General features: G+C 72.1%; 41 protein-coding genes, 1 tRNA gene, 1 other RNA gene and 1 riboswitch (2 of these 44 running past the window's edge). Of the genes, 35 read left to right on the top strand and 8 right to left on the bottom strand.

Annotation, left to right across the window (positions count from 1 at the left end; genetic code table 11):
• Nucleotides 1-184, bottom strand: the beginning of a protein-coding gene (locus ACWDAK_RS09880; RefSeq protein ID WP_344636354.1) for a winged helix-turn-helix domain-containing protein. It extends 998 nt beyond the left edge of the window; 184 of the gene's 1,182 nt are visible here — the first part of the coding sequence; the start codon lies at nt 182-184; its stop codon lies beyond the left edge, outside the window.
• Nucleotides 185-268: 84 nt separating this feature from the next.
• Between ACWDAK_RS09880 and ACWDAK_RS09875 the strand changes: the two genes are divergently transcribed.
• On the top strand, nt 269-631 hold the full coding sequence (locus ACWDAK_RS09875) for a hypothetical protein (protein ID WP_344636353.1): 363 nt from the start codon (nt 269-271) through the stop codon (nt 629-631).
• Nucleotides 632-848: 217 nt separating this feature from the next.
• Nucleotides 849-3,632, top strand: a complete 2,784-nt coding sequence (gene secA / locus ACWDAK_RS09870; protein WP_344636352.1) for a preprotein translocase subunit SecA — start codon at nt 849-851, stop codon at nt 3,630-3,632.
• 149 nt (nt 3,633-3,781) lie between these two features.
• On the opposite strand, the gene ACWDAK_RS09865 is transcribed toward secA, so the two are convergent.
• Nucleotides 3,782-4,417: an Rv3235 family protein gene (locus ACWDAK_RS09865; protein WP_344636351.1), complete on the bottom strand. Its 636-nt coding sequence runs from the start codon at nt 4,415-4,417 to the stop codon at nt 3,782-3,784.
• 329 nt (nt 4,418-4,746) lie between these two features.
• On the opposite strand from ACWDAK_RS09865, the gene ACWDAK_RS09860 reads away from it, so the two are divergent.
• The 4 genes from ACWDAK_RS09860 to ACWDAK_RS09845 all read left to right on the top strand — a co-directional run bounded on the left by ACWDAK_RS09860 (nt 4,747) and on the right by ACWDAK_RS09845 (nt 12,840).
• A complete protein-coding gene (locus ACWDAK_RS09860) occupies nt 4,747-6,021 on the top strand; it encodes a patatin-like phospholipase family protein (RefSeq protein ID WP_427394023.1) in 1,275 nt (424 codons plus the stop codon).
• A gap of 128 nt (nt 6,022-6,149) precedes the next feature.
• Nucleotides 6,150-6,659 (top strand): DUF6912 family protein, encoded by a 510-nt coding sequence (locus ACWDAK_RS09855; RefSeq protein ID WP_344636349.1) that lies wholly within the window; start codon nt 6,150-6,152, stop codon nt 6,657-6,659.
• A gap of 101 nt (nt 6,660-6,760) precedes the next feature.
• Nucleotides 6,761-7,417, top strand: coding sequence for an HAD family hydrolase (locus ACWDAK_RS09850; RefSeq protein ID WP_344636348.1), 657 nt, complete (start codon nt 6,761-6,763; stop codon nt 7,415-7,417).
• A gap of 476 nt (nt 7,418-7,893) precedes the next feature.
• Nucleotides 7,894-12,840 (top strand): NAD-glutamate dehydrogenase, encoded by a 4,947-nt coding sequence (locus ACWDAK_RS09845; protein ID WP_427394022.1) that lies wholly within the window; start codon nt 7,894-7,896, stop codon nt 12,838-12,840.
• A gap of 342 nt (nt 12,841-13,182) precedes the next feature.
• On the opposite strand, the gene ACWDAK_RS09840 is transcribed toward ACWDAK_RS09845, so the two are convergent.
• A complete protein-coding gene (locus ACWDAK_RS09840; RefSeq protein ID WP_427394021.1) occupies nt 13,183-16,035 on the bottom strand; it encodes an FtsK/SpoIIIE domain-containing protein in 2,853 nt (950 codons plus the stop codon).
• Nucleotides 16,036-16,422: 387 nt separating this feature from the next.
• On the opposite strand from ACWDAK_RS09840, the gene ACWDAK_RS09835 reads away from it, so the two are divergent.
• The 3 genes from ACWDAK_RS09835 to prfB all read left to right on the top strand — a co-directional run bounded on the left by ACWDAK_RS09835 (nt 16,423) and on the right by prfB (nt 20,911).
• Nucleotides 16,423-18,306 (top strand): serine/threonine-protein kinase, encoded by a 1,884-nt coding sequence (locus tag ACWDAK_RS09835; RefSeq protein ID WP_427394020.1) that lies wholly within the window; start codon nt 16,423-16,425, stop codon nt 18,304-18,306.
• 158 nt (nt 18,307-18,464) lie between these two features.
• Entirely contained in the window at nt 18,465-19,763 is a 1,299-nt protein-coding gene (locus ACWDAK_RS09830) for a serine/threonine-protein kinase (RefSeq protein ID WP_427394019.1), read from the top strand.
• Between the two features lie 35 nt (nt 19,764-19,798).
• Entirely contained in the window at nt 19,799-20,911 is a 1,113-nt protein-coding gene (gene prfB / locus ACWDAK_RS09825; RefSeq protein WP_344636344.1) for a peptide chain release factor 2, read from the top strand.
• 137 nt (nt 20,912-21,048) lie between these two features.
• Here prfB and ACWDAK_RS09820 read toward each other — a convergent pair whose 3' ends face one another.
• Nucleotides 21,049-21,246, bottom strand: coding sequence for a hypothetical protein (locus ACWDAK_RS09820; protein WP_344636343.1), 198 nt, complete (start codon nt 21,244-21,246; stop codon nt 21,049-21,051).
• A 341-nt stretch (nt 21,247-21,587) separates the two neighbouring features.
• Between ACWDAK_RS09820 and ftsE the strand changes: the two genes are divergently transcribed.
• The 9 genes from ftsE to ACWDAK_RS09775 all read left to right on the top strand — a co-directional run bounded on the left by ftsE (nt 21,588) and on the right by ACWDAK_RS09775 (nt 32,260).
• Complete coding sequence (gene ftsE / locus ACWDAK_RS09815) at nt 21,588-22,277, top strand: cell division ATP-binding protein FtsE (RefSeq protein ID WP_344636342.1); 690 nt, start codon at nt 21,588-21,590, stop codon at nt 22,275-22,277.
• Between the two features lie 54 nt (nt 22,278-22,331).
• Nucleotides 22,332-23,240, top strand: a complete 909-nt coding sequence (ftsX, locus tag ACWDAK_RS09810; protein ID WP_344636341.1) for a permease-like cell division protein FtsX — start codon at nt 22,332-22,334, stop codon at nt 23,238-23,240.
• 98 nt (nt 23,241-23,338) lie between these two features.
• Nucleotides 23,339-24,445 carry a S41 family peptidase gene (locus ACWDAK_RS09805; protein ID WP_344636340.1) on the top strand — a complete coding sequence of 369 codons (1,107 nt, stop codon included), beginning with the start codon at nt 23,339-23,341 and terminating at the stop codon, nt 24,443-24,445.
• 79 nt (nt 24,446-24,524) lie between these two features.
• A complete protein-coding gene (gene smpB, locus ACWDAK_RS09800) occupies nt 24,525-25,001 on the top strand; it encodes an SsrA-binding protein SmpB (protein WP_344636339.1) in 477 nt (158 codons plus the stop codon).
• A gap of 80 nt (nt 25,002-25,081) precedes the next feature.
• Nucleotides 25,082-26,392: an alpha/beta hydrolase gene (locus ACWDAK_RS09795; protein ID WP_344636338.1), complete on the top strand. Its 1,311-nt coding sequence runs from the start codon at nt 25,082-25,084 to the stop codon at nt 26,390-26,392.
• A gap of 91 nt (nt 26,393-26,483) precedes the next feature.
• Nucleotides 26,484-26,862, top strand: a transfer-messenger RNA (tmRNA) gene (gene ssrA / locus ACWDAK_RS09790).
• A gap of 377 nt (nt 26,863-27,239) precedes the next feature.
• On the top strand, nt 27,240-29,561 hold the full coding sequence (locus tag ACWDAK_RS09785) for a HelD family protein (protein WP_449806452.1): 2,322 nt from the start codon (nt 27,240-27,242) through the stop codon (nt 29,559-29,561).
• 453 nt (nt 29,562-30,014) lie between these two features.
• The gene (locus tag ACWDAK_RS09780) at nt 30,015-31,487 is read left to right on the top strand and encodes an NAD-dependent malic enzyme (RefSeq protein WP_344636336.1); all 1,473 of its coding nucleotides are present in this window, start codon (nt 30,015-30,017) and stop codon (nt 31,485-31,487) included.
• A 491-nt stretch (nt 31,488-31,978) separates the two neighbouring features.
• Nucleotides 31,979-32,260 carry an HU family DNA-binding protein gene (locus ACWDAK_RS09775; protein ID WP_045303480.1) on the top strand — a complete coding sequence of 94 codons (282 nt, stop codon included), beginning with the start codon at nt 31,979-31,981 and terminating at the stop codon, nt 32,258-32,260.
• A gap of 91 nt (nt 32,261-32,351) precedes the next feature.
• Here ACWDAK_RS09775 and murA read toward each other — a convergent pair whose 3' ends face one another.
• Nucleotides 32,352-33,692: a UDP-N-acetylglucosamine 1-carboxyvinyltransferase gene (gene murA / locus ACWDAK_RS09770; protein ID WP_344636335.1), complete on the bottom strand. Its 1,341-nt coding sequence runs from the start codon at nt 33,690-33,692 to the stop codon at nt 32,352-32,354.
• A 281-nt stretch (nt 33,693-33,973) separates the two neighbouring features.
• Here murA and ACWDAK_RS09765 point away from each other — a divergent pair, with 281 nt between their 5' ends.
• The 3 genes from ACWDAK_RS09765 (at nt 33,974) to ACWDAK_RS09755 (ending at nt 35,256) form a co-directional block, all read left to right on the top strand.
• Nucleotides 33,974-34,543 carry a YqgE/AlgH family protein gene (locus ACWDAK_RS09765; RefSeq protein ID WP_344636334.1) on the top strand — a complete coding sequence of 190 codons (570 nt, stop codon included), beginning with the start codon at nt 33,974-33,976 and terminating at the stop codon, nt 34,541-34,543.
• Nucleotides 34,544-34,597: 54 nt separating this feature from the next.
• Entirely contained in the window at nt 34,598-34,870 is a 273-nt protein-coding gene (locus ACWDAK_RS09760) for a DUF3039 domain-containing protein (RefSeq protein WP_344636333.1), read from the top strand.
• Nucleotides 34,871-35,079: 209 nt separating this feature from the next.
• Nucleotides 35,080-35,256 carry a hypothetical protein gene (locus ACWDAK_RS09755; RefSeq protein ID WP_425557596.1) on the top strand — a complete coding sequence of 59 codons (177 nt, stop codon included), beginning with the start codon at nt 35,080-35,082 and terminating at the stop codon, nt 35,254-35,256.
• A gap of 53 nt (nt 35,257-35,309) precedes the next feature.
• On the opposite strand, the gene ACWDAK_RS09750 is transcribed toward ACWDAK_RS09755, so the two are convergent.
• Nucleotides 35,310-35,840 (bottom strand): DUF6624 domain-containing protein, encoded by a 531-nt coding sequence (locus tag ACWDAK_RS09750; RefSeq protein WP_344636332.1) that lies wholly within the window; start codon nt 35,838-35,840, stop codon nt 35,310-35,312.
• 455 nt (nt 35,841-36,295) lie between these two features.
• Here ACWDAK_RS09750 and ACWDAK_RS09745 point away from each other — a divergent pair, with 455 nt between their 5' ends.
• From ACWDAK_RS09745 to ACWDAK_RS09715, 7 genes are all read left to right on the top strand, one after another.
• Nucleotides 36,296-37,162 carry an FAD binding domain-containing protein gene (locus ACWDAK_RS09745; RefSeq protein ID WP_344636372.1) on the top strand — a complete coding sequence of 289 codons (867 nt, stop codon included), beginning with the start codon at nt 36,296-36,298 and terminating at the stop codon, nt 37,160-37,162.
• On the top strand, nt 37,159-38,628 hold the full coding sequence (locus ACWDAK_RS09740) for a (2Fe-2S)-binding protein (RefSeq protein ID WP_427394017.1): 1,470 nt from the start codon (nt 37,159-37,161) through the stop codon (nt 38,626-38,628). Before ACWDAK_RS09745 ends, ACWDAK_RS09740 begins: the two co-directional genes overlap by 4 nt.
• On the top strand, nt 38,625-40,961 hold the full coding sequence (locus tag ACWDAK_RS09735) for a xanthine dehydrogenase family protein molybdopterin-binding subunit (protein WP_427394016.1): 2,337 nt from the start codon (nt 38,625-38,627) through the stop codon (nt 40,959-40,961). The genes ACWDAK_RS09740 and ACWDAK_RS09735 overlap by 4 nt, the downstream gene beginning before the upstream one ends.
• 181 nt (nt 40,962-41,142) lie before the next feature.
• Nucleotides 41,143-42,489: a S8 family serine peptidase gene (locus tag ACWDAK_RS09730; RefSeq protein ID WP_427394015.1), complete on the top strand. Its 1,347-nt coding sequence runs from the start codon at nt 41,143-41,145 to the stop codon at nt 42,487-42,489.
• 253 nt (nt 42,490-42,742) lie between these two features.
• Entirely contained in the window at nt 42,743-44,119 is a 1,377-nt protein-coding gene (locus ACWDAK_RS09725) for a S8 family serine peptidase (protein WP_427394014.1), read from the top strand.
• Nucleotides 44,120-44,262: 143 nt separating this feature from the next.
• On the top strand, nt 44,263-44,592 hold the full coding sequence (locus ACWDAK_RS09720; protein WP_427394013.1) for a hypothetical protein: 330 nt from the start codon (nt 44,263-44,265) through the stop codon (nt 44,590-44,592).
• On the top strand, nt 44,592-46,160 hold the full coding sequence (locus ACWDAK_RS09715) for a WXG100 family type VII secretion target (protein ID WP_427394012.1): 1,569 nt from the start codon (nt 44,592-44,594) through the stop codon (nt 46,158-46,160). The genes ACWDAK_RS09720 and ACWDAK_RS09715 overlap by 1 nt, the downstream gene beginning before the upstream one ends.
• A gap of 186 nt (nt 46,161-46,346) precedes the next feature.
• Here ACWDAK_RS09715 and ACWDAK_RS09710 read toward each other — a convergent pair.
• Nucleotides 46,347-46,418, bottom strand: a tRNA-Cys gene (locus ACWDAK_RS09710).
• A gap of 317 nt (nt 46,419-46,735) precedes the next feature.
• Nucleotides 46,736-46,798: riboswitch (guanidine-III (ykkC-III) riboswitch) on the top strand.
• Nucleotides 46,799-46,856: 58 nt separating this feature from the next.
• On the opposite strand from ACWDAK_RS09710, the gene ACWDAK_RS09705 reads away from it, so the two are divergent.
• The gene (locus ACWDAK_RS09705; RefSeq protein WP_427394011.1) at nt 46,857-47,171 is read left to right on the top strand and encodes a DMT family transporter; all 315 of its coding nucleotides are present in this window, start codon (nt 46,857-46,859) and stop codon (nt 47,169-47,171) included.
• Between the two features lie 134 nt (nt 47,172-47,305).
• Nucleotides 47,306-48,748 (top strand): MFS transporter, encoded by a 1,443-nt coding sequence (locus ACWDAK_RS09700; protein WP_427394010.1) that lies wholly within the window; start codon nt 47,306-47,308, stop codon nt 48,746-48,748.
• A 46-nt stretch (nt 48,749-48,794) separates the two neighbouring features.
• Here ACWDAK_RS09700 and ACWDAK_RS09695 read toward each other — a convergent pair whose 3' ends face one another.
• Entirely contained in the window at nt 48,795-48,974 is a 180-nt protein-coding gene (locus tag ACWDAK_RS09695; protein WP_427394009.1) for a hypothetical protein, read from the bottom strand.
• Between the two features lie 185 nt (nt 48,975-49,159).
• Between ACWDAK_RS09695 and ACWDAK_RS09690 the strand changes: the two genes are divergently transcribed.
• The 5 genes from ACWDAK_RS09690 to ACWDAK_RS09670 all read left to right on the top strand — a co-directional run.
• Nucleotides 49,160-51,757 (top strand): phosphatidylglycerol lysyltransferase domain-containing protein, encoded by a 2,598-nt coding sequence (locus tag ACWDAK_RS09690; protein WP_427394008.1) that lies wholly within the window; start codon nt 49,160-49,162, stop codon nt 51,755-51,757.
• Between the two features lie 123 nt (nt 51,758-51,880).
• Nucleotides 51,881-52,513 (top strand): class F sortase, encoded by a 633-nt coding sequence (locus ACWDAK_RS09685; RefSeq protein WP_344636323.1) that lies wholly within the window; start codon nt 51,881-51,883, stop codon nt 52,511-52,513.
• A 96-nt stretch (nt 52,514-52,609) separates the two neighbouring features.
• Nucleotides 52,610-53,941, top strand: coding sequence for an alpha/beta hydrolase (locus tag ACWDAK_RS09680; protein ID WP_344636322.1), 1,332 nt, complete (start codon nt 52,610-52,612; stop codon nt 53,939-53,941).
• Nucleotides 53,938-56,481, top strand: coding sequence for a phosphatidylglycerol lysyltransferase domain-containing protein (locus ACWDAK_RS09675; protein WP_427394007.1), 2,544 nt, complete (start codon nt 53,938-53,940; stop codon nt 56,479-56,481). Before ACWDAK_RS09680 ends, ACWDAK_RS09675 begins: the two co-directional genes overlap by 4 nt.
• Nucleotides 56,482-56,689: 208 nt before the next feature.
• Nucleotides 56,690-57,671, top strand: the 5' portion of a protein-coding gene (locus tag ACWDAK_RS09670; RefSeq protein WP_344636320.1) for a DEAD/DEAH box helicase. Its footprint extends 839 nt past the window's final position; only the first 982 of its 1,821 coding nucleotides appear in the window; its start codon is at nt 56,690-56,692; its stop codon lies beyond the right edge, outside the window.

Here is a 57,671-nt window from a genome sequence, read left to right as displayed (position 1 = left end):
GGCGCGCGTACGGAACCAGCTCGTGCGAGCGGGCCAGTACCGAGATGGTGTCCAGCTGTACCGCGCCGAGGTGCCGCAGCACGCCGCGCACACCGGCCCTGCGGTCGGGAGCGCCGAGCAGCCCCTGGGCGCGCAGGGCGATCCGGCGAGCCTGGTCGGCGGAGAGCGTCGCGACGATGGTCATGCCCGCGAGCCTAGGACGCGGCACTGACAACGCCCGCCCCCGGCGGCGATACCCTGAGCGCACCGTACAGAGGGGGAGCAGGACATGGGCTGGCTGTGGGCGGTCATCCCCGCCGTGGTCATCGGCGGTGGCTGGGTCGAGCGGAACCTGCGCTACGTGCTCAGGACCAGGCACAAGCGGAAGTTGGAGCTGTTGCAGGCCACCGAGCGGCAGCGGCGCGAGCTGGAGGCGGCGAAGCGGCCGCCGGAGCCGATCTGCGGCTGCACCCACCACCTCGCCAAGCACGACCGGACCGGCCGCTGCCACGAGGAGGTCGAGGCCCCGGTCGCCTGGGACGCGGAGCGCAAGCCGCTGCGCTACGAGCCGCGGCCGTGCAACTGCCAGCAGTACATCGGCCCGGAGCCGCTCGGCACCGTCTTCGCGGCGGAACTGGTGGATCCCCGTTGAATTCTCATCCGCGTCCTCATCCGCGGCGAACTGCCTTGGCCGGCGCCCCTTTTGTCCACGAGCGGGCGGCTAGGGGGTATTCCTCTCCCGGGTGACACGGGAATAGCGTGCTGACGCACCTCCCACCGGATTGGCCTCCTCGCATACGATGGCCCGTACGGTGGGGTGTCCCGCCTCGCAGTAGTCCAGCGCCGATCCAGGCAAGGAGCCCGCTCTAGTGTCCGTCTTCGACAAGATCCTGCGCGCCGGCGAAGGCAAGATCCTTCGCAAGCTGCAGCGGATTGCTGCCCAGGTCAACTCCATCGAAGAGGACTTCGTCAACCTCACGGACGACGAGCTGCGCGCACTGACCGACGAGTACCGGCAGCGCCTCGCCGACGGCGAGAGCCTGGACGACATCATGCCCGAGGCGTTCGCCACCGTCCGCGAGGCCGCCAAGCGCGTGCTCGGTCAGCGCCACTACGACGTCCAGCTGATGGGTGGCGCGGCCCTGCACTACGGCTACGTCGCCGAGATGCGCACCGGTGAGGGCAAGACCCTGGTCGGCACCCTGCCCGCGTACCTCAACGCGCTGACCGGCAAGGGCGTCCACCTGATCACCACCAACGACTACCTCGCCGAGCGCGACTCGGAGTGGATGGGCCGGGTGCACCGCTTCCTCGGCCTCGAGGTCGGTGTGATCCTCGCCAACATGTCGCCCGCCGAGCGCAAGCGCCAGTACGCGATGGACATCACGTACGGCACCAACAACGAGTTCGGCTTCGACTACCTGCGCGACAACATGGCCTGGTCGAAGGACGAACTCGTCCAGCGCGGCCACAACTTCGCGGTCGTCGACGAGGTCGACTCGATCCTCATCGACGAGGCCCGCACCCCGCTGATCATCTCCGGCCCGGCCGACCAGGCGACCAAGTGGTACGCCGACTTCGCCAAGCTGGTGCTGCGCCTGAAGATCGACCGCGACTACGAGGTCGACGAGAAGAAGCGCACCGTCGGCATCCTGGAGGAGGGCGTCACCCGGGTCGAGGACTACCTCGGCATCGACAACCTCTACGAGTCGGTGAACACCCCGCTGGTCGGCTTCCTGAACAACGCCATCAAGGCCAAGGAGCTCTACAAGCGGGACAAGGACTACGTCGTCATGAACGGCGAAGTCATGATCGTCGACGAGCACACCGGCCGCATCCTGGCCGGCCGCCGCTACAACGAGGGCATGCACCAGGCGATCGAGGCCAAGGAGGGGGTGGAGGTCCAGAACGAGAACCAGACCCTGGCCACCATCACCCTGCAGAACTTCTTCCGCCTGTACGACAAGCTGTCCGGCATGACCGGTACCGCCACCACCGAGGCGGCCGAGTTCCACCAGATCTACAAGCTCGGTGTCGTTCCGATCCCGACCAACAAGACGCCGCTGCGCATCGACCAGCCCGACCTGATCTACAAGTCGGAGCCGGCCAAGTTCGCCGCCGTGGTCGAGGACATCGTCGAGAAGCACGAGAAGGGCCAGCCGGTGCTGGTCGGTACCGTGTCGGTCGAGAAGTCCGAGTACCTGTCCCAGGAGCTGCGCAAGCGCGGTGTCCCGCACGAGGTGCTGAACGCCAAGCACCACGAGCGCGAGGCGCTGATCGTGGCCCAGGCCGGCCGCAAGGGCGCCGTCACCGTCGCCACCAACATGGCCGGTCGCGGTACCGACATCATGCTGGGCGGCAACGCCGAGCACCTCGCGGCGGCCGAGCTGGCCCAGCGCGGTATCACCCCGGACAGCCCGGAGGAGTACGACACGGCCTTCCCGGGTGCGCTGGAGAAGGCCAAGGCGGCCGTCAAGGCCGAGCAGGTCGAGGTCCAGGAGCTCGGCGGCCTCTACGTGCTGGGCACCGAGCGGCACGAGTCCCGCCGGATCGACAACCAGCTGCGCGGCCGCTCCGGCCGTCAGGGCGACCCGGGCGAGTCCCGGTTCTACCTCTCGCTCGGCGACGACCTGATGCGCCTGTTCAAGGCCGGCATGGTCGAGCGCGTGCTCTCGATGGCCAACGTGCCCGAGGACGTGCCGATCGAGTCCAAGATGGTGACCCGCGCGATCGCCTCCGCGCAGACCCAGGTCGAGCAGCAGAACTTCGAGATCCGCAAGAACGTCCTCAAGTACGACGAGGTGCTCAACCGCCAGCGCGAGGTCATCTACGCCGAGCGCCGCCGGGTGCTGGAGGGCGAGGACCTCCAGGAGCAGGTCGGCCACTTCATGGACGACACCGTCGAGGCCTACGTCCACGCCGCGACCGGCGAGGGCTTCGAGGACGACTGGGACCTGGAGAAGCTCTGGGCCGCGCTCAAGCAGCTCTACCCGCTCACCCTCGACCTGGACCAGCTCGAGGAGGAGGCCGGCGGCCCGTCCGAGCTCACCCCCGAGTTCCTCATCCGGGTGCTGCAGGAGGACGTCCAGGCCCAGTACGGTGCCCGCGAGGACCAGCTCGGGTCGGAGATCATGCGTGAGCTGGAGCGCCGGGTGGTGCTCTCGGTCCTCGACCGCCGCTGGCGCGAGCACCTCTACGAGATGGACTACCTGCAGGAGGGCATCGGCCTGCGGGCGATGGCGCAGCGCGACCCGCTGGTCGAGTACCAGCGCGAGGGCTTCGACATGTTCACCGCGATGATGGAGGGCATCAAGGAGGAGTCCGTCGGCTACCTGTTCAACCTGGAGGTCCAGGTCGAGCAGCAGGTCGAGGAGGTCCCGGTCGCCGACCAGGAACAGGCGGAGATCGAGGAGACCGGCGTGATGCTGGACAAGCTCGCCAGGGACTCCGCGCGGCCCGAGATCAAGGCCAAGGGTCTGGAGGCTCCCAAGCCGCAGCGGCTGCACTACACCGCTCCCACCGTGGACGGCGACGAGACGGTGATCGAGGGCGACTTCGACGAGTCCGCGGCCGACTTCGAGGGCGACGGGATGACCCGGGCCGAGCGCCGCAAGGCCGCGAAGGCGGCCAAGGGGCGCCGTCGCAAGGCCTGACGCTTCACCAACGCCGGTTCACCGGGCGCCACCTCCCGCTTGTGCGGGGGTGGCGCCCGGTGGCGTTCGCACCCTGGAGGCTCGGACGGGGTGCTCGGGCGGCCGTGCGTCCCCGGGTGGATCCCGGGCGTTGATCTGCCTTCGGGCGCTCAGCGGGCTTCGACAGCGGCGCACTGCCACTGCTCGGTGCGGCGGTGCTGTTCGAGGCGGAAGGCGACCACGTGGTGCCGGTGCCCGAACTCGACCCGTACGCAGACCTCCAGCGCGCCGGGCGCCGGCGCGGAGTCGTACACCTGGCCGAGCCGGTGGCCGACGACCTGGCCGCGCGGGCGCAGCGGGCCGCTCCTGACCAGGGCGGTGAGCTGCTGGTAGCCGGGGACGGTGGTGTGCCGCTGGAGCTGTCCGGCCGGACGGCGGCCGGTGAGGACCTCCACCAGCCGGTGCGCGAAGCGTGCGGCGAGCTCGCTGTGGCCGCCGCCGTGCGCCGGGGCGCAGGCGGCGCGTGGGTGGCGCGGGCGCCGCGGTTCGCCCGGGACACGCACCGGTGCGGGGGTGTGGAGGGGGGCCGGGGTCGTGGATGGGCCCTTCGAGGCGGCGCCGACGGGGCCGGTCGACACGCTGCCGGTGATCGGGGAGGTGACGGTGGTCGGTGCCGGGGCGGTGCACGTGCGTGGCCGCGGGAGCGGGCGCCGGGAGTGCGGGTGTCCGGCGGCGGTGTGCACCAGGGGGCGTACGCGCGGAGCGCGGAGCGTCGCGAGCTGCGGGACGGCTGCGGGCTCGACCATGGACGGTACCTCCGGCGGATGTCGGTGGGGTGGCTTGGCCTGTCGAAGACCTTGGTACCCGTGCCGCCACGGGGCGGCAATCACCCGTCGGCGCAGCGCCGGGGCCACACAGGGAGTCACCTATCCGGGTGACGTCCCTTGCCGCCCGAGGGCTCCTGGGCCGGGCATCCGGGCCACCGGTTGACGCCAGCGGTAGTTCGGTGGCGCTCGAAGGGGGACGTACGCTGGGTGCCCGATCGCGGCGCGGCCCGGGTGCCGTTCCGGTTGTACCGGTTGGTAGCCGGGAGGATCGGGGAGGACGATCCGGACACCGGAGAGGCGGCAGCGGAATGGTGACTCAGCCCTCGGCCGAGTCGGCGGGGACGGCGGCGGGGTCCGTCAAGGCGACCGGCGCGTCCGCGGCGGCCGCCGCGGCGGGTGCCGGAGCCGGGAGGACCGGGAGCGGCGCCGACGGCGGGGGTGAGCCGGCCCGTGCCGGCAGGGCCGCGGTCGAGCGGGAGCCGGGGCGCGCCGGGGGCAGGGTGGTGAACGGCGCCGCCGTGGACGTGGTCGCGCGGACGGGCGGGGGGCCGGCCGGCCCGGGCGTGGACGGGGCGCGGCGCGGCCTGGTGCTCGGTGGCGGCGGGATGCTGGGCGCGGCATGGACCATCGGGGCGCTGTGCGCGATCGAGGAGAGCACCGGCTGGCAGCCCGGCCGCGCCGAGGTGATCCTCGGGACCTCCGCCGGCTCGATCCTGGGCACGATGCTGGCCGCCGGTGTGCGCGCCGAGGAACTGCGGGACCACCAGCGCGGCCTGCCGATCCGCACCGGTCCGCTGGCCGGAGTGGAGTTCGACTACGACACCGCCGTCGGCGGTGCGCTGCCGCCGCGCCCCCGTCCCGGGATCGGCTCGCCCGGCCTGCTGCGGGACGCCGTCCGGCACCCGCGCGAGTACCCGTTCCTGACCATGGTCTCCGCCGTGGTGCCGACCGGGCGCGGCTCGGTGGCGCCGGTCGGCGAGCTGGTACGCGGGCTGGTGGACGGTGACGGCTGGCCGCGCGGGTCCGGGCTGCGGGTCGCGGCGGTGGACTACCGCACGGGTCGCCGGGTGGTCTTCGGCGATCCGGACGCGCCGGAGGCCGACGTGGCCGAGGCGGTGATGGCCTCCTGTGCGATCCCCGGCTGGTTCGCGCCGGTGGAGGTGGCGGGCAGCCCGTACGTGGACGGCGGCTGCTGGTCGGCCACCAACGCCGACCTGATGGCGGAGCGCGAGCTGGACGAGGTGTACGTGCTGGCGCCGATGGCGCTGCGTCCCGCGTGGGCGGGCTCGGCACGGGTGGACGCGGGCCGCGGGACGGTCGCCGCCCTGCGCGAATGGCGGGCCAGGGACCGGCCGAAGGGCGTCCTGGCGCAGCTGGTCAGCCGCTACCGGCGGACCGTGACCCGGCAGATGCTCCGGGAGGCCCGGCGCCTGCGCGACTCGGGCGTGCGGGTGCGGCTGCTCGCGCCGACCCTGGAGGACCTCGCGGTGATGGGGCCGAACATGATGGATCCGGCGCGCCGGCCGGCGGTGCTGGAGACCGCGCTGCGGACCAGCCGGACGGCCCTCGAGTCCGTACGCTGACGTTCGGTCCGTGCAGGTGTCCGGCTCTCCGCCGCTCGCCCGGCGGGGAAGGCCGGGGTGCGGGCCGTATTCTTGGTGCGCGGTGTTGATCAGCCGTCCGAGGAAACCGAAGAACCGGAGTGCCCCCGATGCGCGTGTACGTGCCCACCACGTTGAACGGTCTGGCGGCGGCGCATCCGGGCGGTGCACTCGACCAGTCGGCGGCGTACGCGGTCACTCCCGCGCTGCGCGAGTGGTACGTCAGCGACGACCTGGAGGAGCTGGAGTACGCGGCGCTCAACCGGGCCGCGCAGGGTTCGCTGCGCCTGCTCGCCGCCGATCCCGAGGCTCCGCGCCGGCGGGTGGTGGTGGCCGTCGAGGTGCCCGATGCGGCGGTGGCGCCGTTTCCCGGCGACGAGTACCAGGACCAGGCCTCGCTCGGCCGGGTGGTGCTGAAGGAACCGGTCCGGCTGGCCAAGGCCGCCGCCGTGCACGCCGATGCCGCCGACACCGAGGTGATCGAGGACGTGACGGCCGCCGCCGAGGCGGTCGAGGCCGCCGACAAGGGCGACGCGGACGCCCAGTTCACCGTGGACGGCGCGGAGGACCACGACCTGCTCTGGTTCGCCACCCAGGAGATCCCGTCCCTGATCGCCTGATCGCCTGATCGCCTGATCGCGTGGCCTCCTGGCCGCCTGCCGGGCGGTCGGGCGGGGACCGGGCGTGCCTGCCTGTCAGGGGGTCCGGCTACCGTTCCCGGGTGCGTACTCACATCATCTGGGACTGGAACGGAACTCTCTTCCACGACATGGAGGCGGTGCTCGAGGCGAGCAACGCCGCCTTCGCCACGATCGGGGTCGCCCCGATGACCCTGCAGCAGTACCGGGACTCGTACGAGGTCCCGGTCCCGCGTTTCTACGAGCGGCTGCTCGGCCGCGCCCCGAGCCAGGCGGAGTGGGACCACCTGGACGGTGTCTTCCACGACCGCTACACGGAGCTGCGCGACCGGTGCGGCCTCACCGACGGCGTGCCGGCGCTACTGCGCGAGTGGCAGGCGGCGGGCAACAGCCAGTCGCTGCTGTCGATGTACGAGCACGAGCAGCTGGTGCCGGTGGTGGACGGCTTCGGGATCACTCCGCACTTCGTCCGGGTGGACGGCCGGGTCGGGGACGCGGGCGGGCGGAAGGCTGGCTTCCTGGTCCGGCATCTGGCGGCGCTGGCCCCCGAGGTCGAGCCGGAGCGCACCGTGCTGATCGGGGACGCGGCGGACGACGCGCTGGCGGCGCTGGAGTCGGGTGCGCACGCGGTGCTGTACACCGGCGGTTCGCACAGCCGGGCCAAGCTGGAGCAGGTCGGAGTGCCGGTGGTGGACACCCTGGCGGAGGCGGTGGAGCTGGCGGCGCGGATCACCGTGTGACGCCATTCGCCGAGCCGGCTCCGCTGCCTCCGGCCACGGGGCGTGCGGTTCCGCATCCGGTTCCGCGCGCCCCCGGACGGGGCTTGCGGGGGAGCGGCGGTTCAGCCGCCGGAAGCGCGGCTCGGGCGCGGCTCGGACCCCTGGAGGCGCGCTGAATCTGACAGCGCCTGACAAGGCGCCAGGTGACTTTGGACAAGATGTCCAGGTGGACTCGGTCTTCCTACGACTTTGTGCCTCGGTGTCCCCTGACACCTTCGTTTGGTGCGGCTAGGCTTTCTGGCGTCGTCGGGTTGGCAATCCAGGCCAATCGACCTCACGTACCCAGATGGAGGGCAAGTCATGCGTGACATGGCCGCCTTTCGTAACCACCCATTAGGGCGGAATCTGGATCATGAGGGAGGATTGCAGACAGACCCGGCGGTGCACACCCGACACCACCGAGTCACGCAACGGCGCGCGACAGGAGCCAGACAGCCATGCAGACCAAGCTGGACGCAGCCAAGGCCGAACTGCTGACCAAGGCAGCAGCAGCCGCTGAGAACAGCCAGGTGGGGGGAGCGGTACAGGGGGAGGGCCTGAGCAACGGTGCTCTGACCGCGTACCTGCACCACTACTACCTCCACACCGCGCCCGAGGACCTGATCGACCGGGACCCGGTCGACGTCTACGGCGCGGCCGCCTCCCACTACCGACTGGGGCTCAAGCGGCCCCAGGGGACCGCCGAGGTCCGGGTGTACACCCCGACCGTCGAAGAGAACGGCTGGTCCTGCGGCCACACCGTGGTCGAGGTGGTCACCGACGACATGCCCTTCCTGGTCGACTCGGTCACCAACGAGCTGACCCGCCAGGACCGCGGCATCCACGTGGTGGTCCACCCGCAGCTGGTGGTCCGGCGTGACATCACCGGCAAGCTGCTGGAGATCCTGGACATCGACGCCTGCGCCCGCAGCCAGGCCGCCGGTGCCGAGTGGCCGGCCGACGCCGTGGTCGAGTCCTGGATGCACATCGAGATCGACCGCGAGACGGACCGCGAGGACCTCCGCTCGATCGAGGCCAACCTGCGCCGCGTCCTGGGCGACGTCCGCGAGGTCGTCGAGGACTGGACCAAGATGCGCGACAGCGCGCTGCGTCTGGCCGACGAGCTCGCCGAGCAGCCCCCGGCCCACCTGGCCGAGCAGGAGGTCGGCGAGGCCTGGGAGCTGATGCGCTGGCTGGCCGACGACCACTTCACCTTCCTCGGCTACCGCGAGTACCTGCTGGCCGAGCACCAGGGCGAGGAGGTGCTGCGGGCGGTCCCCGGCACCGGCCTGGGCATCCTGCGCTCCGACCCGGTCAGCCACGACGCCGACCACCACCCGGTCAGCGAGGCGTTCGGCCGGCTGTCCGCCCCGGTCCGCGCCAAGGCGCACGAGAAGAAGCTGCTGGTGCTGACCAAGGCCAACAGCCGTGCGACCGTGCACCGCCCGGCCTACCTGGACTACGTCGGCGTTAAGAAGTTCGACGCCAACGGCGAGGTCATCGGCGAGCGCCGCTTCCTCGGCCTGTTCTCCTCGGCCGCCTACACCGAGTCGGTCACCCGGATCCCGGTGGTCCGCCGCAAGGTGCAGGAGGTGCTGGCCGACTCCGGCTTCAGCAACGAGAGCCACGACGGCCGCGACCTGCTGCAGATCCTGGAGACCTTCCCCCGGGACGAGATCTTCCAGACCCCGGCCGCGGGCCTGCTCTCCATCGCGTCCAGCGTGCTCTACCTGCAGGAGCGCCGCCGGCTGCGGCTGTTCCTGCGCCAGGACGAGTACGCCCGCTACTTCTCCGCGCTGATCTACCTGCCGCGCGACCGGTACAACACCCGGGTCCGCGAGCGGATCACGGCGATCCTCAAGGACGAGCTCAACGGCGACACGATCGACTACACGATCTACTCGACCGAGTCCGTGCTCACCCGCCTCCACCTGGTGGTCCGGGTCGCCAAGGGCAGCGAGCTGCCCCAGCTCTCCGACACCGACATCGAGCGGATCGAGGCCAAGCTGGTCGAGGCCGCCCGGTTCTGGATGGACGGCCTCCACGACCAGCTGCACCTGGAGCTTGGCGAGGAGAAGGCCGCCGAGCTGGGCCGCAAGTACGCCAACGCCTTCCCCGACGGCTACCGCGCCGACTTCACCGCGCGCACCGCGGTCGCCGACCTCAAGCACATCGAGTCGCTGAGCGGCGAGGGCGACTTCCGGCTCAACCTGTACCAGCCGGTCGGCGCCGGCGACGACGAGCGCCGCTTCAAGATCTACCGGGTCGGCGGCCCGATCTCGCTCACCGAGGTCCTGCCGGTGCTGCAGCACCTGGGCGTCGAGGTGCTGGACGAGCACCCGTACGCGCTCACCCGCGCCGACGGCACCACCGCCTGGGTGGTCGACTTCGGCCTGCGGCTGCGCGAGGTGACCGGCCTCACCGAGGAGGCCCGCGAGCGCTTCCAGGAGACCTTCGCGGCCACCTGGACCGGCCAGGCCGAGAACGACCGCTTCAACGAGCTGGTCATGACCGCCGGGCTGAACTGGCGGCAGGCCATGGTGCTGCGCGCCTACGCCAAGTACCTCCGCCAGGCCGGGAGCACCTTCTCCCAGGACTACATGGAGGACGCGCTCCGCAACAACACCCACACCACCCGGCTGCTGGTCAACCTCTTCGAGGCCCGCCTGAGCCCCGGCCACCAGTCGGGCGCCCGGGAGCTGACCGAGGGCATCCTGGAGGAGCTGGACGGCGCCCTGGACGAGGTCGTCTCGCTGGACGAGGACCGCATCCTGCGCTCCTTCCTCCACCTGATCAAGGCCACCCTGCGGACCAACTTCTTCCAGCACGACGCCGAGGGCAACTGGCACTCGTACGTCTCGATGAAGCTCGACCCCAAGGCCATCCCCGACCTGCCGGCCCCGCGCCCGGCCTTCGAGATCTGGGTCTACTCGCCCCGGGTCGAGGGTGTGCACCTGCGCTTCGGCAAGGTCGCCCGCGGTGGTCTGCGCTGGTCCGACCGGCGCGAGGACTTCCGTACCGAGATCCTCGGCCTGGTCAAGGCCCAGATGGTCAAGAACACCGTGATCGTCCCGGTGGGCGCCAAGGGCGGCTTCGTCGCCAAGCAGCTGCCGGACCCGTCGGTGGACCGCGACGCCTGGCTGGCCGAGGGCATCGCCTCGTACAAGACCTTCATCTCGGCGCTGCTGGACATCACCGACAACCTGAAGGCCGGCAAGGTCGTCCACCCCGCCGACGTGGTCCGCCACGACGAGGACGACACCTACCTGGTCGTCGCCGCCGACAAGGGCACCGCGACCTTCTCCGACATCGCCAACGGTGTCGCCGAGTCGTACGGCTTCTGGCTGGGCGACGCCTTCGCCTCCGGCGGCTCGGCCGGCTACGACCACAAGGGCATGGGCATCACCGCCCGGGGCGCCTGGGAGTCCGTCAAGCGCAACTTCCGCGAGCTGGGCGTGGACACCCAGGCGCAGGACTTCACCGTGGTCGGCATCGGCGACATGTCCGGTGACGTCTTCGGCAACGGCATGCTGCTCAGCGAGCACATCCGCCTGGTCGCCGCCTTCGACCACCGGCACATCTTCCTCGACCCGAACCCGGACGCCGCGACCTCGTACGCCGAGCGCCGCCGGCTGTTCGAGCTGCCGCGCAGCTCCTGGGACGACTACGACAAGTCGCTGATCTCGGCGGGCGGCGGGGTCTTCCCGCGCAGCGCCAAGGCGATCCAGCTGAGCCCGCAGGTGCGCGCGGCACTGGGTGTCGAGTCGGCCAAGCTCACCCCGGCCGACCTGATGAAGGCCATCCTGCAGGCGCCCGTCGACCTGTTCTGGAACGGCGGCATCGGCACCTACGTCAAGGCGGCCGCGGAGAGCAACGCCGAGGTCGGCGACAAGGCCAACGACGCCATCCGGGTCAACGGCTCCCAGGTCCGCGCCCGGGTGATCGGCGAGGGCGGCAACCTCGGCTGCACCCAGCTCGGCCGGGTCGAGTACGCCGCGTCGGGCGGCCCTGAGGGCACCGGTGGCTGGATCAACACCGACGCCATCGACAACTCGGCCGGTGTGGACACCTCGGACCACGAGGTGAACATCAAGATCCTGCTCAACCAGCTGGTGGCCGACGGCGACATGACCGTCAAGCAGCGCAACGCCCTGCTCGCCGAGATGACCGACGAGGTCGGCCACCTGGTCCTGCGCAACAACTACGCGCAGAACGTGGTGCTGGCCAACGCCGTCAAGCAGGCGCACAGCCTGGTCAACGTGCACTCGCGCATGATCAACCGCCTGGAGGCGGACGGCCAGCTCGACCGCGCGCTGGAGTTCCTGCCGACCGAGCGCCAGATCCGTGAGCGCCAGGCGTCCAGCCGCGGGCTCTCCCAGCCCGAGCTGTCCGTACTGCTCGCGTACACCAAGATCGTGCTGGCCGAGGAACTGCTCGCCACCGACCTGCCGGACGACCCGTACTTCCGCACCCTGCTGCAGGAGTACTTCCCGACCGCGCTGCGCACCCGCTTCCCCGAGGCGATCGACAAGCACCCGCTGCGCCGGGAGATCATCACCACGCTGATCGTCAACGACACGATCAACCGCGGTGGCTGCACCTTCGCCTTCCGCCTCCGCGAGGAGACCGGGGCGACCATGGCCGAGATCGTCCGCTCGCACACCGCGGCGCGCGCCGTCTTCGGTCTGGAGACCATCTGGGACGAGGTCGAGGGCCTGGACAACCAGGTGTCGGCCCGGATCCAGACCAAGATGCGGCTGCACTCCCGCCGGCTGGTCGAGCGGGCCACCCGCTGGATGCTCAACAACCGGCGCCAGCCGCTGGACATCGCCGTCACCATCGAGTTCTTCCGCGACGGTGTCGAGCAGGTCTGGAGCAGCCTGCCCAAGCCGCTCCGCGGCGAGGACCTGACCTGGTTCGACTCGGTCTACCAGGAGCTGGCCGAGGCCGGCGTCCCGGAGGGCCTGGCCACCCGGATCGCGGGCCTGTCCTCGGCCTTCCCGACCCTGGACATGGTCGGGGTCGCGGACAGCGCGGGCGCCGAGGTCGCCGAGGTCGCCGAGCTCTACTACGACCTCGCCGACCGCCTGCAGATCAGCCACCTGCTGGACCGGATCATCGACCTGCCGCGTACCGACCGCTGGTCCTCGATGGCCCGCGCGGCCATCCGCGAGGACCTCTTCGCGGCCCACTCCGCGCTGACCGCCGACATCCTGGCGTGCGGTCCCGAGGGCGCCACCCCCGAGCAGCGCTACGAGGCATGGGCCGAGGAGAACGGCACCCTGCTGAGCCGGGCACGCACCACGCTCGACGACATAAGGGGTTCGGACAACTACGAGCTGTCCAGCCTCTCGGTCGCGATGCGGGTGATCCGCACGCTGCTGCGCACGGGCTCGATGCGCTGAGTCTGCCGACGGCCTCACGAGGGCGGTACCGGGTTCTTCCCGGTGCCGCCCTCGCGGGTTTCCGGGGCGGGGCGGATGAGCTGTCAGGGGCGCGGGGAGCGGCGCGGGGCGGAAGGCGGTTGTGCCGCGCTGAACCCGGGTGCGGGAGTTGCAGCCACTCAGGGGCGCGGGGAACGGCGTGACCGGTCCGGTAAAGGAGCTGCAGGGCCTCTCGCGCAGTCCCCCGCGCCCCTGAGGGCTCACGCTCACCCGAGCCTGAGGGCTCACGCTCACCCGAGCCTGAGGGCTCACCCGCGCTTGAGGGCTCGCCCGCCCCCCCCCGAGGGGGCGCTGCGCGCCCCGTCAGGGGGCGGCGGCGCGCTGGAGGGCGCTGGCGAGGAGGGCGAGGTCGGTCGGGCCGTTGCCCAGCTCGCGGACCGGTCGGCGGGTCGGCGGAGCGCCGAGCTGTGCCGGGTCGACGGCCACGACGGTCGGCCGGAGGGTCGCGGTGCGCGGGATGCGCCCGCTCACCCTGGCGGCCTGGAAGGCCGCCACCCCGCCGTCGGGCCGCCGCAGGTAGCCCCGGCCGGGGGTGCCTTCGGGGAGGGCGGCGGCATCGCCGAGGTGGATCAGCAGGTCGGAGTCGGCCGGGTCGGCCGTCCGCAGGGCGATCCGCAGCTGGGCCGCCTCGTCGACCTCCGTACCGGCGGTCTCCTCGGGGGAGCCGGTGCTGACCGCCAGGTGCACCCCGAGTCGCCCGCCGCGCCGGGCGACGGCCGCCAGGGCGCGGGCCAGTGGCCGTCCGGCGGGGGAGGTGGGGGCGAGCAGCGCGTCGTAGTCGTCGACCACCACGACCAGCCGGGCGGGTGCCGGCGGCCGGACGTCCGCCCCGGTGAGCGGCCCGGACGCCCGGGAGGTGGCACCGGCGCCCGCCAGGGCGGCCGGACTGACGCCGCCCGCGATGACCAGGGCCGCGCCGGGCGTACCGCCGAGGACGCGGGTGGTGTGCCAGGAGGTGAAGTCGAGGTCGCCGAGGACGGCCTCGCGCCGGTCCAGCTCGTCCAGCAGCCACTCGGCGGTGAGCAGGGCCTGCCGGGGCTCGGCGGCGGCGTCCAGGTGCTCGGTCACATGCGGCAGGTCGGTGCAGCTGCGCAAGCCGGACGGGTCGTCCGGGCCGGTCGAACCGCGTCCCTCGACGACCATGATCCGCAGTCGCTCCGGCCGCTCCGAGACGGCGAGCGAGGCGACCAGCGTGCGCAGTAGCTCGGTCTTGCCGGAGCCCTTGGCCCCGCCGACGATCAGGTGCGGCCCGGTCGTCTCGCCGCCGGTGAAGGACGGCGGACCGGCCAGGTCGGGGTCGGCGAGGTCGATGGTGCAGTGGTCGTCGCGGGTGGTGCCGAGCAGTGCGGTGGCGGTGCTCGGGCTGGCGGGCAGGGCGTCCCAGCGGGCGGAGAGCTTGGCGGGGGTGACGGTGTCCAGCCGCAGCAGGTCGAGCAGGCGCAGCGCGTCCGGCAGCGGGCCGCGGCTGGTCGGGGAGGTCTCGGTGAGCGGGGCGAGGACCCGGGCGAGCCGCTCGGCCCAGGCGGCGGAGACGGCGTCCAGCGAGACGTCCTCGATCACCTCGCGGCCCCTGGCGGCCGGGCGGTGGACGGTGAGCTGGGTGGCGACCTCACCGGTGATGCGTGCGGTGGCGCCGAGGCCCGGCGGCAGCTCGTCGGGGTGCTCGGCCAGGAAGAGCGGGTGGACCGCTCGGCGTCGGGCGAGCAGCAGCTCCAGGGCGCGGCGGGCGGCCGGGCTGCCCGGGTCGCCGTCCACCAGCAGGACGGTGGCGGGCGCCGCGGCGGTGGTGTCCTGGCCGGTGCGGGCGGTGAGTTCGGTGAGGCGGGCCTCGGCCTGCTCGGGGCCGAAGCCGACCAGCAGCCGGCAGTCCTGCCCGTGGGCGGGCCGCAGGTGGGGCAGCCACAGGGCCCAGGACCAGTCGGCCGCGGTCTCCTCGGTGCTGAGCAGGACCAGGCTCAGGGCACTCGGCGGGTGCAGGGCGGCGAGCTGGGCGACGGCCGCGCGGGCCAGCCCGAGCAGCCGGGCGCGCGGTCCCGTCAGGCCCAGGCTGCCGGCACCGCGCAGGTCCACCGTGACCGGGACGGAGGGCAGCACGGTGCCCGGGGCCGTACCGGGGCCGCCGGGCCGGTCGGCGGTGCCGAGCCGGAGGACGAGCGCGTCGGGGTGGGCCGGGGCGCGCTCCCAGAGCCGCGGGCCGGTGCCGAGCGCGGTGAGCAGTAGCTGGGCCGGGTCGGGCCAGCGCTCGCGCTGGGCGGCGGTCTGCCGCAGCCGGGCGGCGGCGTGCTGCCGGGCGGCGCTGGGCTGCGGATCGGGCGCGGCGGAGCGGCCGAGCGTACGGGAGAGCAGGGCCCGGGCGCGCCCGCCGGGGGAGGGCGGTTCGGGGGCCGGGGGCGCTGCCGGCTCGGCGGGCAGCGGCCTGGTGGGCGGTGCGGGGGCGATCTCGAGGCGGCCCTGCCCGTCCGGTACGGGCTGCCGGGCGGACCCTGACATCTCCCCTAGAGCGGGGTGGGCGGCGGCGCCGGGCCGGGCGACCTGCAGGGTGGACTCGCCGAGCCGGACGAGCCCGTCCTCGGGCAGGTCGGCGGCGGCGCCGCGGAGGAAGTGGCCGTCCACCGTGGTGCCGTTGGTGGAGCCCAGGTCACGGACCGTCACCCGGCCGTCGGGGGCCAGGTGCAGGGCCAGGTGCAGCCGGGAGACGTCGGGGTCGTCCAGTGGTACGTCGGCCTGGCTGGAGCGGCCGACCTGGATCTCCTCGCCGTGCAGCCGGTGCACGCCGCCGGCGTCCGGGCCGCCGACGATCCGCAGCTCGGGCAGGGCCTCGTCGACGGGCTCGTCGGCGTCGGGGTCGGGCTCGTTCAGGGAGAGGACGGTGCCGTCCAGCAGCGGGGGGTGGCCGAGCAGTACCTGGTCGTCGAGGCGCTGGGTGCCCGCGTAGAGGTGCACGTGAGTGGCGGAGCGCGGGCCGCGTACGCCGACCGCGCCCGCGAGGGCGCCCGCGACGGAGCCGAGCGCGGTGCCCGCGGGGGCGGTGACCAGGACGTCGGTGGTGGATCCGGCGGCGGCCGAGCCGCTGCGGGGTCGGAGGACGGTCAGCCGGATCTGCATCTCGCCCGGTCCCTTCTGCTCGTCTAGGCCCTGCCGGTCGACCTCGGGCACGTGATCAGCCGGGCACTGCCCGGAGCCCCGCACCCCGGGTGGTGCCGTCAGTGGAAGATCGACCGGCCGGGGGCTGACCGGGGCCGTACCCTTGCCTGCCGTCACACGTGTGGCGCATGCCATCCTGCCACCAGGGAGGGACAGCGCGCGCCCGGTACCGGATTTGACGATCTTGCGATGATCGCCATGGTGGAGCCGACGGGCAGTCAGGTCAACCTGCCCCCCGTCCCACCCCTAGGGGAGACCCCTGAGCCGTGCCCGGCGCGGTCCGGCGGCTGCCTCGGAAAGCCGAGCGGACGCGGTTAGAGTTTCCGGGAACACGGGCCCGCAGCCCGTCGCGAACGGGCCCCTCCTCGGCCGATGGAGGGCGCGGAGGGAGAGTCACAGGTGCGGCCAGTCGGCAGCAAGTATCTGCTTGAGGAGACCCTCGGGCGCGGGGCCACCGGCACCGTGTGGCGCGCCCAGGTGCGGGAGGACGCCGCGGTACCCGGGATCGAGCCCGGGCGGCCGGTCGCGATCAAGATACTTCGCGAGGAGCTGGCGGCCGACCCGGACGTGGTGATGCGCTTCCTGCGCGAGCGCTCGGTGCTGCTGCGGCTCACCCACCCGAACATCGTCCGGGTGCGCGACCTGGTGGTCGAGGGCGAGCTGCTGGCACTGGTGATGGACCTGGTCGAGGGGCCGGACCTGTTCCGCTACCTGCGGGCCAACGGGCCGTTCAGCCCGGTCGCGGGCGCGCTGCTGATGGCCCAGATCGCCGACGCGCTGGCCGCCAGCCACGCCGACGGCATCGTCCACCGGGACCTCAAGCCGGCCAACGTGCTGCTCGCCACCGTCACCGTGGACGGTGCCGAGCGGATGCACCCGATGCTCACCGACTTCGGCATCGCCCGGCTCGCCGACTCCCCGGGCATCACCCGCAGCCACGAGTTCGTCGGCACCCCCGCGTACGTCGCCCCGGAGTCCGCCGAGGGCCGCCCGCAGACCGCCGCGGTGGACGTCTACGGCGCCGGGATCATGCTGTACGAGCTGGTCACCGGCCGCCCGCCGTTCGAGGGCGACAGTCCGGTGGCGATCCTGGCCGCGCACATGCGCGAGGAGCCGCAGCGCCCGCGCACCATGCCCGAGCCGCTGTGGACGGTGATCGAGCGCTGCCTGCGCAAGAACCCGGCCGAGCGTCCCAGCGCGGTCTCGCTGGCCAACGCCCTTCGGGTGGTCGCCGCCGGGATCGGGGTGCACTCCTCGCCGGCGGCCGTGGACGCTGCGATCGAGGTCGGCGCGCTGCTGCTGCCCGACGCGGCGCTGGCCGCCTCCTTCGCCGCTCCCGACGCTGCCGCCGTCGCCGGGCCCGGCCTCGGTGACGCCGCCCCGACCCAGGTGCTGCCCACCGGCGCGGGCGGCTACGACCCGGCGGCCGCCACCCAGGTCTTCGGCGGGGCGCCGCAGCAGTTCGGGGCGCAGGACCGCACTCAGGTGATGGGCACCCAGCCGGGCGCCGAGGACCGGACCCAGCTGATGGGCACCCAGCCCGGCGGGCCCGCGGACCGGACCGCGGTGATGCCGCCGGTGCCTGGGGCCGGGCCCGCCGCCCCGCCGCAGGCCGAGACGCCGCACCCGTGGCAGACCCAGCTGCGGGCTGCCAGGGACCGCAACCAGCAGACGGAGATCGGCTACTTCGACCCCGAGGAGCTGGCCGCCCCGCAGGTGGCCCCGCCCCCGTACCAGGCACCCCGCCCGGGGCAGCCGCCGTACGGCCCGCCGCAGGGGCGGCAGCGCCCCGGCTACGCCGAGCGGCCGCCCGTCGCCCCGCCGCCGTACCGGGCGAGCCAGGGCGGCCCGGGCGGGCCGCCCTACGGCGGCCCGCAGCCGTACCCGCAGGGCTACCAGCAGCCGAGGCCCCCGCAGGGCTACCAGCAGCCGTACCCGGCGCCCGCGCCCCAGCCCGCGCCTGCCCCCGCGCCCAGCCCGGCCCGGCGTGCCGAGCCCGCGCCGCCGCGCCGGGCCGAGCCGCCGGCTCCCCGGCCGCGCGATCCCCGGCCGCGCGACCCCGAGCCCCGGCGTGAGCCTCCGGCACGCGAGCCGCGCCGCCGCAGCCCGAACAGGATGTACATTCCGGGCCTGGGGTGCCTCAAGGGCTGCCTGATGGTGCTGCTGATCCTCGCCGTGGCGGGGGTGGCGCTGTGGAACTTCACACCGCTCCCGCACTACTGGGACACCGTGCACGGCTGGTACACCAGCGTGAGCGACTGGATCGGCAAGTACACGAAGTAGCTGACGGCCCGGCAGTTCGTGACTCTGTCACTATGTCGACAATTCACGATATTTGTCGTCAACCGGCCTCCCCCGGAGCCCTCCCGGCGTCTCCCGGAGGGCTCCGAGGCGCGTAGGTTGGTCGCTGAGCACCGACCTACCGAGCCCACGGAGCAGCATTGGCACGCAAGATCGGCAGCCGGTACACCGTCCACCAGGTGATCGGCCGGGGTTCCGCGGGGACCGTCTGGCTCGGCGAGGGGCCGGACGGGCCGGTCGCAGTCAAGCTGCTGCGTGAGGACCTGGCGTCCGATCAGGTCCTCGTCGGCCGCTTCGTCCAGGAGCGGGCCGCCCTCACCGGCCTGGACCACCCCCGGGTGGTCGGCGTGCACGACATGGTGGTCGACGGCAGCGACCTGGCCCTGGTGATGGAGCTGGTGCAGGGCACCGACCTGCGCACCCGGCTGGAGCGCGACGGCGTCCTCAGCCCGGAGCGCGCCGTCTCGGTGATCGCCGACGTCGCGGACGGCCTGGCCGCCGCGCACGCGGCCGGGATCGTGCACCGCGACGTCAAGCCGGAGAACGTCCTGCTGGACCTCGCCGCCCCGCCCGCGGCCGGCGGCGCCCCGCGCGCCAAGCTCACCGACTTCGGTATCGCCCGCCTGGTCGACGCCCCGCGCCGCACCCGCGCCACCCGGATCATCGGCACCCCCGACTACCTCGCCCCCGAGATCATCGAGGGCCTGGAACCCCGGGCCGCCGTCGACATCTACGCCCTGGCCACCGTGCTCTACGAGGTCCTGGCGGGCTTCACCCCGTTCGGCGGCGGGCACACCGGGGCGGTGCTGCGCCGGCACGTCACCGAGTCCGTGCCGCCCGTCCCGGGGCTGCCGGACGGCCTCTGGCGGATCATCGCCGAGTGCCTGGCCAAGGCCCCGGCCTCCCGGCTGCGCGCCGCCGAGCTGGCCGAGCGGCTGCGCGAGCAGCTGCCCGCGCTGAGCGGGCTTCCGCCGCTGGCCGTCCCGGCACAGGGCAAGCCGCCCGTCGAGGAGGCGATCACCCTGGGCGAGGCGGTCTACGCCGAGACCGACGCGGGTCCCGGCACCCACCGCCGCCGCCGCGGTCCCGCCGTACCGCTGGTCCCGGGCCCGTCCCCGGACTCCACCCGGGACACCCACACCAGCCTGCGCCGCCCCTCCCCGAACGAGCTGGCCTCGTACGCGGCCGAGTCGGACGCCCAGCGCAGTGCCGCCCCGAGCGCCTCCCGAAAGGGCCGCCGGGCCCTGGTCCGGCGCCGCCGGACGATCGCGGTGCTGATCGCGGTGGTGCTGCTGGTGGCGGGAGCGGCGGCCGCGTTCGCCGCCTTCGCCGGAGGCGGTGGGGGTCGCGGCGGCGGCCGGGCGGGCATGGTGAGCCCGGTGAGGAGCGTTCCGGTGGCCCCGAGCCCCTTGGATGCGCCCTTGATCCCCCGGTTGTAGCCGAGCTTGCCCGCGGAGCCATTAGTCTTGGTTACGTGGCAGCCGTCGATCCTTCCGAAGAGCTCAAGAACCTCGAGTCGACCATGGGGTCGATCGAGGCCGTCCTCGACCTGGACAAGATCCGGGCCGACATCGCACGCCTGGAGGAGGAGGCAGCCGCCCCCGACCTGTGGGACGACGTCGCGAACGCGCAGAAGGTCACCAGCCGGCTCTCCTTCCTGCAGGGAGAGCTGCGCAAGGTGCAGACCCTGCGCGGCCGCGTCGACGACCTGGCCGTGCTGTTCGAGCTGGCCGAGTCCGAGGACGACGCGGACACCCGCGCCGAGGCCGAGGGCGAGCTGGTGGCCGTCAAGAAGGCGGTCGAGGAGCTCGAGGTCCGCACCCTCCTCTCCGGCGAGTACGACGCCCGTGAGGCCCTGGTCAACATCCGCGCCGAGGCCGGTGGCGTGGACGCCGCCGACTTCGCCGAGCAGCTGATGCGCATGTACCTGCGCTGGGCCGAGCGGCACGGCTACTCGACCGAGGTCTACGACACCTCCTACGCGGAGGAGGCCGGCATCAAGTCCGCGACCTTCACCGTGAAGTCCCCGTACGCCTACGGCACCCTCTCGGTCGAGCAGGGCACCCACCGCCTGGTGCGCATCTCGCCGTTCGACAACCAGGGCCGCCGCCAGACCTCCTTCGCCGGTGTCGAGGTCCTGCCGGTCGTGGAGCAGAGCGACCACGTCGACATCGACGAGGGCGATCTGCGGGTGGACGTGTACCGCGCCTCCGGCCCCGGCGGCCAGGGCGTCAACACCACCGACTCGGCGGTCCGGATCACCCACCTGCCGACCGGCATCGTGGTCTCCTGCCAGAACGAGCGCTCGCAGATCCAGAACAAGGCCTCCGCGATGAACGTGCTCCAGGCCAAGCTGCTGGAGCGGCGCCGCCAGGAGGAGAAGGCCGCGATGGACGCGCTCAAGGACGGCGGCAGCTCCTGGGGCAACCAGATGCGCTCGTACGTCCTGCACCCGTACCAGATGGTCAAGGACCTGCGCACCGAGTTCGAGGTCGGCAACCCGCAGGCCGTGCTGGACGGCGACATCGACGGCTTCATCGAGGCCGGTATCCGCTGGCGCAAGCAGCGGGAGACCGCCGCCTCCTGATCGGGAGGACATCGACCCCGACGGACGACCGGCACGGCGTCGGGGCCTGCGGTGTGTGCGGCGCCAGGGTGCCGCAGGTCGAAGCCGTAACGTGAAGGGCCCCCGGGTGACCGGGGGCCCTTTCGGCGTCCTGGGGTCTACTGGGCCAGCGCCTGCCTGGCCAGCAGGGCCACCGCGAGCAGCCCGAACAGCAGGGCGATCAGGGTGGCGGGCGTCAGCGCGGCCAGGGGGCCCTGCTCCTGTCGGAGCCGGGCGCGGTTGGCGCGGCACACCGGGCAGCGGCCCTCGCTCACGCGGCCGTTGCAGTTGGCGCATACCAGATGGTCGCAGGTCATGCGATCTCCTCCTTGCTGCTAAGCCAACGCACCGGACGCGGCTTCGGTTCCGCTTCTCTCCACTGTGCCAGGTTCTGGACAGTACGGCCCGTGTGCTGTGAAATCGCTCGCAATTTTTGGGGCAAAACCGGACATTCACCTCAGGCTTCCGGGTGGGGCCTGCGAGTCCTCACGCGGGTCGCGTATGGTCCCAGGCTGAAGGAGGGGCAGACGGCCGCTCCTGCCGACCGAGGAAAGGCGCCACGGGTCGCGCCCTCCGGTCCCTGAGTCTAACGATCGGGTCACGGAGGTTTGACCGGGCCGGACGCCATTCCACCTAGGATGGCCACCGTGATGCAGCCGTGATCAGATTCGACAACGTCTCCAAGACCTATCCGAAGCAGAACCGTCCCGCCCTGTCGGACGTCTCGCTAGAGATCGAGAAGGGCGAGTTCGTCTTCCTGGTCGGCTCCTCGGGGTCGGGCAAGTCCACCTTCCTGCGACTGTGCCTGCGCGAAGAGCGTCCGAGCACCGGCGCGGTGCACGTGATGGGCAAGGACCTCGGCAAGCTGTCCAACTGGAAGGTGCCGCACATGCGGCGCCAACTGGGCACGATCTTCCAGGACTTCCGCCTGCTGCCGAACAAGACCGTCGCGGAGAACGTCGGCTTCGCCCTCGAGGTGATCGGCAAGCCGCGCAGCGCCATCAACAAGGTGGTGCCCGAGGTCCTCGACCTGGTCGGCCTCGGCGGCAAGGAGGACCGGATGCCCGGTGAGCTCTCCGGTGGTGAGCAGCAGCGCGTGGCGATCGCCCGGGCCTTCGTCAACCGTCCGATGCTGCTGATCGCGGACGAGCCCACCGGTAACCTCGACCCGCAGAACTCGGTCGGCATCATGAAGCTGCTGGACCGCATCAACCGCACCGGAACGACCGTCCTGATGGCCACTCACGACCAGGCCATCGTCGACCAGATGCGCAAGCGGGTGATCGAGCTCGACAAGGGGCTGCTGGTCCGCGACCAGGCCCGCGGCGTCTACGGCTACCAGCACTGAGACGCCCCGCCCGCCACGTCGCCCCACCCGCATTGACCCTGGAGTGAGAAAAGCATGCGCGCCCAGTTCGTCCTGTCGGAGATCGGTGTCGGTCTCCGCCGCAACCTGACGATGACCATCGCGGTCGTCGTCAGCGTCGCGCTCTCGCTCGCCCTCGCCGGTGCCAGCCTCCTGGTCAGGGACCAGGTCAACTCGATGAAGGGTTACTGGTACGACAAGGTCGAGGTGAGCATCTACTTCTGTACCAAGTCCGACGCCAAGACCTCCGCCCAGTGCTCGGCCGGTGCCGCCACCGACCAGCAGGTCAAGGACGTCAAGACGCAGCTGGACAAGATGCCGCTGGTGCAGTCGTCCACCTACGAGAGCTCGGCGGAGGCGTACAAGCGCTGGAAGGACACCAACCCGGACAACCCGCTGCTCGCCGCGGTCGGCGCGGACGCGATGCCGCAGTCCTGGCGGGTGAAGCTGAACGACCCGGAGAAGTACGACGTCGTGCAGAGCGCCTTCGCGGGCAAGCCGGGCGTCAAGTCGGTCGAGGACCAGCGCAAGATCCTGGAGAACCTGTTCGGCCTGCTGAACGGCCTTCAGACCGCGGCCTTCGTGATCATGGTGCTGATGCTCTTCGTGGCGCTGCTGCTGATCGTCAACACGGTCCGGGTGTCCGCCTTCAGCCGGCGCCGTGAGACCGGCATCATGCGCCTGGTCGGTGCGTCGAACTTCTACGTCCAGATGCCGTTCATCGCAGAGGCCGCGTTCGCCGCGCTGCTCGGCGCCGTCATGGCGTCCGGGCTGCTGCTGGCCGGGCACTTCTTCGTGCAGAACTTCCTGGCCCAGCGGGTGCAGTTCATCCACTTCATCGGGCTCTCCTCGGTGCTGACGGTGATCCCGCTGCTGGTCGTGGTGGGCATGGGCATGGCCGGCATCGCCGCCTTCATCACCCTGCGGAAGTACCTGAAGGTCTGACCGGGCGTCGACCACGGCCCCGGAACGGCAGCGTGCCGTTCCGGGGCCGTTCCGCGTTCGCCCGCCGCGGCGGGCCGGTGCGCCTAGACTCCGGTGCCATGGCACGAACACCGAGCGGGGTACGGCAAGGCGCCACACTCACCCTGGTGTTCGGCGCCGTGCTACTGGCGGGCGCGGCCACCGGCGCGTGGGGCGAACCGCCCGGGCCGCCCCGGCCGGCCTCGATGGACACCGCGCGCCGGGCCGTCGACCTGACCCCGCAGCAGGCCGAGCAGTTCGCCGCCACCGGGGGCGACCCGTGGGCCGCGTACTACAGCCCGGAGGCGTACCGGGACTTCGTCCAGGGCCGGTACCCGGGGGTGGGCCTGACGGTCGGGCGGCTGCCGGACGGCGGCACCGCCGTCTCCCAGGTGCAGCCCTCCGGTCCGGCCGAGCGGGCCGGGATCGCGGCTGGCGACCGGCTGCTGTCCGTGGACGGCGTGCCGACCGACCGGCTGCCGGTCACCGAGGTGGTGGCCCGGCTGCGCGGCCGGGGCCGCGGCGGCCGTGGGGCGGGCTCCGCCGTCGCGCTCGGCGTACAGCGTCCGGGCGGCCCGGTGCGGCAGCTGGCGCTCCGGCGGCAGTTGCTGGCGGCGCAGGAGGTGGCGGTGGAGCGCCCGCGCCCCGGGGTGGTCAGGGTCGCCGTCCGGGGCTTCACCGACGGCGTGGCCGAGCAGGTGCGGGCGGCCGTCCAAGGCGCCCGCGGCGTGGTGCTGGACCTGCGCGGCAACTCCGGCGGCCTGGTCGAGGAGGCCGCCCGGACCGCCTCGGTCTTCCTGGACGGCGGCCAGGTGGGCTGGTACGAGTCGCGGGGCGAACGGCACGAGCTGACGGCGGCCAGGGGCGGTGACACCGCCACCCCGCTGGTGGTCCTGGTCGACGGCGGCACCATGAGTGCGGCCGAACTGCTCGCGGGCGCCCTGCAGGACCGCTGCCGCGCAGTGCTGGTCGGCTTCCGCACCTTCGGCAAGGGAACGGTCCAGCAGCCCAGCCGGCTCGCCGACGGCTCGGTCCTGGAGCTCACCGTCGGCCGCTACCACACCCCCGCCGGCCGCACCCCGGACGGCACCGGCCTGACTCCCGACGTCCCGCTCCCGGCCGGCGGCACCCCGCAGGACGCGCTGGCGCTGGCCGACACGGTGCTCTCCGGACTGGGCCGGGGTTGAGGGCCTGTCCGGCGGACGTCCCGACCGGGGGCAAAAGGGGCTGCCGAGCGGTCTCGCGAAGTGCGAGAATGTCCGCGCTATGGCAAAGGAAAAGGGACAGAAGCTGATCGCCCAGAACAAGCGGGCGAGGCACGAGTACATGATCCTCGACACCTACGAGTGCGGCCTGGTGCTCACCGGTACCGAGGTGAAGTCGCTGCGCGAGGGTCGTGCCAATCTTGTGGACGGCTACGCGTACATCCAGGGGCACGAGGCATGGATCGACAACGTCTTCATCCCTGAGTACACCCAGGGTACGTGGACGAACCATGCCGCCCGCCGCAAGCGCAAGCTGCTGCTGCACAAGATCGAGATCCGGAAGATCGAGTCCAAGGTGCGGGAGACCGGCCACACCCTGGTGCCGCTCTCCCTCTACTTCAAGGACGGCCGGGTCAAGCTCGAGCTGGCGCTGGCCGTGGGTAAGAAGCTGTACGACAAGCGGCAGACGCTGCGCGAGAAGCAGGACCGCCGAGAGGCCGACCGCGCGGTCGCCGCGGCCCGCCGCCGTCAACGCTGACACGTCCCGGGACTGTCGCAGTTTCGTCCCAAGGGCACCTGCCGGACGGACCCGCGGCGGATCGTAAGTACGATCGCCCGGTGAATGTCTCCCTGCTTCAAGGCTGGCTCCCGGTCACGATGAAGGTCGTGGCCGTGCTGGCGCTGCTGGCGGCGGTCGGCTGGCGCGACTCCCGGTGGCGGCTCCGCCGACTGCCGGTGGCGCTCGGCGTGACCGTGCTGCTCACGGTGCTGGTCGCCCTCGGTGTGCTCTACCTGTCCGGGATCACCGATCCGCTGCCGTTCAGCCTGTGGGTCTGGGCGGGTGTCGCGATCATGGCGCTGACCGTCCTGGTGGTCGGCTGGCGCGGCGGACGCTGGTGGCAGCGCGCCGCGGTGCCGGTGGCCGTCCTGGTCGCGGTCGCCACCGGCGCGAACGTGATCAACCAGGAGACCGGCTACTACCCGACCGTGGGCGATGCCATCGGGGAGCTGACCGACCAGCCGCTGCCGAGCCAGATCACCGTGGACCAGGCGAAGAGCATCACCGGCAAGACCAGCACCGGCCGGATCGTCACGGTGGACATCCCGACCACGGCAAGCAACTTCAACCACCGCCAGGAGCTGGTCTACCTGCCGCCGGCCTGGTTCCGCAGCGCGAGCAGGCCCAAGCTGCCGGTGATCGAGATGATCGGCGGCGAGTTCTCCGCCCCCGACAACTGGATCCGGATCGGCAACGCGGCGCAGACCGCCGACGCGTACGCCAAGAAGCACAAGGGCTTCGCGCCGGTCATGGTCTTCGTGGATCCCAGCGGCGGTTTCAAGGTGGACACCGAGTGCGCCAACGGCCCGGCCGGGAAGGCCCAGGACCACCTGATAAAGGACGTGCCGCCGTACGTCGAGAGCACCTTCGGCACCGCCACCGACCCGCGCAAGTGGGGCGTGGCCGGCTGGTCCATGGGCGGCACCTGCGCCCTCACCATGGCGGTGACCCACCCGGGGGTCTTCGGGCACTTCCTCGACATCTCCGGCGACCTCGGGCCGAACACCGGCAACAAGGAGCAGACCATCGCCAAGCTGTACGGCGGTGACGCCGCGGCCTGGGCCGCCAACGACCCGATGACGGTGCTCGCCCACCACCCGAAGTTCCCGAAGGGTGTCACCGCGGTGCTGATGGCCGGCGACCAGGAGGCCCGGCAGACGACCCAGATGAAGCAGCAGCTGGAACCCGCGCTGCACAAGGCCGGCTATTCGGTCCACCTGACCGTGCTGCCCGGCAAGCACGTCTGGCAGTTCGCCGCCGGCGCCTTCGCGCACGACTTCGCGGTGCTCGCCCAGCAGGTCGGCACCCCCGGCTCCCGGCCGACGGCCGCCACCGCCAACAAGCCGGAGCCGGCGCCGAGCCTGCCGTAATGAGCTGGACCCCTGCCGGTTGCTGCGCGTACCATGGCCCAAGCAACACCGCGGGGGTCCGCTCCTGCGGAGCTGTTTCTCAACAAAACATGGGGATGATCGGTTTCGACAGGGGAAGTCGAAACAGGGGAAGCGAGCCGAGGAACGCGGCAATGATCTCGTTAACCATCTGTCGCAAAAAAATAATCGCCAACTCTAAGCGCGATTCCCAGCAGTTCGCTCTCGCTGCCTGATCAGCGAGTGTGAATGGGTGTCAGCCCGGGGCGTTCCCGACCCGGATCCTGGCATAATCTAGGGAACTCAACCCTCCTCCCGGGCTGCGGGGGAGGCGGGGAAATCAAACAGCAGCTGGGCCTGTTGGCGGCTTGTCCGCGTGACCGCCAGGGCCGAGAAAAGCACAGCGGACTGCGCTCGGAGAAGCCCTGAATCCACTCCACTGGACCCGGGTTCGATTCCCGGCATCTCCACCATCCCATGTGCACATGAGCCGTCCTCCGTTCCGGAGGGCGGCTCTCGTGTTTTCGTTCTCCGTGAGCAGTCGGTCCGACCGGGCCTCCTCGGCGAGCGGCCGGGCGCGACACGGCGGAGCCGGCGGGCGGCCCCGCTCCGGGCGCTCGCGCGGTGTCCCCCGCTCGTACGCCCGACGGCGTCCGAGGGACGTGATCTACTGCGCCTCTGCCGCATATCCCGTTGTGAGGTGGCCTGGCGTAGGATCATCCGTCCGCCTTCTCTCCCGCAGAGCGGCGATCCATCACCCGCAGGACGCACCTCAGGGGGCTCTTTGGGCGCGCACGGCTCAGCCCAGCAGTTCACCGCCGCAACCACCGAGGCCATGCACAGCACCGCCATGCACAGCACCAGCACCGCCGAATCCACTGCCGCCGGCGTCATCGACAACGAGGGCGACACCGTCCGCGACCGTGAGATCGCCGAGGAGCAGCGTCACCTCGACACCGTCTACCACCGTCTCGAGGAGAAGCTAGCCGAGGCCGAGTACATCCTGGAGGACGCCGCGAAGCGGGTCCAGGTCGGCACGCCCGGCGCGCTCGCCGAGCGCGACGCCCAGGTCTACCGCGCCGGAGCCCACCTGCACCGCCTCAACAGCGAGTTCGAGGACTTCCTGTTCGGCCGGGTCGACCTCCAGCAGGCCGACGCGCCCGAGGAGCACGGCATCCCGTCGCAGACCCCGCTGGACCCGGCCGACCCGGCCGTCGCGGAGACCCTGCACATCGGCCGCCTCGGTGTGCTGGATGCCGAGTACGGCCCCTTGGTGATCGACTGGCGGGCCCCCGCCGCCGCGCCGTTCTACCGCGCCACCCCGGTCGAGCCGGGCCGGGTGATCCGCCGCCGGGTGATCCGCTCCAAGGGCCGCAGGGTGATCGGCGTCGAGGACGACCTGCTGCGCCCCGACCTCACCCCCACCCTGGCCGGCCGCGAGCTGGCCGTGGTCGGCGACGGCGCGCTGATGGCCTCGCTCGGCCGGGCCCGCAGCCACTCGATGCGCGACATCGTCTCCTCCATCCAGAAGGAGCAGGACGAGGTCATCCGCGCCGCCGCGGCCGGGGCCACCCTGGTCACCGGCGGCCCGGGCACCGGCAAGACCGCGGTCGCCCTGCACCGCGCCGCCTTCCTGCTCTACCAGGACCGCCGCCGCTACGCCGGGGGCATCCTGGTGGTCAGCCCGACCCCGCTGCTGGTCTCCTACACCGAGGGCGTGCTGCCCGCGCTGGGCGAGGAGGGCCAGGTGGCCATCCGCGCGGTCGGCAGCCTGGTGGACGGCATCGAGGCGGAGCGGTACGACACCCCCGAGGCCGCCCACGTCAAGGGCTCGGCCCGGATGGTGCAACTGCTGCGGCGGGCGGCCCGCGCCGCGCTGGAGCTGGACGCGCCGACCGAGCTGAAGGTCTTCGCCCGGGGCGAGGCGCTGCGGCTGGACGCCGGCCGCCTCAAGGCGGTGCGCGGCAACGTGGTCGGCAGCGGCGGCACCCCGCTCAACCTGCTGCGCCCGCGCGCCCGCCGCCTGCTGCTGGACGCGCTCTGGCAGCAGGCGACCAGGCACCTGCCCAAGCCCGTCAGCCACTTCGAGCGGGAGCAGCGCCAGGAGGAGCGGGAGGCCTTCGACGAGTACGTCTCGGACGAGGCGTCCTTCCTGGACTTCCTGGACGCCTGGTGGCCCGCGCTGACCCCGCGCCGGGTGCTGGCCACGCTCAAGCACAGCCGGCACACCAACCGGATCGCCCGCCGCGCCGTCACCCCGGACGAGGCCAGGCTGCTCGCCGCCTCCTGGCGCCACCTGACCGACCGCGGCGACGGCGCGCTCTCCACCCACGACGCGGCGCTGATCGACGAGCTGCAGCTGCTGCTCGGCGAGCCGGCCCGTCCGAAGGTGCGCGAGGTGGACGCGGTCGACCTGCTGACCGGTCTGGAGGAGGTCACCACCTTCGCCGACCGCACCGGCCGCCAGCGGGATCGGGCGCCGGTCGAGCGCCGCGAGTACGCCCACGTGATCGTGGACGAGGCGCAGGACCTCACCCCGATGCAGTGGCGCATGATCGGCCGTCGCTCCCGGATGGCGACCTGGACGATCGTGGGCGACCCGGCGCAGTCGTCCTGGCCCTACCCCCAGGAGGCGCAGGCCGCGCTGGACGAGGTGCTCGCCGGCAAGCCGCGCCGCCGCCACACCCTGACGGTCAACTACCGCAACCCCGCCGAGATCGCCGAGGTCGCGGCCAAGGTGCTGGCGTTGGCCGCACCGGGGACTCCCTCGCCGAGCGCGGTCCGCTCGACCGGGATCGCGCCGCGGTTCGCCGCCGTGCACGACCCGGCACCGGAGGCGTTCGCCGAGGCCGCCCGGGCCGAGCTGGCCCGGCTGCTGGCCGAGGTGGACGGCACGGTCGCGGTGGTCGTCCCGATGGACCGCCGGGCCGAGGCGGCCCGGTGGGCCGAGGGGCTGGGGGACCGGGTGGTGGCGCTGGGCAGCCTGGAGGCCAAGGGCCTGGAGTACGACGCCACGGTGGTGGCCGATCCCACCGGGATCGCCGGCGAGTCGGAGGCCGGTCTGCGGGTGCTGTACGTCGCCCTGACCCGGGCCACCCAGCGCCTCACCGTCCTCTCCGGCCCGGACGACCTCCCGGACTCGGACGGCGTGCCGGCCCTGCTGCACGGTTAGCGGCCCCGGGGCGCGGCTCCCGCGCCCCGGCCCGTCCCCTCTCGGCGGGCCCGCCCGTCCGCGCGGAGTTGACGGCCCGCCAACGACGAAGGCCCCCACCAGTGGTGGGGGCCTTCGCATCACGTAGGTGACACCGACCCGCCATGCTCGCCTCGCGGCAAGTGGTCGCTCGAAGCGACGAAGGTTGGGCCCGGGGGCTTGGATCGAGCCGGTGTCTCGTCCAATGTAACGCATCGCCGGACGAAGGCCAGCCGTCCGCGGCGGTTTTTCCGCGTCCGGGCCCGATGACCGGATAGTCCGTTGTGGGGCCCGTGCAATTAATGACCAATATTTCTGACTACCCACTGGTAGGTGCGACGATCGAGGTCTAGCGTGCGCGGGGCCGACTGCAACGGGATGTTGAAGCCGGGGTCCTGCCGCCAAGCCTCTTGAGTGGATGGAAGAAGGACGTCGATGGCGACGGTGCCAAGTGTCTCGAACTCGATCACGGTGCGTCTGGAGGTCCCGGCCACCGGCAACGCCGTGAGCTCGATCACGACGGCCGTCGAGTCCTCCGGTGGCTCGGTGACCGGTCTGGACGTGACCGCCTCGGGGCTGGAGGCCCTGCGGATCGATGTGACCGTGGCGGCCGCCTCGGTCGCGCACGGCCAGGAGATCGTCGAGAAGCTCCGGACGATCGAGGGTGTCTCGATCGGCAAGGTCTCGGACCGCACCTTCCTGATGCACCTCGGCGGCAAGATCGAGATGTCGTCCAAGCTGCCGATCCGCAACCGTGACGACCTCTCGATGATCTACACCCCGGGTGTCGCCCGGGTCTGCATGGCGATCGCCGAGAACCCCGAGGACGCCCGCCGCCTCACCATCAAGCGCAACAGCGTCGCCGTGGTCACCGACGGCTCCGCGGTGCTGGGCCTGGGCAACATCGGCCCGCAGGCCGCGCTGCCGGTGATGGAGGGCAAGGCGGCCCTGTTCAAGCGTTTCGCGGGCATCGACGCCTGGCCGATCTGCCTGGACACCCAGGACGCCGACCAGATCGTCGAGATCGTCCGTGCGATCGCCCCGGGCTTCGCGGGCATCAACCTGGAGGACATCTCCGCCCCGCGCTGCTTCGAGATCGAGGCCCGGCTGCGCGAGGCCCTGGACATCCCGGTCTTCCACGACGACCAGCACGGCACCGCGATCGTGGTGCTGGCCGCGCTGACCAACGCGCTGCGGGTGGTCGGCAAGGAGATCGGCGACATCCGCGTGGTGATGTCGGGTGCCGGCGCCGCCGGTACCGCGATCCTCAAGCTGCTGCTGGCCGCCGGCGTCGAGCACGCCACCGTGGCGGACGTCCGCGGTGTGGTGCACAGCGGCCGTGACGACCTCAACGACAGCCTGCGCTGGATCGCCGAGCACACCAACCGCTCGGGCCGTACCGGCAGCCTCAAGGAGGCCGTGGCGGGCGCGGACGTGTTCATCGGGGTCTCGGCCCCGAACGTGCTGGACGGCGACGACATCGCCGCCATGGCCGACAACGCGATCGTCTTCGCGCTGGCCAACCCGGACCCGGAGGTCGACCCGGCCGTGGCCCGGCAGAGCGCCGCCGTGGTCGCCACCGGCCGCAGCGACTTCCCGAACCAGATCAACAACGTGCTGGTCTTCCCCGGCGTCTTCCGCGGCCTGCTGGACGCGCAGAGCAAGACGGTCAACACCGACATGATGATCGCCGCCGCCCGGGCGCTGGCCACCACCGTCTTGGACGACCAGCTCAACGCCAACTACATCATCCCCAGCGTGTTCCACCCGGACGTGGCCAAGACCGTGGCCGCCGCCGTCCGGGAGGCGGCGCTGGCCGCCCGCGAGGGCGAGCCGGCCCCGGAGAAGCCCACCCCCGGCATCGTCGGCACGCTCGACACCGCCTCGTTCCCGGCCATCAAGATCTGACCGGAGTGTCGGCCCGGCGTGTCGCACAGCCGGTCAAATGTGCGATTAGCTACCAAAACCTCCCTTACACGCCCCGAACCCTTGCGACACAAGGGGAAGGGGCGTGTTTGGGCTTGTCGGTGCCAGGGCGTACGGTAGCCCTGCACGGGGCGGCGTGTCCGACAAGTACGGAACGTCCCTTCCGGCGTCCCGGCGTGTCGTCCCGACCGCCGCCCGCTCCGGTCCGCCGGAGCCGACGGAGTGTCACAACTCCGTCCGGCGGGCGCTGTTCGGGTCAACCTCGCCGGATCCCGATTGGCTTTCTCAGTGCCGGTCGGGGCAGGATTCGTACCCAGGCAGTGCGGTTTGAGGCGCTTCGGGGTGCAAGCCCGACCCCTGACCAACCCTCGCCTGAACGAGCACAGTGTGCGGACCAGCGGCCCGCCGGGTGCCCCCGGAGGGGGACCGATGGGGCCCCGCACACGCAACGCGAACAGACCACAGGAGTACACATGAACCGCAGTGAGCTGGTGGCCGCTCTGGCCGACCGTGCCGAGGTGACCCGCAAGGACGCCGACGCCGTGCTGGCCGCCTTCGCCGAGGTCGTCGGTGAGGTTGTTGCCAAGGGTGACGAGAAGGTCACCATCCCCGGCTTCCTGACCTTCGAGCGCACCCACCGTGCCGCCCGTACCGCCCGTAACCCGCAGACCGGTGACCCGATCCAGATCCCCGCGGGCTACAGCGCCAAGGTCAGCGCTGGTTCGAAGCTGAAGGAAGCCGCCAAGGGCAAGTGACGCCGGGCTCCTCGGAGCCGCGTCCAGCACAGACGGCGATGGCCGGTCCCCCCTCGGGGGGACCGGCCATCGGTCGTTGCGGGTGCGGTGATCAGATCGTGGCGAGCTGCTCGGCGGGCAGCTCGACGTGAGCGCCGAGGTCGCGCAGCTTCGCCATGAAGTTCTCGTAACCGCGGTTGATCAGGTCGATGCCGTGCACGGTCGAGGTGCCCTCGGCGGCCAGCGCCGCGATCAGGTACGAGAAGCCGCCGCGCAGGTCCGGGATGACCAGCTCGGACCCGATCAGCTTGGACGGTCCGGAGACCACCGCGGAGTGCTGGAAGTTCCGCGCGCCGAAGCGGCAGGGGGTGGCGCCCAGGCACTCGCGGTAGAGCTGGATGTGCGCGCCCATCTGGTTCAGCGCGCCGGTGAAGCCGAGCCGCGACTCGTACACCGTCTCGTGCACGATGGACAGCCCGGTGGCCTGGGTCAGCGCGACCACCAGCGGCTGCTGCCAGTCGGTCTGGAAGCCGGGGTGCACGTCGGTCTCCAGGGCGATCGCCTTGAGCTCGCCGCCCGGGTGCCAGAAGCGGATGCCCTCGTCGTCCACCTCGAAGGCGCCACCCACCTTGCGGAAGGTGTTGAGGAAGGTCATCATCTCCAGCTGGCGGGCGCCCCGGACGTAGATGTCGCCCTTGGTGGCCAGCGCGGCGCAGGCCCAGGAGGCGGCCTCCAGGCGGTCCGGCAGCGCACGGTGGGTGTAGCCGTCGAGCTCGTCCACGCCGGTGATCAGGATGGTGCGGTCGGTGCCCATCGAGATGATCGCGCCCATCTTCTGCAGCACGCAGATCAGGTCGACGATCTCCGGCTCGATGGCGGCGTTGCGCAGCTCGGTGACACCCTCGGCGAGCACCGCGGTGAGCAGCACCTGCTCGGTCGCGCCCACCGAGGGGAAGGGCAGCTCGATCTTGGTGCCGTGCAGCCGCTGCGGGGCGACCAGGTAGGTGCCCTGCGGGTGCTTCTCGATGGTGGCGCCGAACTGGCGCAGCACGTCGAAGTGGAAGTCCACCGGGCGGCCGCCGATGTCGCAGCCGCCGAGGCCGGGGATGAAGGCGTGGCCGAGGCGGTGCAGCAGCGGGCCGCAGAACAGGATCGGGATCCGCGAGGAGCCGGCGTGCGCGTCGATGTCCGCGACGTTGGCACTCTCCACGTGCGAGGGGTCGAGGATGAGCTCGCCGTCCTCGTCGCCCGTGCGCACCGTCACGCCGTGGAGCTGGAGCAATCCACGCACAACCTTCACATCCCGGATGTCCGGGACATTGCGCAGGCGGCTCGGGCCCTGCCCGAGCAGCGCGGCGACCATGGCCTTGGGCACCAGGTTCTTCGCGCCGCGGATCTGGATCTCGCCCTCCAGCGGGTTGCCGCCGTGGACCAGCAGGACGTCGTCGGTCATCGTTCTCGCAATCACGGGATGCCATGGGAAGGGGCAGGGGCCTGCGGTGGCGCTCTACGGGTGGCAGGCAGGCGCACGGCAACCATGGCTCGATCGAGACAGGGGGCCACCACCACGTAGATGGTAATGGCCGGGCGATTGGTTCCCTTGCGCCCTATTGGTGATCGTGGCCTGTGCGGGCCCCGCATGGCGTCCGGGTTGGTCCGTACGGGTGTTCGGTAGCCGTCGTGGGCTTTCGTGTTGGGCGCCCGCGAAGGCCCCAACTGCGGGATCATGTGGGCATGACACCGGCCCTCTCGCACACCGGCCGACTCCTCGTCGCGACGCCCCTGCTGACCGACCCGAACTTCGCCCGGTCGGTGGTGCTGCTCCTCGACCACGACGCGCAGGGCGCGCTCGGCGTCGTGCTCAACCGGCCGACCCCGATCGAGGTGGGCAGTGTGCTGGACGGCTGGGCGGACCTGGCCGGCCGGCCCCCGGTGGTCTTCCAGGGCGGACCGGTGGCCCTGGACTCGGCACTCGCGGTGGCCGTGGTGCCCGGCGAGCCGGGCCAGGCCGAACCGCTCGGCTGGCGGCGGGTGCACGGGGCGATCGGCCTGGTCGACCTGGAGGCGCCGCCCGAGGTGCTGGCCGGGGAGCTGGGCGCGCTGCGGGTCTTCGCCGGGTACTCCGGCTGGTCGCCGGGGCAGCTGGAGAACGAGGTCGCCGAGGGCGCCTGGCACCTGGTCGACGCCGAGCCCGGGGACATCTCCTGCCCGGAACCCGAGCGGCTCTGGCGCTCGGTGCTGCGCCGCCAGCGCGGCCCGCTGGCGATACTCGCGACCTACCCGGACGACCCGACCCTGAACTGACCCGCCCCCGGGAAGCTGGCCGCCTTCCGAGCCGCCCCCATAGACTAGGCACCTATGAGCACTCTTGAGCCCGAGCGCGGCCTCGGCACCGGCACCCTGGTCGAGCCCGTCCCCCAGGTGTCCAACGGGGACGGAGACCACGAGCGCTTCGCCCACTACGTCCAGAAGGACAAGATCATGGAGAGTGCCCTGTCCGGCACTCCCGTGGTGGCACTGTGCGGCAAGGTCTGGGTACCGGGGCGCGACCCGAAGAAGTACCCGGTCTGCCCGATGTGCAAGGAGATCTTCGACGGGATCGACAAGCCGCAGGGCGACGACCAGCAGTAGGCCGTCCCCGTTGACGCGGTGACCGGGCGGGACCGGTTCCGGTCCGTGCCGGCCGAACCGCGCGGGGCAGGACGGTCCGCACGGCCGGTGTTCCTGCGGATCTCGTCGCTGCCCCGCTGCGTGCTGTCCGTGCCCGGAACGCCGAGGAGTTCCCGCTCGGGCCTGCCACCACCCTGACCGCCGAAGCCGGACCGGCGGACGTCGGGTCCGTGCTGCCCGCTCCCGGCGAGCGGGATCCCGCCGGCTTCGAGCGGCGGATGGCGGCGCACTGCGCGCGACTCGACGCGCTCGGGGTGGAGTGCCGCCCGGGCGACGGGCCCCGTCCCCGGCAGTGCCGCCCCGGCGTGGTCGGCCAACCCCTGGACGGGCCGCCGTCGGCGGTCTGACGGCGATCGGGCCGACTGCCGTGAGCGGGCGCCGGCCTCACCCGGGTCGGCGGCTAGCGCGGAGCGTGCCTGGCCGTGTAGAGGGCGAACGGCTCGATGCCGACCTCGGCGCGCAGCTCGTCCATCCGGTCGGGCTGCTCGCACGGCCACGGGACGGGGGCCCCGTCCACCACCGCGCCGATCTGGGTGCCGTAGATCTGCGGGCGGCCCTCGTTGACCAGGGTGCGGTCGTGCAGGAAGGCGAGATCGCGGGCGTCCGCCAGGCCCTCCTGTACGGCCGCCGTCATCAGTTCGAGGGCCCGCCGCTGGATGTCCGTTCGGCGGTCGGAGTGCTGGGCGATCAGCCAGGCCGCGCGGGCCGCCTCCGGGCCCACCAGGTCGGCCGTGGGCCAGCCGTACGCGTCCATGATCTCGTCCAGCCGCTCGCCGTGGCGGGCGGTCAGCCGCCGCCAGGTCAGCTGCTCGGCCAGGTCGGGGCTGTGGGCGGTGGTGACGGCGGCGTGGTCGGCGGCGGCCATCGCGGTCAGTTCGGCAGCGAGCTCGGCGAGCTCGGCCGGGGCGGGAGGTGTCTGTCGCTGGGTCATCCGGGCTCCTCGGTACGGGGTCGGGTGCCTCCACGCTAGGTCCGCCGAATGCGACCAAGATCATCCCCGGGGACGGTGACACGGGGCGCTCGACTGGGCGAGAATTGATCCACCGGGACGGCCGGTGCCGGAACCCGCCCGGGTGGCAGGACGTCAAGAACTGGTGACCGATCGATCCCGTTCGGACGGCATCGCGGCGGACTCCGGCCGGATTCGTCCGGGAATCGGCCGGCTTGCCCGCGCCGGCCGGGAAATGATCACCACGCTTTGTGTGCCAGAGTTGCCCAAGCCGCACCCATCGCCCGTACCCTACGGGCCAGGCCGCACTGCCGATGGGGCTGAGACCCCGGCCGGAGGCCGCTGGGTGCTTCTCCCGTCCGGAGAAGATCCGGGGGAGGGTCAGGCAGTTTGACGAGCAAGTGGAGCACGGTGGAATCCTGGTGAACCGGACGATCATGCTGCCGGCCTCGGTCGACGAGGCCGTGGAGGCGCTCGCAGTCACCCCCGGCGCGGTGCCGGTGGCCGGGGCCACCGACCTGATGGAGGCGGTCAACGCCGGACGGCTCCGCCCGGCCGCGCTGGTCGGCCTCGGTCGGATCACCGAGCTGCGCGGCTGGCGCTACGAGGACGGCGGCACCGCGGTCCTGGGCGCCGGCCTCACCCACGCCCGGATGGACCGGCCCGACTTCGCCGCGCTCATCCCGGCCCTCGCCGACGCCGCCCGTACCGCAGGACCTCCGCAGGTCCGCAACGTGGGCACGCTCGGCGGCAACATCGCCACCGCCGCGTCCGCCGGCGACACCCTCCCCGTCCTCACCGTGCTGGAGGCGACCGCCACCCTGGCCGGCGCGGGCGGCACCCGCGAGGTCCCGATCAGCCACCTGCTCACCGGACTCGATCCGCTGCGCCCCGGCGAACTGCTCACCTGGGTCCGGGTCCCGCTGCTGCACGCCCCGCAGGTCTTCCTCAAGGCCACCAACCGCAGCGGCCCCGCCCGCGCCGCCGCCTCCGTCGCCCTGGTCCTCGACCCCGCCCGGCGCGCCGTGCGCTGCGCGGTCGGCGCCGTCGCCCCCGTGCCGCTGCGGCCGCTGGAGGCCGAGGCCTGGGTCGCCGGCTGCATCGACTGGGACGCCAGGGGTGCGGAGGGCGTGGTCCCGATCGACCCGGCGGCGGCCGCCGCCTTCGGCGAGTACGTGGCCGCGGCCTGCATCCCCGACGGTGCGCTGGTCGCCGGCCCGGAGGGGGCGGGCGCGGTGGCCGTACGGCTGCGGCGTACCGTATCGGTGCTGGCCCGACGGGCACTGGGAAGGGCGCTGAAGTGACGACGACAGACCCGATCGACTCCGGCTCGGTCGGACCCGACTCCACGGCGGCCGGTGCGGCCGGGGCCGACCCGCTGGGCACCGGCGCGACGGTTGCCGCCGCGCTCGATCCGCTGGGCGCCGACCCGCTGGGCGGCGGTGTGCCGACCGGTGCTCCGCTGGGTGTCGACCCGCTCGGCGCGGACCCGCTCGGTCTCGGTGCGATGGAGTACGGCGGCAACGGCCGGCCCTGCGCCTCGTACACCCTGCGCGTCAACGGCTTCGAACGGCCCGTCACCGACGCCTGGATCGGCGAGAGCCTGCTCTACGTGCTGCGTGAGCGCCTCGGTCTGGCCGGGGCCAAGGACGGCTGCGAGCAGGGCGAGTGCGGTGCCTGCTCGGTGCTGGTGGACGGTCAGCTGGTGGCCGGCTGCCTGGTGCCCGCCGCGCTGGCCTCCGACAGCGAGATCGCCACGGTGGAGGGCCTCTCGGCGGGCGGCGCCGCCAGCGACGTACAGCAGGCGCTCGCCGACTCGGGCGCCGTCCAGTGCGGCTACTGCACCCCGGGCCTGGCCATGGCCGTGCACGACCTGCTGCAGCGCAACCACCGGCCCAGCGAGATCGAGGCCCGCCAGGCGCTCTGCGGCAACCTCTGCCGCTGCACCGGCTACCGGGGTGTCCTCGCCGCCGTGCAGGCGGTCGCCGATGCGCGCGGTGCCGAGGAGGAAGTCGCCGAGGAGGAGGCCGCTGCCCCGTCCGAGGCGTCGGTGGCCGCCGAGCCGGAAGGGGCCGCCACCGAGCTGCCCGCCGAGTCAGTCCCGGTCGAGGTCCCGGGCGCGGACGGCGGGCTCGCCCAGGTGACGTCGACGCAGCCGATGCCCGTCCAGCCCGACCCCGCCCAGTCGGGGATCGCCCAGTCGGGGATCGCCCAGCCGGGATTCCAGCCCGGGATCGCCCAGCCCGTCGCCGACCTGCCCGCGCAGACCGGGGAGCTGCCGGTCTACGCCGACGCCGAGGCCTGGGTGGAGGCTGACCCCTGGGTGGAGGCCGATCCCTGGGTGGAGGCCGATCCCTGGGTGGAGGCCGAGGTGCAGTACCCCGTCGAGCCCACCACCGTCGGCAGCGGGACCGGCATCGACTACGGCACCACGACCACCCACCAGACCGGCGTCTACGAGCCGTACCCCGGCTACACCGCCACCCCGGCGCACGGCACGCCGTACGACCCCGGTTACGAGGCCCAGCCCTCGTACCAGGCCCCCTACGACGCGTCGTACGACACCGCCTACGGCCAGAGCCACTACGAGGCCGCCCCGGCCCACGGCACGACGATGGACGGCCCGCTCTACGAGAACGCGCCCGCCCACGGCACCCCGTACGTCCCGGCTCCCGCGCACGGCACCCCCTTCGCGGAAGGCGCCCCCGTCTACGAGGGCTACGACGGCAGCACCCCCGCCCACGGCATCCGCGAGGACGACCACGCATGAGTTCGCCGACCGACATCTCCTCGCCGACCGACCTGTCCGCGGTCGCCACCGAGGAGCCGAAGGACGCCGAGCCCTTCGGCCTCGGCAGCCCCGCCCTGCGCACCGACGCGCTCCCCAAGGCGCTCGGCATCTACCCCTACGCCGCCGACCTGTGGGCCGAGGGACTGCTCTGGGGCGCCGTGCTGCGCTCGCCGCACCCGCACGCGCGGATCGTCGCCGTCGACACCGCCCCCGCGCTCGCCCTCCCCGGCGTGCACGCCGTGGTCACCGCCGCCGACCTGCCACCGGGCCCCGAGGGCACCCCCGACGGCGCACCGTCCGGACCGGTCACCGCCGACCGGCCGATCCTCGCCTGCGGCGTGGTCCGCCACCACGGCGAGCCGGTTGCCGCCGTCGCCGCCGACCACCCCGACACCGCGCGGCTCGCCGCCGCCTCGATCGTGGTCGAGTACGAGCTGCTGGAAGCGGTCAGCGACCCCGAGCAGTCCTTCAACGTCCCGCCGCTGCACCCGGACGGCAACCTCTTCCGGCACATCCCGCTGCGCACCGGCGACCCGGAGGCCGTCGGCGAGGTCGTCGTCGAGGGCCTCTACCAGGTCGGCCGGCAGGACCCGGCCCCGCTCGGCTCCGAGGCGGGACTCGCCGTACCCCGGCCCGACGGCGGCGTCGAACTCCACCTCTCCTCCACCGACCCGCACGGCGACCGCGACCGCACCGCCGCGTGCCTGGGCATCGAACCCGACCGGGTCCGCCTGGTGGTCACCGGTGTCCCCGGCGCCACCAGCGACCGCGAGGACCTCTCCTTCCAGGTCACCCTGGCACTGCTCGCGCTGCGCACCGGCCGGCCGGTGAAGATGGTCCTCACCCGCGAGGAGTCCTTCCACGCCCACACCAGCCGCCACCCGGCGCTGCTGCGCTACCGCCACCACGCGGACGCCGAGGGCAAGCTGGTCAAGGTCGAGGCGCAGATCCTGCTGGACGGCGGCGCGTACGCCGACGTCTCCGCCGAGGCGCTGGCCGCCGCCGCGGCCTTCTCGGTCGGCCCGTACGTCTGCCCCAACGTCCTCGTGGACGCCTGGGCGGTACGCACCAACAACCCGCCGGCCGGCCGGATGCGCGGCGAGGGCGCCCTGCAGACCTGCTTCGCGTACGAGTCCCAGCTCGACCAGCTCGCCGTGCAACTGGGCATCGACCCGCTGGAGATCCGCCGCCGCAACGCCATGGCCACCGGCGACCCGATGCCCACCGGACAGGCCGTCACCTGCCCGGCCCCGGTCGCCGCCCTGCTCGACGCCATCGCCGAGTCCCCGCTGCCCGCCCTGCCCCTGGACGACCCCGAGGCCGAGTGGCTGCTCCCCGGCGGTCCCGGCGGCGCGGGCGATCCGGCCGCCATCCGGCGCGGCATCGGCTACGCGGTCGGCATGGTGCACATGCTCGGCGCCGAGGGCGAGGACGAGGTCTCCACCGCCACCGTCCGGGTCAGCGGCAACCACGCGACCGTGATCTGCGCGGCGGTCGACGTCGGTCAGGGCTTCGCCACCCTGGCCCGGCAGATCGTGCAGTCGGTGCTGGGCGTCTCCGAGGTCTACGTCGCCCCGGTCGACAGCGACCAGTCGGTCGCCGGACCGTCCGCGCGCGGACGGCACACCTGGGTCTCCGGCGGCGCGGTGGAGCGGGCCGCCCTGATGGTGCGCCACCAGCTGCTCCAGCCGATCGCCGCCAACTTCGGCATGTCGGTCGAACTGCTCACGATCGCCGACGGCAAGATCACCTCCTACGACGGCGTCCTGGGCATGCCCGTCGGCGAGGCCCTGGAGGGCAAGGAGCTCTGGGCCACCGCCCAGTGCCGCCCCCACCCGACCGAACCGCTCAACGAGTCGGGCCAGGGCGACGCCTTCGTCTCCATCGCCTTCTGCGCCATGCGGGCCGTGGTGGACGTCGACATCGAACTGGGCGCGGTCCGGGTCGTCGACGTGACGGTCGCCCAGGACGTGGGCCGCGCCCTGAACCCGCGCCAGATCGAGGACCGCATCGAAGCCGCCGTCGCCCACGGCGTCGGCCTCGCCCTGCTGGAGAACCTCCGCACCGAGAACGGCCGCATCCTCAACGCATCCCTCACCGGCTACCGCCTCCCGACGGCCCTGGACACCCCCGACGTCCGGATCGCCGCACTGCTCGAAGAACGCGACGTCGTCGCCACCTTCGGCGCCAAGGCGGTCAGCGCGGTGCCGGCCGTGGTCGCACCGGCCGCCGTGGCCGCGGCAGTTCGGGCGGCCACCGGACTGCCGGTCGGCCGGCTGCCGATCCTGCCGGAGGACGCGATCGTCGGCTGACGGGGCGGGCCCGCGCGGGACGGCTGACGCCGGGTGCCGACGGGGCCTGCCCGCGTCGGTTCGTCGGGCTCTGGATACGATCGATCGGCTGTCTGCCTGCACCGGTGATCTGCCGGCCGTGCGGACGGCATCGGGTGTTCTGCCGACGGGGGACGGGGGAGCGGTGACACTCAGTAGGGCTGTGCGCGCACTGGGGGCCGTGACGGTGGCCGGGGGGCTTCTTCTGGTGGGGGCGCCGGTTGCGAGCGCGGACTATGTCCGCGATACGCAGTGGGCGAACCAGGAGTTTGACCTGGCGAAGGTCTGGTCGGTCACTAGGGGAGACGGCGTCAAGGTCGCACTCATCGACAGCGGTGTGGATGACAGCCATCCGGACCTGACGGGTCAGGTTGTGGACAGTTACGATCCGAGCGGTAGGGGACTAGCGACCCATCCGACCGATGACCATGGAACGAATATGGCCAGCATGATTGCCGGCCACGGCCATGGCAGCGGGGGCTCGGAGGGCGTGGTCGGCCTGGCCCCAGGTGTGAAGCTTCTCTCGGCCTACAAGGCCACTGCAGCTGACAATAGTGCAGATGCCGAGGACATTCGTTGGGCCGTGGATCACGGGGCCAAGGTCATCAATATGTCGATCGGCGGGGAGAACGCAACCGCTAAGGTAGATGATGCTGTTGCTTATGCTGCGGCGCACGATGTCCTGATCGTTGCGGCAGCCGGTAACAGTGGCATCACTCCTGTTGAGTATCCAGCGAAGACGCCGGGCATCCTTGCTGTTGGTGCGACAGACAAGAATCGTACGATTTGGGCGCAGTCGAATTACGGCCCAGAGGTCCTGCTGTCGGCCCCCGGCGTGAGGGTCGCCGGTGCTGGAACCTGCGCTGGCGGTCGGTACTGCATCGGTGACGGCACCTCTGGTGCTACCGCCTACGTCTCTGCAGCCGCTGCCCTGGTCCGCGCCAAGTTTCCTAATCTGACTGCAAATCAAGTCGCCAACCGACTGGTGAAGTCGGCGTATGTCCCGCAGTCGCTCCAGGGTGTCAAGCTGCCCGATCCGCACTACGGCTACGGCATCGTCCAGCCATACGAGGCGCTCACTCAGGACATCCCCGACGGTCCCGCACAAGGGCCGCTCGCCAAGCCTGCGGCAGCCAGCGGCGCGGCAGACGGCAGTCAGGCGCCGGGTGCGTCATCCCCTGGCGCAACGGGTCCCGGATCCTCTGGGGCACAGGCCGCCGAGCCAACGGCGCACTCCAAGACCACCGTCATCTTTGCTGCCGGCGGCGGCGTTGCGCTTCTGCTCGTGGTGATTGCGGTGATCGTGGCGGTGTCCCGTCGTCGGAAGTCCGGTCAGAACCAGGCTGGTCAGATGCCATACGGTGCTCAGCCGTACGCTGCTCAACAGCAATACGGCGCTCCGTCTGCCTGGCCGCAGCAGGTGCAGCCGCCGTACGGAAATCAGGTGCCGCCAACTGGCTACCCGCACCAGGGAAACCCGTACCACGGACAGGGCGAGACACATCCCTGATCCTTCGCATACCGGGGTCAATCAGGCATGTGGAATCCGGCTTGCTCCTTTACGGGGACATGGGAGGTTGCGGCGCCGTCAGCTGTCGGTCGACTTGATCGCGGTGGACCAACTTCGGCGTGCAGAAGCCGTGCAGAGGTGCGGGGCCCTGCCCCTGTTGTCGTGTCGGGCGATACCATCGAGCTGCCGTCTGCTTGTACTCACGCCGTGCAGGCGGACATCGGTAGTCTACTGACGGGGTGACGGGGAAGCGATGACGCTCAGCAGGACCATGCGCGCACTCGGCGCCACGACACTGGCCGGTGGCCTTCTTCTGACCGGAACCCCGATTGCCAGCGCGGACCAGGTGCGCGACGGGCAGTGGGCCAACCAGTACTTCGACTTGGAGAAGGTCTGGTCTGTCAGTAGGGGCGACGGCGTCAAGGTCGCACTCATCGATACTGGTGTGGATGGTAGCCACCCGGACCTGACGGGCCAGGTCGTGGGTAACTACGACCCAAGCGGCCAGGATCAAGCGACCCATCCGACCGATGCCCATGGGACCAACATGGCCAGCATGATTGCGGGGCACGGCCATGGCAGCGGGAGCGCGGATGGGGTGATAGGTCTAGCCCCGGGCGTGAAGCTCTTGTCGATCTACAAAGACAACGCAAGCGGTAGCGCAGAGGGTGAGGACATTCGCTGGGCCGTGGATCACGGCGCCAAGATCATTAATATGTCGATCGGTGGCTCGTCCGAAGATCCAGCAGTTCCTGATGCCGTGGCCTATGCCGCATCGCACGATGTGCTGATCATTGCTTCGGCGGGCAACAGCGGTGTCACTCCTGTTGAGTATCCGGCGAAGACTCCAGGCATCCTCGCGGTCGGTGCGACAGACCAGAACCACACGATCTGGGCCAAATCGAATTACGGCCCGGAGGTTCTACTGTCGGCTCCCGGTGCGAGGGTTGTCGGTGCTGGAAGCTGCAATGGCGGGCAGTATTGCATTGGTGACGGTACCTCTGGCGCGGCCGCTTATGTCTCGGCGGCCGCTGCCCTGGTTCGCGCCAAGTTTCCTAACCTGACGGCAGGTCAGGTGGCAAACCGACTGGTGAAGTCGGCCTATGTTCCGGCGTCGTTGCAGGGCGCCAAGCTTCCTGATCCGCATTATGGTTACGGCATCATTCGCCCATACGAGGCGCTCACCCAGGACATTCCCGATGGCTCGGCGCAGGGGCCGCTTGCAGTTCCTGCGCATGCCGGTAGCGGTCAGGCGTCTGACGCACCGTCCCCTGGCATTGGTGCTCCTGGTGCTGGCTCCGGGTCGACTGGAGGACCGTCGACCGTCGGGGAGACGAACCTCAACACCACTGCCGTTACGCTCGCCGCTGTTGTCGGCGTTTTGTTGCTCGTTGTGGTGATTGCCCTGATCGTGGCGGTGTCCCGGCGTCGAAAGTCTGCTCAAGGCATGGCCGGTCAGGTTCCATACGGCGCTCAGTCGCATGGTGCTCAACAGCAGTACGGAGCGCCTTCCGCCTGGCCGCAGCAGCCGCAGCCGCCATATGGCAACCAAGTCCCGCCGACCGGTTATTCGCCCCAGCAGTCGTACCAGAACAGCCCGTACGGGCAAGGTGGGGACCATCAGCGTTGATGGTGTGTCAGCGCATCTTGGGCAAGCGCTACCATCGAACGTCCTAGCTATTGCGCTGCTGTCTGCGAGTTGGGACACCATCACCACCCGCCGGAGCCAGTGCCAGACGGGGAAGCATCGACACTCCAGGGGGAGAGAGGCGTATGTCCGACGGATTCCGGGTCAATACCGATGAGTTGCAGGCGGTGGTCAAGCGATTGCGGGACCTCCAGCAGAACCTCGGCCAGACCGCGAACAAGTCCAAGTACAACACTGTCATCGCACGCTCAGACTACGGCGGGGACTTTCTCGAGGCTCAGAACCTCTATGCGGCGCATGACAAGATGCAGCAATTTCTGGCGCAGATGACTGCTGACCTGGAGTCCTTGATCAACGACTTCGGGGACAAGACGAAGACGGCGCATGACGGGTACCGCAACGCCGACGCGGAGCACGCTGCGGACATGCAGAAGCAGCAGCAGGAGGGGCACTGATGGCTGCGGACAACGGACCCAAGACTGACTTCGATTGCTTCAGCTTCAAGAATCTCAAGCACATGCTTGAGATCTCCAACGCGGGGCGGCTCAAGGAGGTCAGCGACCACTGGAAGAGTGTGGAGGCTGAGCTCAGCAGCGCCGCCGCCGACCTGCAGCAGGCGGTGCAGCACGCGACTCAGAACTGGGAGGGCTCAGCCTCGCAGGGTTTCGTGAGCCGGGCCGGTCAGATCCAGACCAACCTGACGAACACGGCAGCTCACGCTGGCAACACCTCCAATGCGATGAGCTTCGCCGGTACGGCGCTTACACAGGCTGCTACGGCCATGAAGGGGCTCCACGAGCCCAGCTCGCTCGAGAGCGGACTGAAGTTCGTCGGCGACATGGGCGACCGTTCCGACGCGCAGTTCAAGGCTGATGTCAAGGGCGGCATGGACCGCTCCGCGGCGCTCAAGAAGAACGCCGACCAACTGTCGGCGGGCGAGGTCGCGCACCAGAACGCGATCATCGTCATGGAGTACGTGGGCAAGCAGTACGACCAGGCTGCTGGTTGGTTGGGTGAGCCCCCCAAGAAGCCTCGTGAGGGACTCGACGGTTTCCCGCCAGCCCCCTCCAACCCCGCCCCCGGCGGCGTAGCCCCCGAGCCCATGCCCACCCTCCCGAACCCGCACTCGCCGAACCCCGGCGGTCCGGGTGGTCCCGGTTGGACGGGGCCGGGCGGTGGCCCAGGTGCGCACGACCCGGGTATGCCCACTCTGCCGGACCCGAACATCCCCGCTCCGCCGTCCCCTGGGCACCCGGGTGGGCCTGGGCACCCGGGTGGGCCGGGGCCTGGTCTGCCGACCCAGCCGGGCATTCCGAACCTGCCGCCGAACCTGCCGCCGAGCACCGGGATCGACTCACTTCCGCCCACATCTACCGTGCCTCCGGGTAACGGTGGCGGTCTGCCGGGTGGCGGTCTGCCCGGCGGCGGCCTGCCGGGTGGCGGTCTGCCCGGCGGTGGCCTGCCCGGCGGTGGCGGAGGCGGCGGTGGTGGTTACACCGGCGGTCTGCCGGGCAGTCTCGGCGGCGGAAGTCTCGGGACCATCCCGACCGGTGGTGGCCGTGCCGGTGGCGGTACGGCCGGCGGTCTGGGCGCCGGGTCGGGCGCGGGCCGCGGTGCGGCCGGCGGCGCCGGCGGCTCGGGCGCAGGGGGTGCGGCCGGTGGTGCCGGCGGGACCCAGGGCCGTCCCGGCATGCCCGGTATGGGCGGAGCGCACGCCGGCGGTGCCGGCGGCAAGGGCGCGGGCGGCGGCAAGAGCGGCCCAGGTCTGGTCCGTCGGGCCGGCGGTACGGTGGGCGGCGCCCGTTCTGGTAGCGCGAGCGGCCGGAGCTTCACCGAGGGCGGTTCGGGCCTGGGCAAGGCGCGTGCCAACGGCCAGCAGGGCGCGGCCGGAGCCCACGGGGGTCCCGGCAGTGCGGCGGCCAACAAGAAGAAGGGCAAGAACGGCAACCGCCCGGACTACCTCGTCGAGGACGAGGACACCTGGCGTACCGGAGGAGCGGCCAACCCGCCGGTCATCGAGTAGCCGTCGTCCGTAGGACCGAACCGTGGGGCGTTCTCCAGTCGGAGAACGCCCCACGGGCGTTTCCGGCGAGCGGCGAGGAATCGATGCGGGCCGCTGTCCGAGATGGAGCGAGAAAACCTTTGCGCGAGGAAGAGGAAATGCCGAACGGCCGACCGGCATGAAATTCCGGTCGGCAATTCGGAAAGGAGGCCATGACGGGGATCGAACCCGTGTAAACCGCTTTGCAGGCGGTTCCCTAAGCCACTCGGGCACACGGCCGTGGACAGCGGCGGAGCGGACTCCGCAGCCGCAGAGCAGGGGAGGAGCGGCGAACGCTCAGGCCTGACGGCCGAGGCGACAGCGGCCGAGGTGACAACGGCGGCCGAGGCGACAACAGTCGGGAGCGGCGCAGGGGCGGGGCGTCCGGGTGGTCGCCGTCCTCCTGTTCATGGCCTGCTCCTCTCGCGCCGCGCGGTGTCGCCGGTGGCCTCCGAATCGATCGGAGCGCCCGTCGGTGAATTCATTTTATGAGCAGCGGGGCGGCGGGCGTCAATATCCGAATATGAATTCTGCGTTTCGTCGCGTGCTACCGTCGGGGGCAGGTGAGTTGATCGCCCCGGACGAGGCGCGTCGTACCCGGTATGACAAGACGGCGCAGTAATCGCGGCAGAGCCAGGCCAGGCTCGGCCGTCCACTACTGCGGAGGAGAGTCCGGTCATGGCCTGGGTGGTACTGATCGTCGCCGGTGTGCTGGAAACGGTGTGGGCGGTGGCGCTGGAGGCGTCCAGGGGGTTCTCGCGGCCGGTGCCGGGCCTGGTGTTCGCGCTGGGGCTGGCGCTGAGCATGGGCGGACTGGCGTACGCGATGCGGAGCATCCCGCTCGGGACGGGGTACGCGGTGTGGGTGGGGATCGGCGCGGTCGGTACGGCGCTGCACGGGATGGCGGTCATGGGGGACGCGGTGACGACGGCCCGGGTGAGCTGTCTGGTGCTGATTCTCGGTGGTGTGGTCGGGCTGAAGGTCCTGCACTGACGCCTGCGCCGGCAGTGGCTCTCAGGGTCGGTAGCAGGCCCGATGACCGGCGGTGGGTCCTAGGGCCGACGGGGGAGGGACTCGGGACCGCAGGTCAGGAGTAAATCGGGTGATAGGCACTTACGATGATGGGCATGACCACGGCCCCCACCACCTCCGCGACCTCGTCCATACCCACCCCGACAGCCGAATCGGACACCGGAGGCGTGCTCAGCGGCCCGTACCGGGCACTGACCCTGGGGATCGTCTCGGTCGTGCTGCTGCTGGCCTTCGAGGCGACGGCGGTGAACACCGCGATGCCGGTGGCGGCCCGTCAGCTCGACGGCCTCGGCCTGTACGCCTTCGCCTTCTCCGGCTACTTCACCAGCACGCTGTTCGCGCTGGTGGTGTCCGGTCAGTGGTGCGACCGCCGGGGGCCGATGGGGCCGCTGTTCTCCGGGATCGCGGTGTTCGGGGCCGGCCTGGTGGTGGCGGGCACGGCGGCCAACATGTGGCTGTTCGTCGCGGGCCGGGCGATCCAGGGGCTCGGCGGCGGGCTGGTGATCGTCGCGCTGTACGTGGTGGTCGGACGGGCGTTTCCCGAGCGGCTGCGGCCCTCGGTGTTCGCGGCGTTCTCGGCGGCCTGGGTGCTGCCCTCCATCCTCGGCCCGGCGGTCTCCGGGGCGGTGACCCAGCAGCTGGGCTGGCGCTGGGTGTTCCTCGCCGTGCCGATGCTGATCCTGCTGCCGCTGGTGGTGATGGGACCGGCGCTGCGGCGCAGTGAGCGGGCGCAGCGCGAGCTGGAGACGGCGCCGGGCCCGGAGTTCGACCGGCGACGTTCGGCGCTCGCGGCGATGGCCGCGCTCGGGGCGGGCCTGCTGCAGTACGCGGGCCAGCGGCTGGACCTGCCGGCGCTGGTCCCCGCCCTGGCGGGGGCGGGGCTGCTGCTGCCGGCCGTGCTGCGGCTGCTGCCCGCGGGCACGCTGCGGGCGGCGCGCGGACTGCCGACGGTGATCCTGCTGCGCGGGGTGGCGGCGGGGGCGTTCTTCGCGGCGGAGGCCTTCATCCCGCTGATGATGGTGACCCAGCGGGGGCTGAGCCCGACGATGGCCGGGCTGACCCTGACCAGCGGCGGGCTCTCCTGGGCGCTGGGTTCGTGGCTGCAGGGTCGGCCGGGCGTCCAGCGGTACCGGGAGGCGATGATCCGGCTCGGCTTCGTGCTGACGGCCGTGGCGATCGCGAGTGCGGCGCTGGTGCTGGTACCGGCCGTCCCGACCTGGGCGGCGGCCGCGGCCTGGGCCGTCGGCGGGCTGGGCATGGGCCTGACGGTGGCGAGCGTCAGCGTGCTGATGATGAAGCTGTCCGCTCCCGAGGAGGCCGGTGCCAACTCGGCCTCGCTGCAGATGAGCGACGCGCTGGGCAACGTCCTGCTGATCGGCCTGTCCGGGGTGCTCTTCGCCGGCCTGGGCGGCGGCTCGGTGGCGGCGGCCCAGGACTCGCCGGTACCGGCCTCGGCGTTCGCGGTGATCTTCCTGGTGATGACCGGGGTGGCGCTGTTCGGCGCGCTGGTCTCGGGCCGGGTACGGGCCAGGGCCTGAGCAGGCGGGGCGCACCCTGGCGCGAGCCGGCCCCGGGTACGCGGCGTCAGGAGGCGGCCGGGACGGGGACCGCCCGGGGGGCGTCGAGGAAGGTCTCCCAGCCGTCGGCCGGCGCCTCGCCCGGGCCGAGCGACTGCGGCTTGCGCAGCACCGCCGGATCCTGTGCCCCCAGCCAGTGCGCCAGCTGACGGAACGGCACCATCCGCACGCCGGGCCGTTCGGCCATCGCCTCGAAGACGTCCTCGGCTCACCCGGCCGGACCAGCGGCCGGACCAGCGGTCGGCCGCGGCTGCGGCCAGGGGTGCCGGGGCGGGCCCGGCCGCGGCGGCCCATAGGATCGGTGGCCCGCGAAACCGCAGGGCCGCCGGAGCGCGGTGGCCCGCGTCCAGCACACCCGGAGGTGCGCCCGTCATGTGGCAGTCGGTACTCGGCGCTTACCGGGAACGGATCGTCGAGGCCGGTCGCCAGCCGCTCTTCCTGCTGCTGCTCGGGCTGATCGGCTCGTTCCTGTTCATCCGCTTCAGCGTCCGGATGATCCGGCGCGGCACCAGCTGGTGGCCGGGCAACGTCACCCCGGGCGGGCTGCACATCCACCACGTGGTGTTCGGCCAGGCGCTTATGCTGGTCTGCGGGGTCGGCGCCTTCACCGTCCGGGGCGACGGCGGGGTGCTGCGCGAGGTGATGGCGACCGGCTTCGGGATCGGCTGCGGCCTGGTGCTGGACGAGTTCGCCCTGGTGCTGCACCTGGAGGACGTCTACTGGAGCGAACAGGGCCGCAAGTCGGTGGACGCGGTGATCATCGCGGTGGCGATGATCGGGCTGCTGCTGTTCGGCGCGCTGCCGCTGGGCGGCTTCTCCGGACACCTGACGCTCGGCCAGCTGGCGCTGGCCGCACTGGTGCTGCTGGTGGTGGTGGTCAGCCTGTTCAAGGGCAAGATCTTCACCGGCCTGCTCGGGGTGATGGTCTGGCCGCTGGCCCTGGTCGGGGCCGTCCGGCTGGCCAGGCCGCGCAGCCCGTGGGCCCGCTGGCGGTACCGCTCGCGGCCCAAGCGGATGGCGCGGGCCGAGCGCCGCGACGCCCGGATCCACCAGCGCCTGGAGGCGGTCAAGCTCTCCTTCTACAACGTGCTGGCCGGCGCGCCCGACGTGGTCGCTGCTCCGCCGGTCGAACCGCCGCTGGCGGAGGCCGCCGCGCCGGTGGCGGAGCCCGCCGTCCCGTACGTGCCGGGACCGGTGCCCGCCTGGCGCGGGCGCTGCGTCGCGTTCGCCGAGTGGTACCTGCGGATCGCCGCCCTGCTCAACCTGGTGACCGGGCTCATCGCGCCGTTCCGCAACCGGGTGCACCGGGCCAACACCGGCGAGTTCTTCACCCCGGTGCTGATGACCGCAGGGTTCACCGCCGCGCTGTTCGCCGGGCTGCTCGCGCTGATGCTGCGCCGCCGCAAGCGGGCCGCGTGGATCGTCGCGACCACCGTGGTCGCCGGGTACGCGGCGCTGATCGCGCTCGCCCTGGCCCTCGCCCCCGAGGACCGCTCGCACCCCTTCAACTGGGGCTCGGCCACCCTCACCGCCGCCGTACTGGCCGCCCTGCTGCTCGGCCGGCCCGCCTGCCGGGTGCGCGGCGAGCGGGGCAACACCGTGTTCGGGCTCGCGGTGCTACTGGTCGGCGGGGCCGCGGTCACCGCGATCGGCGCCGCCCTGGTACGGGTCGGCCACGCCGGGGCGGCACCCGGCTGGGGCGACAGCGCGGTCTACGTACTGCTCCGGCTGGTCACCCTGTCCGGGCTCGTCGAGTACTCCGACCTCGACGTGCCCGGCTGGGTCGCGCTGACCGTCAACGTCCTCGGCGCGGCACTGCTGCTGCTCACCATCCGGGTCTTCTTCCGCTCGCCGCGCAGCCGGGTGCACCTGGAGCCCGAGGACGAGCGGCGGCTGCGCGCCCTGCTGGAGCGGCACGGCGGCCGGGACTCGCTCGGCTACTTCGCACTGCGCCGGGACAAGTCGGTCTGCTGGTCGCCCTCGGGCAAGGCGGCCGTGCTCTACCGGGTGGTCAACGGCGTCGCGCTGGCCTCCGGCGATCCGGTCGGCGACCCGGAGGCCTGGCCGCAGGCGATCGCCCGCTGGCGCGAGGAGGTCCGCGACCACGCCTGGGTGCCCGCGGTGACCGGCGCCGGCGAGCAGGCGGGGATCGTCTACCGGCGGGAGGCGGGCCTGCGGGCACTGGAGTTCGGCGACGAGGCGGTGGTCGAGGTGGAGGGCTTCACCCTGGCCGGCCGCTCGATGCGCACGCTCCGGCAGACCCACCAGCGGGTGGCCAGGGCCGGCTACCGGGCCGTCATCCGCCGCCACCGGGACATCCCGGCCGAGGAGCTCACGGCGCTCGCCAGGCTCGCCGACGCCTGGCGGCACGGTCGGAGCGAGCGCGGCTTCTCGATGGCGCTCGGCCGCCTCGCCGACCCGGCCGACGGCGACTGCCTGCTGATCGAGTGCCGGGACGAGCACGACCGCACCAACGCCCTGCTCAGCTTCGTCCCGTGGGGCGCGCACGGCCTCTCGCTGGACCTGATGCGCCGTGACCGGGAGGCCGACAACGGGCTGGTGGAGTTCATGGTCGCCGAGTTGCTGACCCGCGCGGCGGCGGGCGAGCTGCCCGTCACCCGGGTCTCGCTGAACTTCGCGATGTTCCGGTACGTCTTCGAGTACGGCGCCCGGATCGGCGCGGGCCCGGTGCTGCGGTTCTTCCGCACCGTGCTGCGCTTCCTCTCCCGCTGGTGGCAGCTGGAGTCGCTCTACCGCGCCAACGCCAAGTACCAGCCCGTCTGGGAACCGCGCTTCCTGCTGTACGAGAAGTCGTCCGAACTGCCCGCCATCGCGCTGGCCAACGCGCTGGCAGAGGGGTTCTTGACCCGGCCCCGGCTGCGCCGCTCGGCCGGCGAGGGACGGGAGTCGCTCGCCCGTTCGGCGCAGGGCGTTCCCGGCGCTTCGACTGACCGTGAGTCAGCACGCTGACCTGCATTCATCACCCGGAACCCGGTCGAACGGCGGGCCCGGATTCCGACCCGTTGCGGATGTCACGCGCCGACCAGGGCGTTTGACTTGGGACAGCGGACCGACGAAGGGGTGAGGTGAGGAGTGGGCGCGCAGCCGGGCAAGAGCCCGTGGCCGGGGACGCTGGCGACGAGTGCCGTGCTGGTGCTCGGCGCCTGGATGATCCACGGCGGCAACGGCCTCCACCTGCCCCCGCTGCCCGGCCTCTCCCAGGGCTTCGGCAGCGCCACTTCGCCCGCGATGCTCGTCCCGCCCCGCCCCCGGGCCGTCCCGACCAGGGTCAGGATCCCGTCGATCGGGGTGGACGCCCCCGTCACCAGCCTCGGCCTGGACGCCGCCGGCCGCCTGCAGGCGCCACCGGCCGGTGAGTCGAATCTGACGGGCTGGTACCGCGACGGTGTCACACCCGGTCAGCGCGGGACGGCGATCGTGGCCGGGCACGTCGACACCAGCCGGGGGCCCGCCGTCTTCTACAACCTCGGCACCCTGCACCGGGGCGACCAGGTGGAGATCACCGGCGCGGACCGGGGCACCGCCTTCTTCCTCGTGGACGCCGTCGAGGTCTACCCCAAGGACGACTTCCCGGACGAGAAGGTCTACGGCCCCGCCCAGGACTCGCAGCTGAGGCTGATCACCTGCGGCGGGGGATTCACCGCGGGCACCGGGTACGACGCAAATGTCGTTGTGTTCGCGCACCTGGTCCGTAGCCTGTCCTAGTTGTCCCGGCGGCGGCCGCCGGCCGTGTCACCGAACGTCGTCCGATCCCATGTCGGCTGATCCCGTGTCAGCCGACTCGACCATGCGAGGAGCACGATGAGCAGCCGGCCGCTGGCGGCGCCGAACCCGCTCGACTGGCCACTGACCCACGGTGCGGTCCTGTTCGCCGTCATGACGGTCGGCATCGCCGCCCTGCTGGGTCTCGGGGTGCCGGGTGGCCGGCGCTGGTGGCGGCGGCGCCTACCGGGTGCCGTGGTGGCGGCGGCGGTGCTCACCGTACTGCTGCAGATAGCCGTGGACGACTGGTGGCAGCCCTTCCCGGAGGAGCTGCCGATCCAGGTGACCGCCTGGATCGGCGTCGGCCTCCTCGCGCTGGCCCTCGCGGTGGCGCGGCTGCTCCCGCCCGGCCCCGGGCGCCGGCGCGGCCGGTTCGGCGTGGTGCTCGCCGCGGTGCTGGTGCTGCTGATGTCCTCCGACCAGGTCAACGGGTTCTTCGAGCAGTACCCGAGCGGCCGGGTGCTGCTGGACTCCTGGTTCGGCCGGGCCCATCCGCTGACCGTCGCCAGCTCGTCCGACACCGTCGCCGCCCCGTCGGGCAGAGCGCTGGCCGAGGTCTGGCGGCGGCCCGAGGGGCTGCCCGCCAAGGGCACCGTCTCGAGCGCGCCGGTCCCCGGCGCGAAGTCCGGCTTCAAAGCCCGCGACGCCTACGTCTACCTGCCGCCCGCCTACCAGGCCGAGCCCAGGCCCCTGCTGCCCGTCCTGGTGCTGATGGCCGGTCAGCCGGGCACACCCGCCGACTGGGTCAACTCCGGCCGGCTCGCCGAACTGCTGGACGACTTCGCCGCCGGGCACGACGGGCTGGCGCCGATCGTGCTGGTCATCGACCAGATCGGCTCGGCCTGGGGCAACCCGCTGTGCATGGACTCCAGGATCGCCAAGTCGCAGACCTACCTCGCCGAGGACGTCCCCGACTGGATCCACACCCACCTGCAGACCGCCACCGGCCGCGGCTCCCTCGCGATCGGCGGGATGTCCCTCGGCGGGACCTGCGCGCTCCAGCTCGCCGTCAACGCACCGCAGGTCTACGGCACCTTCCTGGACATCTCCGGCCAGCAGGAGCCGACGCTCGGCAGCCACGGCAAGACCGTCAAGGCGACCTTCGGCGGTGACGAGGCCGCGTTCGACGCGGTCGACCCGATGCATCTGATGGCCCGCAGGAAGTTCCCCGAGACCGCCGGCGCCTTCGTGGTCGGCGAGGGCGACCGGAAGTACGGGCCGCAGCAGCGCCGGGTCTACGCCGCCGCCGTCGAGGCCGGGATGAGGGCCACCTTCACCGCCATGCCCGGCGGCCACGACTGGAAGGCCTTCCAGGGCGGGCTGGTCCACAACCTCCCCTGGCTCGCCCAGCAGATGGGACTGATCCGATGAGCGCCGCCGCCCTCGAATCCGTCCCGAGGACGCCCGAGGCCGAGCCGGACGGGCGGCGCCGGCTGCGGGTGCTCGGCGCGGCCGTCGCCCGGCTGCGGACCGCGCCGCTCACCGTCGCGCTGCTGGTCGTGATGTGGGCCGTCGGCTGGGCCACCGGCAGTGTCGGCCGGGGTCCGTCCGAGTGGCTGCTCGGCCATGTCGGGGTGGGCCTGGCCAGCCTGAACGACGGCCACTGGTGGGCGCTGGCGGGCTCGCTGCTGTGGTGCTCGGGCATCGGCGCGTACGTGGCGACCAGCGTGATCCTGCTGGTGATCGGGCCCGCCGCCGAGCAGCGGCTCGGCACGGCGGTGACCGCCGCCGTGCTGCTGGCCGGGCAGGTGCTCGGCGCGCTGCTGGGCACCGGCGCCGTCCGTCTGGGCATGGGCGCCGACATCGGCTGGACCCTGGACATCCAGGACCAGCTGGCGATCGGACCGATGACCGGACTGGTCGCGGTCGCCGCCGTGCTCGCGCACCGGCTCACCGTGCTCTGGCGCCGGCGGCTGCGGCTGGTGCTGGTGCTCGTCCCGCTGGTGATGATGCTCTACGTCGGGAACCTGCAGGGTGTGCAGCGGATGGCCGGGGTGCTGGTCGGCTTCGGACTCGGCGTGCTGATGCACCGCCGGCTGCCCGGCCGGGCGCAGCGGGTCTCCCGCACCGAGACCCGGGTGCTGGTCGCGCTCTGTCTGGTCGCCACCGCGCTCGGGCCGCTGGTCGCCTCGCTCTACCAGGACGCCATCGGTCCGTTCAACACCCTCGGCGACCTGTACTTCTCGCACGCCACCACCGGCCGGGACGTGGTCGCCGCCTGCCAGGAGGCCGCCGCCGACTGCGCCCGCGCGCATGCGATGCAGCGCTTCTTCGGCTCCCCGGGCAGGCTGATGGCGGCCCTGGTCCCGGTCCTGCTGGTGGTGCTCGCCGAGGGGCTCCGCCGGGGCCTGCGGGTGGCCTGGTGGATCACCGCGGTGACCGAGCTGCTGTGGATCGGGGTGCTCGGCCGGCTGCTGGCCCTCAACTACGACGACTTCCGGGTCATCGACGGCGTGGCCGACCTGTACGAGCTGATCGGCGAGGCGGTGCTGCTGCCGGTGCTGATGCTGGCGCTGCTGCTGGCCACCCGGCGGCGCTTCGACCAGCAGCTGCCGCGCCGGGACCTGCGCCGGCTGGCCGGAGTGATCGGCGGGGCGCTGCTGCTCAGCGGCGGTGCGTACATCGGGCTCGGCTGGCTGGTCAGGAAGGAGTACGAGCCGACCGCGACCCTGGGGAAGCTGGCGGCGGGCCTGCTCGCCGAGCTGCTGCCGCCCGCGTACGGCGAGCTGCTGCCCGGCTCCCCGATCGCGGCCGGCGGCACGGCGCAGACCCTGGAGATCTACTGCGGGCTGCTGTTCTGGACGGTCGCGCTGACCTCGCTGCTGCTGGCCTTCCGCCGCCCGGTGGTGCACGCGGACGCGGCGGACGCGGTGCGCGCCCGGGAGCTGCTCACCCGGTACGGCGGCTCGACGCTCTCCTACATAGCCACCTGGGAGGGCAACCACTACTGGTTCGACCGGGACGGTACGGCCGCCGTCCCGTACCGGGTGATCGCGACGGTGGCGCTCACCACCGGCGACCCGTTCGGCGAGCCGGAGGCCCGGCGGCGCGCGGTGGCCGGGTTCGCCAGGTACTGCGACACCAGGGGCTGGACGCCCTGCTTCTACAGCGTCACCCCCGAGACCGCGGCGGCCGCCGAGGAACTGGGCTGGCGCTCGCTCCAGGTCGCCGAGGACACCGTGGTGCCGCTGCCCGGGCTGGCCTTCACCGGCAAGAAGTGGCAGGACGTGCGCACCTCGCTCAACAAGGCGGCCAAGCAGGGCATCACCGCCGAGTGGTGGCGCTACCAGGACGCGCCGCTCGCCATCACCGACCAGATACGTTCGATCTCCGAGGAGTGGGTCTGTGACAAGGGCCTGCCCGAGATGGGGTTCACCCTCGGTGGGCTGGCGGAGCTGGCCGACCCGGAGGTGCGGTTGCTGATCGCGGTGGACGGCGACCGCACCGTGCACGGGCTCACCAGCTGGATGCCGGTGTACGAGAACGGCGAGACGGTCGGCTGGACCCTGGACTTCATGCGCCGCCGGGCCGAGGCCCGCGGCGGAGCCGCCTATCAACCCTTCCGGGGCGTGATGGAGTTCCTGATCGCCTCCGCCGCGCTCGGCTTCAAGGAGGAGGGCGCCCGTTTCCTCAGCCTCTCCGGGGCCCCGCTGGCCCGCGCCAACCGGGGGGAGCCGCCCACCGCGCTGCAGCGGATGCTGGACTGGATGGGCGGGGTGCTGGAACCGGTGTACGGCTTCCGTTCACTGCTCGCCTTCAAGGCGAAGTTCCAGCCGGAGTACCGGCCGATGTACATGGCCTATCCCGACCCGGCCGCGCTGGCCAGCATCACCCGGGCGATCGGCAAGGCGTACCTGCCGCATCTGACGGCGGCGCAGGGGGTGCGGCTGATGCGCAAGCTCTCCTCGTGAGCCGGACGGCGGGCCGGTTGCGGGAGCTCGCCGAGGGGGCCGTGCACGGGGTGTGACGGGCCCGCGTCAGAGGTCGAAGCGGGGGGAGTACCGGTAGGCTGGGCGGGTTGTCCGCTCGCCGACCAACTGCGGGTCGGAGTCGTGATCATGGCTCTGACCTGCGACGATCCCCCCTTCGGAGACCGTGAGTACTGCCGCCGCTTCAGCCATGGCCCCGCTGTTCTCGGACGCCGAACCGCAGACTTCCGTCCGGGCAGCCGCAACTCCCTCGTCCCACCTGTCCCCGGCCTTCCCCGGCCGTGCCCCCTGGGGTACCGCCGGCAAGCTCCGGGCCTGGCAGCAGGGTGCGCTGGACAAGTACATCGAGAAGCAGCCCCGCGACTTCCTGGCCGTCGCGACCCCGGGCGCAGGCAAGACCACCTTCGCGCTCACCCTGGCGTCCTACCTGCTGCACAACCACCTGGTGCAGCAGGTCACCGTCGTCGCCCCGACCGAACACCTGAAGAAGCAGTGGGCCGAGGCCGCCGCCCGGGTCGGCATCAAGCTCGACCCGGCCTACTCCTCGGGTCCGCTGTCCAAGGAGTACGACGGCATCGTCGTCACCTACGCGGGCGTCGGCGTCAACCCGATGCTGCACCGCAACCGGACCGAGGCCCGCAAGACCCTCGTGATCATGGACGAGATCCACCACGCCGGTGACTCCAAGTCCTGGGGCGAGGCCTGCTCCGAGGCGTTCGAGCCCGCCACCCGCCGGCTTGCGCTGACCGGTACGCCGTTCCGCTCGGACACCAACCCGATCCCGTTCGTCCAGTACGAGGCGGGCGGCGACGGCATCCGCAAGTCGGTCGCCGACTACACCTACGGCTACGGGAACGCGCTCGCCGACCACGTCGTCCGCCCGGTGATCTTCCTCTCCTACAGCGGCAACATGCGCTGGCGCACCAAGTCCGGCGACGAGCTGGAGGCCAGGCTCGGCGAGCCGCTGACCAAGGACCTGATCGCCCAGGCCTGGCGCACCGCGCTCTCCCCGCAGGGCGAGTGGATCCCCGCCGTGCTGCAGGCGGCCGACCGCCGGCTCACCGAGGTGCGCAAGGCGATCCCGGACGCCGGCGGCCTGGTGATCGCCACCGACCAGAACGTGGCCCGCGCCTACGCCAAGATGCTGCGCGAGATCAGCGGCGAGAAGGTGA

It is taken from the genome of Kitasatospora sp. NPDC001175, from assembly GCF_053598215.1.
The sequence above is the reverse complement of the archived record's forward strand: the minus strand, read 5'-3'. Positions and strand labels throughout refer to the sequence as shown.

Excerpts from the sequence above, each read along its gene's own strand:
- ACWDAK_RS09875 (WP_344636353.1), top strand. The coding sequence starts at position 269 with ATGGGCTGGCTGTGGGCGGTCATCCCCGCCGTGGTCATCGGCGGTGGC.
- ACWDAK_RS09865 (WP_344636351.1), bottom strand. The coding sequence starts at position 4,417 with ATGGTCGAGCCCGCAGCCGTCCCGCAGCTCGCGACGCTCCGCGCTCCG.
- ACWDAK_RS09860 (WP_427394023.1), top strand. The coding sequence starts at position 4,747 with ATGGTGACTCAGCCCTCGGCCGAGTCGGCGGGGACGGCGGCGGGGTCC.
- ACWDAK_RS09855 (WP_344636349.1), top strand. The coding sequence starts at position 6,150 with ATGCGCGTGTACGTGCCCACCACGTTGAACGGTCTGGCGGCGGCGCAT.
- ACWDAK_RS09845 (WP_427394022.1), top strand. The coding sequence starts at position 7,894 with ATGCAGACCAAGCTGGACGCAGCCAAGGCCGAACTGCTGACCAAGGCA.
- ACWDAK_RS09820 (WP_344636343.1), bottom strand. The coding sequence starts at position 21,246 with ATGACCTGCGACCATCTGGTATGCGCCAACTGCAACGGCCGCGTGAGC.
- ftsX (WP_344636341.1), top strand. The coding sequence starts at position 22,332 with ATGCGCGCCCAGTTCGTCCTGTCGGAGATCGGTGTCGGTCTCCGCCGC.
- ACWDAK_RS09805 (WP_344636340.1), top strand. The coding sequence starts at position 23,339 with ATGGCACGAACACCGAGCGGGGTACGGCAAGGCGCCACACTCACCCTG.
- smpB (WP_344636339.1), top strand. The coding sequence starts at position 24,525 with ATGGCAAAGGAAAAGGGACAGAAGCTGATCGCCCAGAACAAGCGGGCG.
- ACWDAK_RS09785 (WP_449806452.1), top strand. The coding sequence starts at position 27,240 with ATGCACAGCACCAGCACCGCCGAATCCACTGCCGCCGGCGTCATCGAC.
- ACWDAK_RS09780 (WP_344636336.1), top strand. The coding sequence starts at position 30,015 with ATGGCGACGGTGCCAAGTGTCTCGAACTCGATCACGGTGCGTCTGGAG.
- ACWDAK_RS09775 (WP_045303480.1), top strand. The coding sequence starts at position 31,979 with ATGAACCGCAGTGAGCTGGTGGCCGCTCTGGCCGACCGTGCCGAGGTG.
- murA (WP_344636335.1), bottom strand. The coding sequence starts at position 33,692 with ATGACCGACGACGTCCTGCTGGTCCACGGCGGCAACCCGCTGGAGGGC.
- ACWDAK_RS09765 (WP_344636334.1), top strand. The coding sequence starts at position 33,974 with ATGACACCGGCCCTCTCGCACACCGGCCGACTCCTCGTCGCGACGCCC.
- ACWDAK_RS09760 (WP_344636333.1), top strand. The coding sequence starts at position 34,598 with ATGAGCACTCTTGAGCCCGAGCGCGGCCTCGGCACCGGCACCCTGGTC.
- ACWDAK_RS09750 (WP_344636332.1), bottom strand. The coding sequence starts at position 35,840 with ATGACCCAGCGACAGACACCTCCCGCCCCGGCCGAGCTCGCCGAGCTC.
- ACWDAK_RS09745 (WP_344636372.1), top strand. The coding sequence starts at position 36,296 with ATGCTGCCGGCCTCGGTCGACGAGGCCGTGGAGGCGCTCGCAGTCACC.
- ACWDAK_RS09735 (WP_427394016.1), top strand. The coding sequence starts at position 38,625 with ATGAGTTCGCCGACCGACATCTCCTCGCCGACCGACCTGTCCGCGGTC.
- ACWDAK_RS09725 (WP_427394014.1), top strand. The coding sequence starts at position 42,743 with ATGACGCTCAGCAGGACCATGCGCGCACTCGGCGCCACGACACTGGCC.
- ACWDAK_RS09720 (WP_427394013.1), top strand. The coding sequence starts at position 44,263 with ATGTCCGACGGATTCCGGGTCAATACCGATGAGTTGCAGGCGGTGGTC.
- ACWDAK_RS09715 (WP_427394012.1), top strand. The coding sequence starts at position 44,592 with ATGGCTGCGGACAACGGACCCAAGACTGACTTCGATTGCTTCAGCTTC.
- ACWDAK_RS09705 (WP_427394011.1), top strand. The coding sequence starts at position 46,857 with ATGGCCTGGGTGGTACTGATCGTCGCCGGTGTGCTGGAAACGGTGTGG.
- ACWDAK_RS09700 (WP_427394010.1), top strand. The coding sequence starts at position 47,306 with ATGACCACGGCCCCCACCACCTCCGCGACCTCGTCCATACCCACCCCG.
- ACWDAK_RS09695 (WP_427394009.1), bottom strand. The coding sequence starts at position 48,974 with ATGGCCGAACGGCCCGGCGTGCGGATGGTGCCGTTCCGTCAGCTGGCG.
- ACWDAK_RS09690 (WP_427394008.1), top strand. The coding sequence starts at position 49,160 with ATGTGGCAGTCGGTACTCGGCGCTTACCGGGAACGGATCGTCGAGGCC.
- ACWDAK_RS09680 (WP_344636322.1), top strand. The coding sequence starts at position 52,610 with ATGAGCAGCCGGCCGCTGGCGGCGCCGAACCCGCTCGACTGGCCACTG.
- ACWDAK_RS09675 (WP_427394007.1), top strand. The coding sequence starts at position 53,938 with ATGAGCGCCGCCGCCCTCGAATCCGTCCCGAGGACGCCCGAGGCCGAG.